This window comes from Porphyromonas catoniae ATCC 51270 (genome assembly GCF_000565015.1).
Taxonomy (GTDB): Bacteria; Bacteroidota; Bacteroidia; order Bacteroidales; family Porphyromonadaceae; genus Porphyromonas; species Porphyromonas catoniae.
In genome coordinates this window covers 56525-114195 of record NZ_JDFF01000008.1, presented here as the reverse complement: position 1 = coordinate 114195, position 57671 = coordinate 56525, and the positions used below count along the sequence as shown (strand labels likewise).

General features: G+C 51.1%; 53 protein-coding genes and 2 tRNA genes (1 of these 55 cut by a window edge). 19 read left to right on the top strand and 36 right to left on the bottom strand.

The genetic code is table 11. The annotated features are described in order from the left end of the window. Positions 1 to 105 precede the first annotated feature (105 nt). On the top strand, positions 106 to 1134 hold the full coding sequence (locus HMPREF0636_RS01585; RefSeq protein WP_044168017.1) for a glycosyltransferase family 10 domain-containing protein: 1029 nt from the start codon (positions 106 to 108) through the stop codon (positions 1132 to 1134). Between the two features lie 112 nt (positions 1135 to 1246). On the opposite strand, the gene clpB is transcribed toward HMPREF0636_RS01585, so the two are convergent. Further along, entirely contained in the window at positions 1247 to 3838 is a 2592-nt protein-coding gene (clpB, locus tag HMPREF0636_RS01580) for an ATP-dependent chaperone ClpB (RefSeq protein WP_044168014.1), read from the bottom strand. A gap of 838 nt (positions 3839 to 4676) precedes the next feature. On the opposite strand from clpB, the gene HMPREF0636_RS01575 reads away from it, so the two are divergent. Further along, positions 4677 to 5267 carry a hypothetical protein gene (locus tag HMPREF0636_RS01575; RefSeq protein WP_044168012.1) on the top strand — a complete coding sequence of 197 codons (591 nt, stop codon included), beginning with the start codon at positions 4677 to 4679 and terminating at the stop codon, positions 5265 to 5267. A gap of 443 nt (positions 5268 to 5710) precedes the next feature. Here the strand turns inward: HMPREF0636_RS01575 and HMPREF0636_RS01565 are convergent, their stop codons facing one another. From HMPREF0636_RS01565 to HMPREF0636_RS01540, 6 genes are all read right to left on the bottom strand, one after another. Then, positions 5711 to 6259 carry an OmpH/Skp family outer membrane protein gene (locus HMPREF0636_RS01565; protein WP_005468203.1) on the bottom strand — a complete coding sequence of 183 codons (549 nt, stop codon included), beginning with the start codon at positions 6257 to 6259 and terminating at the stop codon, positions 5711 to 5713. A gap of 48 nt (positions 6260 to 6307) precedes the next feature. Beyond that, the gene (locus HMPREF0636_RS01560; RefSeq protein ID WP_044168092.1) at positions 6308 to 6817 is read right to left on the bottom strand and encodes an OmpH/Skp family outer membrane protein; all 510 of its coding nucleotides are present in this window, start codon (positions 6815 to 6817) and stop codon (positions 6308 to 6310) included. 60 nt (positions 6818 to 6877) lie between these two features. Beyond that, on the bottom strand, positions 6878 to 9604 hold the full coding sequence (locus tag HMPREF0636_RS01555; RefSeq protein ID WP_248616853.1) for a BamA/OMP85 family outer membrane protein: 2727 nt from the start codon (positions 9602 to 9604) through the stop codon (positions 6878 to 6880). Between the two features lie 34 nt (positions 9605 to 9638). Then, the gene (locus tag HMPREF0636_RS01550; protein WP_044168010.1) at positions 9639 to 10397 is read right to left on the bottom strand and encodes an undecaprenyl pyrophosphate synthase; all 759 of its coding nucleotides are present in this window, start codon (positions 10395 to 10397) and stop codon (positions 9639 to 9641) included. A 73-nt stretch (positions 10398 to 10470) separates the two neighbouring features. Further along, positions 10471 to 11157: an outer membrane beta-barrel protein gene (locus tag HMPREF0636_RS01545; protein WP_052328693.1), complete on the bottom strand. Its 687-nt coding sequence runs from the start codon at positions 11155 to 11157 to the stop codon at positions 10471 to 10473. A gap of 36 nt (positions 11158 to 11193) precedes the next feature. Continuing rightward, entirely contained in the window at positions 11194 to 12591 is a 1398-nt protein-coding gene (locus HMPREF0636_RS01540) for a DUF6242 domain-containing protein (protein WP_044168007.1), read from the bottom strand. Between the two features lie 522 nt (positions 12592 to 13113). Here HMPREF0636_RS01540 and HMPREF0636_RS08410 point away from each other — a divergent pair. Then, entirely contained in the window at positions 13114 to 13251 is a 138-nt protein-coding gene (locus tag HMPREF0636_RS08410; RefSeq protein ID WP_155807263.1) for a hypothetical protein, read from the top strand. Between the two features lie 39 nt (positions 13252 to 13290). Here HMPREF0636_RS08410 and rplQ read toward each other — a convergent pair whose 3' ends face one another. The 15 genes from rplQ to rpsH all read right to left on the bottom strand — a co-directional run bounded on the left by rplQ (position 13291) and on the right by rpsH (position 21589). Continuing rightward, positions 13291 to 13758: a 50S ribosomal protein L17 gene (gene rplQ, locus HMPREF0636_RS01535; RefSeq protein WP_005468196.1), complete on the bottom strand. Its 468-nt coding sequence runs from the start codon at positions 13756 to 13758 to the stop codon at positions 13291 to 13293. A 15-nt stretch (positions 13759 to 13773) separates the two neighbouring features. Further along, positions 13774 to 14781: a DNA-directed RNA polymerase subunit alpha gene (locus HMPREF0636_RS01530; RefSeq protein WP_005468195.1), complete on the bottom strand. Its 1008-nt coding sequence runs from the start codon at positions 14779 to 14781 to the stop codon at positions 13774 to 13776. Positions 14782 to 14800: 19 nt separating this feature from the next. Beyond that, complete coding sequence (gene rpsD, locus HMPREF0636_RS01525) at positions 14801 to 15406, bottom strand: 30S ribosomal protein S4 (protein WP_005468194.1); 606 nt, start codon at positions 15404 to 15406, stop codon at positions 14801 to 14803. 300 nt (positions 15407 to 15706) lie between these two features. After that, complete coding sequence (gene rpsK, locus HMPREF0636_RS01520) at positions 15707 to 16093, bottom strand: 30S ribosomal protein S11 (RefSeq protein ID WP_005468193.1); 387 nt, start codon at positions 16091 to 16093, stop codon at positions 15707 to 15709. A gap of 11 nt (positions 16094 to 16104) precedes the next feature. Then, positions 16105 to 16485 carry a 30S ribosomal protein S13 gene (rpsM, locus tag HMPREF0636_RS01515; protein WP_005468191.1) on the bottom strand — a complete coding sequence of 127 codons (381 nt, stop codon included), beginning with the start codon at positions 16483 to 16485 and terminating at the stop codon, positions 16105 to 16107. A gap of 36 nt (positions 16486 to 16521) precedes the next feature. Beyond that, positions 16522 to 16638, bottom strand: a complete 117-nt coding sequence (ykgO, locus tag HMPREF0636_RS01510) for a type B 50S ribosomal protein L36 (RefSeq protein WP_005468190.1) — start codon at positions 16636 to 16638, stop codon at positions 16522 to 16524. A 12-nt stretch (positions 16639 to 16650) separates the two neighbouring features. Further along, the gene (gene infA / locus HMPREF0636_RS01505) at positions 16651 to 16869 is read right to left on the bottom strand and encodes a translation initiation factor IF-1 (RefSeq protein WP_005468188.1); all 219 of its coding nucleotides are present in this window, start codon (positions 16867 to 16869) and stop codon (positions 16651 to 16653) included. 17 nt (positions 16870 to 16886) lie between these two features. Continuing rightward, positions 16887 to 17675 (bottom strand): type I methionyl aminopeptidase, encoded by a 789-nt coding sequence (gene map / locus HMPREF0636_RS01500; protein ID WP_044168003.1) that lies wholly within the window; start codon positions 17673 to 17675, stop codon positions 16887 to 16889. Between the two features lies 1 nt (position 17676). Then, on the bottom strand, positions 17677 to 19017 hold the full coding sequence (gene secY, locus HMPREF0636_RS01495; protein ID WP_005468186.1) for a preprotein translocase subunit SecY: 1341 nt from the start codon (positions 19015 to 19017) through the stop codon (positions 17677 to 17679). A 5-nt stretch (positions 19018 to 19022) separates the two neighbouring features. Continuing rightward, positions 19023 to 19469, bottom strand: coding sequence for a 50S ribosomal protein L15 (gene rplO, locus HMPREF0636_RS01490; RefSeq protein ID WP_005468185.1), 447 nt, complete (start codon positions 19467 to 19469; stop codon positions 19023 to 19025). A 31-nt stretch (positions 19470 to 19500) separates the two neighbouring features. Continuing rightward, on the bottom strand, positions 19501 to 19677 hold the full coding sequence (gene rpmD / locus HMPREF0636_RS01485; RefSeq protein WP_005468184.1) for a 50S ribosomal protein L30: 177 nt from the start codon (positions 19675 to 19677) through the stop codon (positions 19501 to 19503). 38 nt (positions 19678 to 19715) lie between these two features. Further along, entirely contained in the window at positions 19716 to 20240 is a 525-nt protein-coding gene (gene rpsE / locus HMPREF0636_RS01480; RefSeq protein WP_005468183.1) for a 30S ribosomal protein S5, read from the bottom strand. Positions 20241 to 20252: 12 nt separating this feature from the next. Then, complete coding sequence (gene rplR, locus HMPREF0636_RS01475; protein WP_005468182.1) at positions 20253 to 20597, bottom strand: 50S ribosomal protein L18; 345 nt, start codon at positions 20595 to 20597, stop codon at positions 20253 to 20255. 26 nt (positions 20598 to 20623) lie between these two features. Next, complete coding sequence (gene rplF / locus HMPREF0636_RS01470; protein WP_005468181.1) at positions 20624 to 21175, bottom strand: 50S ribosomal protein L6; 552 nt, start codon at positions 21173 to 21175, stop codon at positions 20624 to 20626. 18 nt (positions 21176 to 21193) lie between these two features. Then, on the bottom strand, positions 21194 to 21589 hold the full coding sequence (gene rpsH / locus HMPREF0636_RS01465) for a 30S ribosomal protein S8 (RefSeq protein WP_005468179.1): 396 nt from the start codon (positions 21587 to 21589) through the stop codon (positions 21194 to 21196). A 1099-nt stretch (positions 21590 to 22688) separates the two neighbouring features. Here rpsH and HMPREF0636_RS01460 point away from each other — a divergent pair. From HMPREF0636_RS01460 to HMPREF0636_RS08190, 7 genes are all read left to right on the top strand, one after another. After that, entirely contained in the window at positions 22689 to 23939 is a 1251-nt protein-coding gene (locus HMPREF0636_RS01460) for a PSP1 domain-containing protein (protein WP_248616852.1), read from the top strand. Positions 23940 to 23955: 16 nt separating this feature from the next. Further along, a complete protein-coding gene (locus HMPREF0636_RS01455; RefSeq protein ID WP_081748370.1) occupies positions 23956 to 24441 on the top strand; it encodes a gliding motility lipoprotein GldH family protein in 486 nt (161 codons plus the stop codon). Positions 24442 to 24561: 120 nt separating this feature from the next. Further along, positions 24562 to 26997: an endopeptidase La gene (gene lon, locus HMPREF0636_RS01450; protein WP_248616854.1), complete on the top strand. Its 2436-nt coding sequence runs from the start codon at positions 24562 to 24564 to the stop codon at positions 26995 to 26997. A 14-nt stretch (positions 26998 to 27011) separates the two neighbouring features. Next, complete coding sequence (locus HMPREF0636_RS01445; RefSeq protein WP_044167995.1) at positions 27012 to 27569, top strand: DUF1599 domain-containing protein; 558 nt, start codon at positions 27012 to 27014, stop codon at positions 27567 to 27569. Further along, complete coding sequence (locus HMPREF0636_RS08330; RefSeq protein ID WP_081748369.1) at positions 27566 to 29629, top strand: BT_3928 family protein; 2064 nt, start codon at positions 27566 to 27568, stop codon at positions 29627 to 29629. The genes HMPREF0636_RS01445 and HMPREF0636_RS08330 overlap by 4 nt, the downstream gene beginning before the upstream one ends. Positions 29630 to 30007: 378 nt before the next feature. Continuing rightward, complete coding sequence (gene nhaA, locus HMPREF0636_RS01435) at positions 30008 to 31372, top strand: Na+/H+ antiporter NhaA (protein WP_044167994.1); 1365 nt, start codon at positions 30008 to 30010, stop codon at positions 31370 to 31372. A gap of 90 nt (positions 31373 to 31462) precedes the next feature. After that, positions 31463 to 32032: a hypothetical protein gene (locus tag HMPREF0636_RS08190; protein ID WP_155807262.1), complete on the top strand. Its 570-nt coding sequence runs from the start codon at positions 31463 to 31465 to the stop codon at positions 32030 to 32032. Between the two features lie 83 nt (positions 32033 to 32115). On the opposite strand, the gene HMPREF0636_RS01425 is transcribed toward HMPREF0636_RS08190, so the two are convergent. From HMPREF0636_RS01425 to HMPREF0636_RS01415, 3 genes are read right to left on the bottom strand one after another with little or no spacing between them, the layout of a single operon-like run. Continuing rightward, a complete protein-coding gene (locus HMPREF0636_RS01425) occupies positions 32116 to 33696 on the bottom strand; it encodes an NAD(P)/FAD-dependent oxidoreductase (protein WP_044167991.1) in 1581 nt (526 codons plus the stop codon). Positions 33697 to 33738: 42 nt separating this feature from the next. After that, the gene (locus HMPREF0636_RS01420; protein ID WP_044167990.1) at positions 33739 to 34371 is read right to left on the bottom strand and encodes a DedA family protein; all 633 of its coding nucleotides are present in this window, start codon (positions 34369 to 34371) and stop codon (positions 33739 to 33741) included. 21 nt (positions 34372 to 34392) lie between these two features. Beyond that, a complete protein-coding gene (locus HMPREF0636_RS01415; RefSeq protein WP_044167989.1) occupies positions 34393 to 36111 on the bottom strand; it encodes a glutamine--tRNA ligase/YqeY domain fusion protein in 1719 nt (572 codons plus the stop codon). 617 nt (positions 36112 to 36728) lie between these two features. Here HMPREF0636_RS01415 and HMPREF0636_RS01410 point away from each other — a divergent pair. Both HMPREF0636_RS01410 and HMPREF0636_RS01405 read left to right on the top strand, forming a co-directional pair. After that, entirely contained in the window at positions 36729 to 37091 is a 363-nt protein-coding gene (locus HMPREF0636_RS01410) for a hypothetical protein (RefSeq protein WP_044167988.1), read from the top strand. A 47-nt stretch (positions 37092 to 37138) separates the two neighbouring features. Next, positions 37139 to 37513 carry a RidA family protein gene (locus tag HMPREF0636_RS01405; RefSeq protein ID WP_044167985.1) on the top strand — a complete coding sequence of 125 codons (375 nt, stop codon included), beginning with the start codon at positions 37139 to 37141 and terminating at the stop codon, positions 37511 to 37513. A gap of 272 nt (positions 37514 to 37785) precedes the next feature. Here HMPREF0636_RS01405 and HMPREF0636_RS01400 read toward each other — a convergent pair whose 3' ends face one another. Together HMPREF0636_RS01400 and HMPREF0636_RS01395 are read right to left on the bottom strand one after the other, a co-directional pair. Further along, positions 37786 to 38424 carry an OmpH/Skp family outer membrane protein gene (locus HMPREF0636_RS01400; RefSeq protein ID WP_005468162.1) on the bottom strand — a complete coding sequence of 213 codons (639 nt, stop codon included), beginning with the start codon at positions 38422 to 38424 and terminating at the stop codon, positions 37786 to 37788. A gap of 51 nt (positions 38425 to 38475) precedes the next feature. Beyond that, positions 38476 to 38691 carry a hypothetical protein gene (locus HMPREF0636_RS01395; RefSeq protein WP_005468160.1) on the bottom strand — a complete coding sequence of 72 codons (216 nt, stop codon included), beginning with the start codon at positions 38689 to 38691 and terminating at the stop codon, positions 38476 to 38478. A gap of 157 nt (positions 38692 to 38848) precedes the next feature. Here HMPREF0636_RS01395 and HMPREF0636_RS01390 point away from each other — a divergent pair, with 157 nt between their 5' ends. Further along, entirely contained in the window at positions 38849 to 40309 is a 1461-nt protein-coding gene (locus HMPREF0636_RS01390; protein ID WP_044167983.1) for an aminoacyl-histidine dipeptidase, read from the top strand. 74 nt (positions 40310 to 40383) lie between these two features. Here HMPREF0636_RS01390 and HMPREF0636_RS01385 read toward each other — a convergent pair whose 3' ends face one another. The 5 genes from HMPREF0636_RS01385 to rpmB all read right to left on the bottom strand — a co-directional run bounded on the left by HMPREF0636_RS01385 (position 40384) and on the right by rpmB (position 43729). Further along, entirely contained in the window at positions 40384 to 41517 is a 1134-nt protein-coding gene (locus tag HMPREF0636_RS01385; RefSeq protein WP_044167981.1) for a metallophosphoesterase, read from the bottom strand. Between the two features lie 20 nt (positions 41518 to 41537). Continuing rightward, positions 41538 to 42929 (bottom strand): MATE family efflux transporter, encoded by a 1392-nt coding sequence (locus HMPREF0636_RS01380; protein ID WP_044167979.1) that lies wholly within the window; start codon positions 42927 to 42929, stop codon positions 41538 to 41540. Positions 42930 to 43117: 188 nt separating this feature from the next. Beyond that, positions 43118 to 43267: a DUF4295 domain-containing protein gene (locus tag HMPREF0636_RS08325; protein ID WP_081748368.1), complete on the bottom strand. Its 150-nt coding sequence runs from the start codon at positions 43265 to 43267 to the stop codon at positions 43118 to 43120. A 12-nt stretch (positions 43268 to 43279) separates the two neighbouring features. Continuing rightward, positions 43280 to 43468: a 50S ribosomal protein L33 gene (rpmG, locus tag HMPREF0636_RS01375; protein WP_005468155.1), complete on the bottom strand. Its 189-nt coding sequence runs from the start codon at positions 43466 to 43468 to the stop codon at positions 43280 to 43282. A 9-nt stretch (positions 43469 to 43477) separates the two neighbouring features. Next, entirely contained in the window at positions 43478 to 43729 is a 252-nt protein-coding gene (rpmB, locus tag HMPREF0636_RS01370; protein WP_044167975.1) for a 50S ribosomal protein L28, read from the bottom strand. A gap of 655 nt (positions 43730 to 44384) precedes the next feature. On the opposite strand from rpmB, the gene HMPREF0636_RS01365 reads away from it, so the two are divergent. Together HMPREF0636_RS01365 and HMPREF0636_RS01360 are read left to right on the top strand one after the other, a co-directional pair. After that, positions 44385 to 46436 (top strand): HD family phosphohydrolase, encoded by a 2052-nt coding sequence (locus HMPREF0636_RS01365; RefSeq protein ID WP_081748367.1) that lies wholly within the window; start codon positions 44385 to 44387, stop codon positions 46434 to 46436. Positions 46437 to 46452: 16 nt separating this feature from the next. After that, on the top strand, positions 46453 to 47004 hold the full coding sequence (locus HMPREF0636_RS01360) for a shikimate kinase (RefSeq protein ID WP_044167974.1): 552 nt from the start codon (positions 46453 to 46455) through the stop codon (positions 47002 to 47004). A gap of 279 nt (positions 47005 to 47283) precedes the next feature. Here HMPREF0636_RS01360 and HMPREF0636_RS01355 read toward each other — a convergent pair. Next, positions 47284 to 47357: transfer RNA gene (locus HMPREF0636_RS01355), tRNA-Arg, on the bottom strand. Positions 47358 to 47382: 25 nt separating this feature from the next. Then, positions 47383 to 47459, bottom strand: a tRNA-Arg gene (locus HMPREF0636_RS01350). A 449-nt stretch (positions 47460 to 47908) separates the two neighbouring features. Here HMPREF0636_RS01350 and HMPREF0636_RS01345 point away from each other — a divergent pair. From HMPREF0636_RS01345 to HMPREF0636_RS01330, 4 genes are all read left to right on the top strand, one after another. Then, on the top strand, positions 47909 to 49525 hold the full coding sequence (locus HMPREF0636_RS01345) for a CTP synthase (protein ID WP_005468148.1): 1617 nt from the start codon (positions 47909 to 47911) through the stop codon (positions 49523 to 49525). 160 nt (positions 49526 to 49685) lie between these two features. After that, positions 49686 to 50036, top strand: coding sequence for a hypothetical protein (locus HMPREF0636_RS01340; RefSeq protein WP_155807261.1), 351 nt, complete (start codon positions 49686 to 49688; stop codon positions 50034 to 50036). Between the two features lie 18 nt (positions 50037 to 50054). After that, the gene (gene yidC, locus HMPREF0636_RS01335) at positions 50055 to 51911 is read left to right on the top strand and encodes a membrane protein insertase YidC (protein ID WP_044167970.1); all 1857 of its coding nucleotides are present in this window, start codon (positions 50055 to 50057) and stop codon (positions 51909 to 51911) included. A 323-nt stretch (positions 51912 to 52234) separates the two neighbouring features. After that, the gene (locus HMPREF0636_RS01330) at positions 52235 to 54115 is read left to right on the top strand and encodes an amidophosphoribosyltransferase (RefSeq protein WP_044167969.1); all 1881 of its coding nucleotides are present in this window, start codon (positions 52235 to 52237) and stop codon (positions 54113 to 54115) included. A 288-nt stretch (positions 54116 to 54403) separates the two neighbouring features. On the opposite strand, the gene HMPREF0636_RS01325 is transcribed toward HMPREF0636_RS01330, so the two are convergent. After that, positions 54404 to 56551 (bottom strand): hypothetical protein, encoded by a 2148-nt coding sequence (locus HMPREF0636_RS01325; protein ID WP_044167966.1) that lies wholly within the window; start codon positions 56549 to 56551, stop codon positions 54404 to 54406. A gap of 709 nt (positions 56552 to 57260) precedes the next feature. Further along, positions 57261 to 57671: the 3' portion of a hypothetical protein gene (locus tag HMPREF0636_RS01320; RefSeq protein WP_044167964.1), read on the bottom strand. The gene runs 72 nt beyond the window's last position; only the last 411 of its 483 coding nucleotides appear in the window; its start codon lies off the right edge, out of view; it ends in the stop codon at positions 57261 to 57263.

Sequence of the window (57671 nt, the reverse complement as noted above, 5' to 3'; positions counted from 1 at the left end):
TACAAAGATAAAAACGAGGCATATATCCTCCTTCTGCAACTACCATAAAACAAGTAAGGCAGACGATCCACAGAGGTGCTAGCCCCATACAAAAGCCCTATCTTTATGCCCATATACGACATTAAGGCAATGAATACCCCCTCCAAACAACCACTTAGAGAGAGGCTCCACATGATGCGTAGGCGCAATCGTGTCCGAAAACGCTCTGTGATAGCTCTCATCAAATCTCACCTTGACAGCTCACGCTACCAGGACTACAACTGGTGGGACAGTCACGCCTCGACCTTTTGGCTGCCACGGTTCATTGACCTACACCTCGAGCCCAAGAAGAAGATCAATCTTTTCTCTTGCTTCCAAAATCCCCTAATGCTCATCCGCTACTACAAAGGGGTGAAGATCTTCCTATCAGGTGAGAACCTCACCAATAACGAGCACTTTGGCTTCCATCCCCGCATGCTCGACCATAGGATTAATGAGGTGGACTTAGCCCTAGGCTTTGAGTTCCGCAAGGATCCCAAGTACTATCGCTTCCCCCTTTGGATCTATCAGAATGAGTTCATCAGCCCCAGTGCTAGCCTAGAGGATATATGTGTGCTCGTTGGGCAGATTAACGATCCCTCCACCCGTCGTAGCGCAAAACGCAGTCGCTTCATCGGGCAGATCTCCAGCCACGACAAAGGCGGGATGCGAGGACGGCTCATTGACCTCCTAAGTCCCATCGGACAAATCGACTGCGCAGGGAAGTTCCGTCACAACACCGATGAGCTCCTCGAGGTCTACGGGGATGACAAGTTTAAGTACCTAGCTAACTACCGCTTCAACCTTTGCCCAGAGAATTCACTAGGCGAAGGCTACATCACCGAGAAGGTCTTCGACAGCATACGCGCAGGCTGTATCCCCATCTATTGGGGTGCTTACCTAGAGCCTGGCATCCTTAACCCCAAGGCCATCCTACGCTTCGAGGAAGGGAAGGAACAAGAGTTCTATAACCGAGTGAAGGAGCTGTGGGAGAACGAAGAGGCCTACGAGCAGTTTATCCTCGAGCCTCCCTTCGTAGAGGGAGCAGCAGAGCGCATCTGGGAAATCCTTCAGGGGCTTCGTGAGCGCCTTGCCCCTCTTGTGGAGGAAGGATAATTCTCTCCCTTCAACAGACAGAGCCAATAAACACAGCGGAGGCTACATGCATTATACTGCATGTAGCCTCCACCTCTTCTAACAACTCACTAATAATACTCGTTACGCTTGCTTAGCGGAAGAGTAGCTTTCCATCCTTAGCATCGAGGGTAATCACGCTGGAGCGATCAACCGAACCAGAGAGAATACTCTTCGAGAGCTCGTTGAGGACGTTGTGCTGGATCACACGGCGCACAGGACGAGCACCAAACTCGGGGTCATACCCAGCCTCTGCTATCCAGCTGACGGCGGCGTCCGTGTAGTGCAGCTCTACACCTGTAGAGGCTAAGACATGGGCGGTAGCATCTAGCTGCAGACGGACGATACGCTCGATATCGGACTTGGTCAGAGGTGTGAAGACGATCGTCTCATCGATACGATTGAGGAACTCTGGGCGAATCGTCCGCTTCAGGAGATCCAGCACCAGCTCACGAGTCTCATCGATCGTCTGCTGCATCTTACCTTCAGCGACATGGGCAAACTTCTCTCGGATGAGATCAGAACCCATATTGCTCGTCATGATGATGATTGTATTCTTGAAGTTCACAACTCGTCCCTTGTTGTCGGTAAGACGACCATCGTCCAGCACCTGTAGGAGGACATTGAAGACATCGGGATGTGCCTTCTCGATCTCATCGAAGAGGACGACCGAGTAAGGCTTGCGACGAATAGCCTCCGTCAACTGTCCTCCTTCGTCGTAGCCTACGTATCCCGGAGGAGCACCGATGAGACGAGTGGCGGAGAACTTCTCCTGATACTCGCTCATATCAATACGGGTGAGCATCGTCTCGTCATCAAAGAGCACCTCGGCAAGAGCCTTGGCAAGCTCCGTCTTCCCCACACCCGTAGTGCCGAGGAAGAGGAAGGAGCCTATCGGACGCTTAGGATCCTGAAGGCCTGCACGTGAGCGACGAACAGCATCGGCCACAGCCTCTATAGCTAGCTCCTGCCCGATGACACGGCGATGAAGTTCATCCTCTAGATGAAGCAACTTCTCTCTTTCGCTCTGGAGCATCTTTCCTACGGGAATGCCCGTCCAACGAGAGACGATATCGGCGATATCCTCTGCCCCAACTTCCTCTCGTATCATCGCACCACTCTCGCCCTGAGCTGCGGCAAGCTCTTGCTGCGTCTCAGCGATCTCGGCTTCCTTCTCCTTGAGCTTGCCGTAACGGATCTCTGCTACCTTGCCGTAGTCACCTACCTGCTCGGCACGCTCAGCCTCGAAGCGAAGTCGCTCGATGTCTATCTTAGCCTGCTGGATACGATTGATGAGCTCTTGCTCCCGCATCCACTTAGACTTATCGGTGGCCTCCTGCTCCTTGAGGGAAGCGATCTCCTTATTCAGTTCCTCGAGCTTGGCCTCATCATTCTCTCTACGGATGGCCTCACGCTCGATCTCGAGCTGTGTAATTCTTCGCCCAATCTCATCAAGGTCCTCGGGCAGGGAATCAATCTGCATCCTTAGACGGGCAGCAGCCTCATCCATGAGGTCAATAGCCTTGTCAGGGAGGAAGCGATCGGTGATATAACGATCGGAGAGACGTACGGCAGCAATGATCGCATCATCCTTGATACGCACCTTGTGGTGGTTCTCATACTTCTCCTTCAATCCACGTAGGATGGAGATGCTACTTGCTTCATCAGGCTCCTCGACCATGACCATCTGGAAGCGTCGCTCCAGAGCCTTATCCTTCTCGAAGTACTTCTGATACTCGTCGAGGGTGGTGGCACCGATGGCACGCAGTTCGCCACGAGCTAGTGCGGGCTTGAGGATATTAGCAGCATCCATAGAGCCCTCACTCTTCCCTGCGCCGACGAGGGTGTGGATCTCATCGATGAACAGGATGATCTCGCCCTCGCTCTTAGTGACCTCACCTACGACGGCCTTTAGGCGCTCCTCGAACTCACCCTTATACTTCGCCCCAGCGATGAGGGCACCCATATCAAGGGAGTAGACCTGTTTCGAACGTAAGTTCTCAGGGACGTCCCCACGAACAATACGATAAGCTAACCCTTCAGCAATAGCTGTCTTCCCAACACCAGGCTCACCGATAAGGATCGGGTTGTTCTTTGTTCTTCTAGAAAGGATCTGCAAGACTCGGCGGATCTCGTCATCACGCCCTATGACAGGGTCAAGCTTCCCCTCACGAGCACGCTCACAAAGGTTGATGGCGTACTTACTAAGGGAGTTATACTGCTCCTCGGCATGCTGGCTGGTCACGCGGTTGCCCTTGTGGAGCTCCTCTACTGCCTTCTTTAGGTCAGAGATATTAACACCGAAGTCCGACTTCAGCATGCGAGCAGTAGGGCTATCCACCATGACGAGAGCCATGAGGATGTGCTCAATAGCTACATACTCATCCTGCATCTCACGGGCTAGATCCTCAGCCTTGTTGAGTACGTCATTTGTCCCTTGGCTAAGGTAGGGTTCTCCACCGGACACCTTGGGCAGTTGCGATAGGGCGGTGTTGTTTGCCTCCTCTACTCGGGCGCGCTGTATAGCGAGCTTGGAGAAGAGGAAGTCCATCAGACTATCTCCTGCCGAGAGCAAGCTCCCGAGCAGGTGCGCGGGCTCAATGGACTGGTTGCCATTCCTGCGAGCCAGGTCGATGGCAGCCTGTAGAGCCTCCTGCGACTTGATTGTATATTTATTAATATTCATCTCCGTTGTTTATTTCGGTGAACTTCGTTGTCCACATCAGCCCTACTCCAAAGGCCGTACCCAAGCTAAAACACTGACAACAAGTCATATAGATAAGACTTTTCGTCTTATTTATCCCTATTTTATCCGCCAATATGTCAGTACCTTAGTCTCACTTCCTCCCCCCTCATCCCTCAAGTACTGGCCCTAACTCCATGTAGTCATTCAAGGGAAGAGGACACAAATGCCTACCACATAGAGGCAAACACACTGACAGAACACAAGCACAACCAATTCAAAGCAAGGAGGATACAAAACAAGGGAACAGCCCCAAAGCGACTTACTATAACTCGCTTTCACGACTTACCATAACTCGCTCCGACGAGTTACCATAACTTTTCCGAGCGAGTTACCACAACTCGTTAAAACGAGTTATGGCAACTCGATGACCCCACCTGTAAATCCCGCTTCTCAGCCCGAATAACTCACTTAAAGACAACAACATACCATCTGAAACTTACCTTACTCCTCCCATTCCACCCCAACGAGTAAGGTATTTCCCATCGATGCCATTCAGAGGCATATACACCAGTGTAGGTTTAATCGGAATTTATTATATCTTCGCAGGCAAAATGCTCCACATGGTAGATTTCACTTGAGTTGGGGTAAGTCAATGGGTGGTATTAACAACCCATTTGGCAACCGTAACATCTCCATCTCAAGGATAGTTGAAAAGAAGAAAAGGATCTTTCCACAAACGTAGGCAAGGGGACAAGCTCACCCTTCGGTGGCGACTTCTTTGCTATCGCATATAATGAAAGCTGGCAAGGCTATAATCTCTCATGGTAACTAGAAACAAATGATGATAAAGAAAACAATCCTATGCACCCTAGGGCTCTTCTTCGGGCTAGGGATAGCTACGGCTCAGGTGCGTCAGAATGTCTTTGGCGTAGAGCTCGGATCTCATAATACTGCTCTATACGACCTCTCTCTGGGACGTCACTTCTCCGTCTCTACTCGCGCTGGATTTGGTCTAGGCTTAGGTTTTAGCACAAAGAAAGACGCAGAAGGTAAGCGTGTTGCATTCGGAGGCATTATTCCCTTCGCGAATATTGAGCCACGCTGGCATTTCTCAAGTAAGTCCTCAAGCGATGTGTATCATACAGGAGGTTACCTTAGCCTACGTTTCGGTGCGGACTGGGATCGAATGACACTCTTTGGCCCCTCCTATCCCAAGGGATATGATCGCCCACAATATACGCTCTCCTTTGGTCCCTACTTTGGTTGGATATTTGGCGTTACAGATAACAGCTACATACGACTCTCAGCTGGGATTGACTTCTTCCGAACCAAGATGAGCTACTCCAGTGGAGGGCATTACTGGAGAAGTAATAACACAGAGAGCCTCATTCCCATTGGGCTAGAGATGGTCTATGGTATTCGCTTCTAGCGATAGGAGGTACGAGACCCTCTCAACACTTCTATATAAAAGGCTCTCTTCTTAGCTAATCATAGGCGCGGGGCGGTTTCAAGGATTTGGATACCGCCCTGCGTGTATTCAGTTTTGTAGGCTTAGGGATGGGCGGGAAGTTCATGGGGGAAGGTGTCTCCCGTTTTAAGACAGAGTGGGGACAAAAGGACTGCGCTGGAAGAAGCCCCCAGAAGACAAAACACCTCCAGAGGCTCATACCGAAAGCCACAGAGCTTTCGTTCCTCTACGAGGGAGCCCCCTCTTATTGAAGACGGAGACAGAGAAGAAAAGGCAACGCCCCATGATGGATGACCATCATGGGGCGTTGCCTTTTGCTATTAGCTCCCTCAATGCGTAACGATGAATATGTAAGCCCGGGTGGCTACATACACCGACGGACAGAGGGAGGGGCTGTCAGAGGACTACTTCTTTGGAGCAGGCTTTGTGGTGCTAGTAGTTGCAGCAGATGTAGCCTTGATGCCTAGAGCATCCTTCACAGCTTGTGTCAGATCAAGTGCGGTGCTACCAGTGGCTAGTAGTGTACCAGACTCGAAGATATAGGCACAGCCCTGAGCTTCACAGACCTTGCTGATGGCAGTCGTTACCTTCGTACGGATAGGAGCCATGAGCTTCTCCTGCTCCTTCTGGATTTCTTCCTGCATCATCTGATAGCTATTCTGCGTGCGAGCTTCCATTTCCTGTAGCTCCTGCTGACGACGCTTCTTGATGACTTCGGTCATCGTAGCTTCTTCCTTCTGGTAGGCCTCTAGCTTCGTCTTCATCTCATCCTGCATGCGCTTGATTTCAGCATCATACTGCTTAGCTAGATCTTGGATCTTCGTGGTGGCAGCCTTCACGTCTGGCAGAGCCTCCATGATTACTGCGGTATTGACGATACCGATCTTCTGTTGAGCCTCAGCTGAGAGTGCAAGTGGGAGCATGAGGAGTAGTGAAATCAGAAACTTCTTCATTTGTTTGTCTTCTATTACGTTAATTGTTTTGTTACTTCAATTCGGGAGTTATCGGCTCAGTCCGAGCTTCGCTGTGATAGCCTCACTGACATCGAGTGCGGGGTCAGCATAGACAATCTTGGAGCTGGAGCGATCGATGATGATCTGATAGCCCTGAGTACGAGCTAGGTCCTTCATCGCAGCCCATACCTTATCTTGGATTGGCTTCATGAGGGATTCACGCTTCTTGAACAGCTCGCCCTCTGGGCCGAAATACTTACGTTTGAGTTCGTAAGCTTGCTTCTCGATCGATACAATGGACTCTTCGCGAGCCTTCTTCTGCTCAGCCGAGAGGAAGACGACATCACTCTGGTAACTCTTGTAGGCAGCCTGTGCCTTATTCTCAAGGGTCGTTACCTCAGTCTGCCACTTCTTAGACAGGTCCTCGAGCTGACGATTCATCATCTCATAGGCGGGATCCTTCTTGAGAATGTAGTCCATATCTACGAGGGCGATCTTCTGAGCTTCGGCTACACCTAGACCAAGGAGTAGGGCGAAGAGAAAAAGCATCTTCTTCATAATTTGCATACTTGATTAGTGAAACACTTTCGTGAGAGATACTATGCCCGAGGGAGGTGACTAGAGGTCACGCCCGAGGACGAAGTGAATGTTGCTACCACCACGCTCCTGGTAACCATTGGGGCGGTCGAAACCATAACCCCAGTCAAGCCCTAGTAGCCCAATCATAGGCATCATCACGCGTACACCTAGACCAGCTGAACGCTTGAGGTCAAATGGATTGTAGCGGCTGATATCTTGCCAGGCGTTCCCTGCCTCGGCAAAGGCCAGCACCCAAACCGTGGTGGATTGCTCAAAGATAAGTGGGTAGCGGAGCTCTAGGCTAGCACGCATGTAAGAGTACGCATAGTCGTAATTCGCACCTGCGATAGAGCCGTTCTTATAGCCACGTAGACCGATTGTCTCGTTCATATAGCTCATTGATCCCGACATCATATCCCCCCCCATATAGTATGTACCGAAGGGTGAACGCTTATACTTGTTGTAGCTATTGATAATTCCCCCTTCGAGGCGAGCCATGAGCACTGGCGTACGCTTGACTGTCGCAGGGTTCATCAGTGGAAGGAAGATCTTACCTGAATACTTCCACTTATGATACTCGATGAAGCGATAGCGGTCTGCCGTAGGTAGGGTTGGGTTGGAATAGTCCTTCTTATCGAAGAGTGAGTAAGGAGGCGTAAGACTTACCGAGAGGGAGAACTCTGAGCCACGACGAGTATAGACGGGATTGTCTATCGAGTTACGGTCTATGCGTAGCTCCACGTTGATGTCATTGGCACTACCGTGGTGGAAATTCTCAAACGTATTGTAGACCCAGTTATTAAGTCGGTAGTGGGTGTAGTTGAGTGACGCTGTAAGCTGGAACCAGTTGTCGGGCCAATTCAGACGACGACCATTGGCAATGGAGAGTCCAATTATGCTGAGTGACTTATCCGAGTCATACGCATTCTCGTAGAGTGTAGAAGCACCATCGTTATACCCATTGTTATAACGATTGTAACCATAGCCATAGCCTCCATAGCCGTAGCCATACCCATAGCCTCCGGGATAATATCCCGAGTTACGCATTTGACCGGAGTAGTAACGCTGGTCAATAGCTGTGGTACGAGAGTAGAACGCACTTACAGATAGGAGGTTCGGGCGCTTCTTACCAAACCAAGGATCACTAAAGGAGATGCTGATCTGATTGTAGTAACGTGCGTTGGTCTGACCTGAGATAGAGAGCTTCTGCCCATCACCCTGAGGAATAATCCCCTTATACATACTGGGGCGGAAGAGATTCTGTATAGAGAAGTTCGTAAAGGTAAAGCCAATCGATCCAATCAGCCCCGTTTGGCTCCAACCAATCGATAGGTTAAGCTGGTCATTGCTCTTGGGAGTTAGATCATACTCGATATCTACTGTCCCGTTCTGTGGATTTGGCACAGGCTTGGGGATGGACTTTTCGGCATCGAAGTGTCCGAGCTGATTGAGCATGCGGAAGGAGTTCATGAGATCCTCCTTGCTAAAGAGCATGCCAGGCTTGGTATAGAGTTCTCGACGAACGACATCTTCATACACGATATCGTTGCCTCTGATCTTTACCTTATCAATCGTTGCCTGAGGCCCCTCAGAGATACGAATGTCCAGCGAAACAGAGTCTCCATCGATATTGGTCTCTACTGGATCCACACCTGCGAAGATGTAGCCATTGTTGTAATAGAGGTTGCTGACAGCATCTTCGTCAATCGAGAGACGATTCTCTAGGCGCTTTTGGTCATAGACGTCACCAGAGCGAATCCCGAGGACTTGCTCTAGGACGCTGGCTGGATACTTGGTATTACCTACAAATCGGATGTCCTTGATGTAATACTTCTTCCCCTCATTCAGCTTGAGGTAAATATCAATCTTACGCTCACCTGGTACGGGTACGATGCTATCGGAGATTAGCTCTGCGTCTCGATAGCCGAATGCGTGGTACTTCTTGATGAGATTTTGTAAATCCTCTTTATAGTCTGCATCAACGAACTTCTTTTGCTTGAAGATCTTGAGCAGAGACGACAGGGCACGTCCTCTGGAAAAGGAGAAGCCTTCGTTAGTCTTCCCCATAGCCATACGTAGCTGATGAGGTGTGAGTGCCTCATTACCCTCGAAGTAAATATTACGCACTTTCGTCTTACCACTACGATCAATGTCGATTGTTAGATCCACATAGCCTTGCTGCCCTGCAGTGTTCGTTTGCTTGATGGACATACGCATATCGCGATAGCCCTTTTCGTCGTAATACTTCTTGACGAGCTGGCGGGTACGATCTAGCACATTGGGAGAGACCTGCACTCCCTTACGTAGTCCTGTACGTTTCTCGAGATCTTCACGATCACCCTTAGAAATTCCTGTGAAGGAGACAGCATTAATACGTGGGCGCTCTGTAAGTGCAATCTCGAGGAAGACCTTATTACCCTCATAGCGGCGTACGAGGACACGAGCATTCGAGAAGTACCCAGACTGTAGATAGCGATTGACTGCGGAGGTCAAGGCATTACCTGGGATCTGGATCTCATCGCCCACATTAAGACCTGAGAGGCTACTGAGGACGAAGTCATCGTAGCTTGTCGAACCTGTGATCTTGACCTCTGCGATGGTCTTAGTCACAGGGTGCTCGTAGCTCACCTTCGGATCTTGCACAACGGGGCCCGTGGTGACAGCAGTCGTATCAGACACCGAGTGTAAGGAGCGAGGCTTAGCGTTTGCTACGCCTGAGCAGAGCAGGCCGACCAGGAGAAGGAGGGCGGGGAGTCTATAGTGCATAGAGTCTATTATAGTCATCGGGGAGGGCTAGGGTCTAATCCTCCAGTTGTATCTGTTCACTTGTCTTGCCAAAGCGCCGCTCACGTGAGGCATAGGCGTCTAAGGCTTCTCGAAGGGCTTCCTTGCCAAAGTCCGGCCAATAGACGGACGAAAAGAAAAGCTCAGCATAAGCCACCTGCCACAGCAGGTAGTTGCTGATACGCTCCTCGCCCCCCGTACGTATCAGGAGGTCGGGATCGGGGAAGGAAGCTGTGTCTAGGTGACGGGAAAGCACATCCTCGTCTATGTCCTCTGGACGAAGGACTCCTCTCTGCACATCGCTCACGATGCCACGTACGGCACGCGTCAGCTCATCCCGTGAGGAATAGCTGAGTGCTAGGATGAGCGTAATCTGCTTGTTATGCTTAGTCTCCTCAATGCAGTCCATGAGGGAGCGACGAGCCTTCTCGGGAAGTCGCTCGAGATCTCCGATAGCACGTATGCGCACACCTTCCTTCATCAGGTCAGGCGTCTCAGAGTGAATGGCCGAGACGAGTAGCTCCATCAGAGCATCTACTTCCTCTTTTGGTCGTCCCCAGTTCTCTGTGCTAAAGGCGTAGACCGTTAAGTACTCGACACCGAACTCTGCTGCGGCACGAAGGGTGGCACGTAGTGCATCTTGTCCACGCAGATGTCCATCGGTACGAGGGAGGCCTCGTTGCTTTGCCCAGCGACCGTTGCCATCCATGATGATGGCCACATGACGTGGGATGAATGTTGGGGAGACTTGCTCTTGTCCCTCGTGAGGAGACATGATCTTTGACACGTTTTCCTTACTTGTTTTCTATCTAACGAGGCATTACCCTCTACAAATATACTTATTATATTCAGTTGCACCCTCTTTGGGGCGATTGGCTGAGGCTGATACTCACACCGAGGCTCCAATAGCCGTAGCTATCATACCCCTTCATGTTACCCGTCCTATTCAGGCGGAGTGGGTCAGCCATCCACTCTTCTTCTGCGGAGGTAATCTCCAGCCGATCCGTGAAGGTGCGCCGATGCACCCACGAGAGGCTAAGCCCCACTCGACTACTGAGCTTGTACTTCACTCCCAATACACCATAGAGGCTCGGTGTGATGAGCAGTGTTGGGCTTCCTTTACCCAATGCTAGCCCCACTCCTAGGCCTAGATAGGGTGTCCAAGACCGAGTGAGGAGATAGCGATACTTATCACTGTATGGAAAGAAGTTAAACTCTCCCCCAAAGGCTAAATCCCAAAGGCCTCGGCTGAACTTCTGGGTACGCCCGACCGGGAACGTATGCTCTCGTGCTACTCGCCCCTCCAGCCTCCTATAACCAAGCTCAGTCGTCAGTGACCAGCGCAGGTCTAGAAGATGGCGAAGCGAAACAGCTATGCTTGGAGCTTGTCTGCCCCATAGATTCGGGCTCAGATCCCCTACGTAATAGGCTGTCCCGACACCGAGACCCAGCTCGTAGCGGTACTCTTGTGCCTCTGCTCGCCCTAGGGTAAACAACGAGAGAGCAAGCACACATAGCCACAGCCTCCGTATCATATAGCATGCCCCCGAGCTACTGCAAGGGCGATGTGATTAGTTATGCTCCTCGCGTCGGATCGTTCCCTCATAGAGTACGGACGTACCGCCTGATACTCCGCGGATGAGGTAGATCTTCTTGGCATCAGCACCCTGCACAGCTAGTACAGGCGAAGAGGCGAAGTCTGTGGCCGTCAATCCTGCTAGAGCCACGGCACGCCCTGCCTCCCAGATCAACCCATTATCCGTAGAGATGTAGACGTATAGCCCTGTAGCTGTGGTCACGAAGCGATAGAGGCGTGATGTACCACGCTCTTGTATGATGCTCTCTTGGGTTAAGGCAGAGGGGAACCTGAGTTCGGTCGCTTGCTCGGCCCAGTCAATACCATTGGTCGTCAGCCAGCGACTAGTCGTCGCTGTGCCTCGTGACGTACGCCCACCCACGAGGTATAGGGTCGAGCCCACATAATCCTCACGGTCTCTGGTAAACGTGTATCCACCCTCCAGAGGGAAGGACTCCGGTGCCTTATGCCCCAGCTTCATCCCCTCGGTCGGCGTGTAGGTTGCGAAGACGTACTTCCCTGCTTGACCCGCTACGGGAGCCAGTAGAGCTAGACGCTCGGACTTCTCTCCCAGAGGTAGCGTACCGAGGATGCGTGTCACAGTGATGCCTGAGACCTGAGTCCAAGTTGTACTCATCGTTTGGTAGAGCTTGCCAGCAGAGGTTGTAGCATAGCGTGTATTACCCATACGAGCCACAGAGGTCAGACGCTCCCCCGAAGGAATCCCCGAGAATACCCCTACTGTCCACGAGGTCGGTGTAGCAGTGAAGCTATGCAGAGCATTTGTACCAGCGCTTGTAACAAAGTAGCAATCCGTCGTCGTACCCTCTACGATTCGCTCCGTAAAGGCCGAAGTGATGGCGGGGAGGTTTGTTGGACTTGCCAGTCGTTGCCAGCTGAAGGTCTGTGGGTCATTTGTGTACTTCGAGAGGTGTACTCGATAGATATATTCGTTGCCACTGCCTAGCTGTGGGTTCGTCACCTTGTTTCGCACCCGTACACGGAGCTCAGAGACACCGCTACTCAGGTCATACACCTTGCTCGCCTTCCACTCCTCGAAGGCTCCATTTGTACCGACTGCCACATCGATTTTTGTACCATCGGCATTGAAAGCGACGATGTTTAGCTTCACCTTATTCAGGGGCTGAGCGAAGGGCAGTGGCGAAGGGTTTGTGATCAACCCTTCTTCGGAGTTTCGAATGGAGAAGGTAACCCGCTCCAGAGCCGCCTTAGCTGCCTTATCCTCTGAGGACAGGCTGAAGGTACGGATCTGACCGTTGAATAGCTGCACATCCTGGAGTTCAGCCTTCTTGCTCTTACAGCTCGTGCTGAGTGCAAGGGTGCAGAGGGTAAGTGCGGGGATGAATAGCTGTGCGATGCGTCTCTTGCTCATGCTCCTTTATATAATAATATCGTTGAGAGTCTCTACTAAATAACGTACGAAGGTCTGTCTTTTGTCATCATGCCCCTATAAACTTCGCCACTCAGCGAACCCCATACAGACACGAGACTCCAAAGCAAACCTAATTTAAGCTCTGGAGTGCAAAGGTATAAAGAATTTACCTACCCCCAGCCAGCTTGCCACAAAGGTTGTTGAGACAGCTTCGCAAAGCACTCTGATCACCTTACCTCATGAAGGACGTCACACCGTCCTCCAATAGGGGAAGCACCCCCTCAAAATGTGCGTAGATAGGGCATTCCCAAGAGGCAAGGAACGACTTACCATAACTCGTCTGAGCGACTTACCATAAGTCTTTGGAGCGAGTTACCACAACTCTCAGAAGCGAGTTATGGTAACTCGCTAGCACGCCCTATATCTAGGCATTATCGGCCTTCTCCAAAAGACACTTTCAGCTCTCGAGGAAGATCGAGAGGAAGGGAAGGAAGAGGTGGGAGAGAAAAGTACAAGGAGAGGATGGGAATCAAGTATCTCCCACAAGGACGCCTAACAACAGGCGAGCGGGAACATGCACCACGGCATCTCGTGACGGCCTACACCATGATCTTCTTCACGCCAACGGGACAAAAAAAGACTGCCCCGATAGCGTATTAGCCATCGGGGCAGTCTCCTTATATAAGATTGATGCGTCTACTACTCTGCGCTCTCAGCAGCAGGAGCTTCGGCAGCGGGCTTCGTGCTACGGCGTGAACGACGTGTCTTAGGAGCAGCCTTCTTCTCAGCCTTTTCCTTCAACATGTTCTCATTGTAGTCCACAAGCTCGATGAAGCAAATAGCAGCATTATCACCTAGGCGGTTGCCCGTCTTGAGGATACGGGTATATCCACCTGGACGGTCTGCAATCTTCTCAGCAACGGGGCCAAAAAGCTCCTTGACAGCGTACTTATTCTGTAGCTCAGCAAAGACCACACGACGTGAATGCGTAGAGTCCTCCTTCGCGCGAGTCAGCAGAGGTTCGATATAGACACGTAGTGCCTTAGCCTTTGCCACCGTGGTAAAGATGCGCTTGTGAAGGATGAGCGATGCAGCCATGTTGCTGAGCATAGACTCACGGTGTGCCTTCTTGCGCCCGAGATGATTGAATTTCTTATTATGTCTCATCTTTCTAGTTGGTCATTAATCTAAATTGTACTTGCTAACATCCATACCAAAGTCGAGGCGCAGACGCTCCATGAGCGCATTGAGCTCGTCCATGGACTTCTTCCCGAAGTTGCGGATCTTCGATAGCTTCTCACGATCAAGGCAGACAAGCTGAGCAAGCGTATAGATATTACCAGCTCGCAGACAATTCTGTGCGCGAGCGGAGAGATCAAGCTCACTAAGCTCCTTCTTCAGTAGCTCGGTAACACGAGCCACCTCTTCCTCATCTCCATTGTCCTCTGGATAGAGGTCTTCCTCAAACGTGTCCTCTACCTCTACAGGCTCACCTGTGAAGAGACGGAAGTGATCGATCAGGATAGCCGCAGCCTCCTTCAACGCCTGAAGCGGATGAATGCTACCATCCGTCGTGATCTCAAGCACGAGCTTCTCATAGTCGGTCTTCTGCTCGACACGGAAGTTCTCAGCCCAGTACTTCACATTGCGGATTGGCGTATAGATTGAGTCAATCGCAATGGTCTGTAGCTCGTTCTCCTTCGCTGTTGCCACAGTCTTTTCATCAGCAGGGACGTAACCACGCCCCTTGTTGATCTCTAGCTCAATGGTCAGCGAGAAAGCCTCATCAAGATGACAGATGACAAGCTCAGGATTGAGAACCTCAAAGGCAGTAAGACGACCGTTGAGATCACCAGCGACAAACTCCTTCTTGCCAGAGATCGTCAAGCTGATCTTCTCCTCCGTAGCATCAGAGGAGAGTGGACGGAAACGTACCTGCTTTAGGTTAAGAATGATGTTAGTTACATCCTCCAATACACCCGGAATAGTAGCAAATTCATGATTGACACCTTCGATCTTGATGGTCGAGATGGCATAGCCTTCGAGTGAAGAAAGGAGTATACGACGCAAGGCATTACCAACTGTGGTACCATAGCCTGGCTCAAGGGGACGGAACTCAAACTTGGCGAATGAGTCCGTCGCATCCATCATGAGGACGTTTTCGGGCTTCTGAAATGCTAATATTGCCATGTGAGAGAGTTACTTATTATTACTTAGAGTAAAGTTCAACAATCAGCTGCTCCTTGATCTCCTCAGGGATATCCTCACGCGCAGGGGCACTAAGGAACTTACCAGAGAGAGAAGCCTGATTCCACTCCAGCCAGCTGTAGCTGCTGTGGCTACGACCAGCCAGTGAGTCGGTGATGACCTCTAAGCTCTTAGCCTTCTCACGTACACCTACGACCTGACCAGGCTTGAGCGTGTAAGAAGGAATATTCACTACCTGACCATCGACGGTGATATGACGATGAGAGACGAGCTGACGTGCAGCTGCTCGGGTCTTAGCGATGCCAAGGCGGTAGACGACGTTGTCGAGGCGACTCTCGAGGAGCTGAAGAAGGACTTCACCTGTAACGCCCTTAGTGCGCTGAGCCTTCTCGAAAAGGTTACGGAACTGACGCTCGAGTACGCCATAGGTGTACTTAGCCTTCTGCTTTTCCTTGAGCTGGATGCCGTATTCACTCGTCTTACGACGGCGGCTATTCCCATGCTGTCCAGGAGGATAGTTCTTCTTTGAGAGAACCTTATCGGCACCGAAGATAGGTGCACCGAGCTTACGGGCGATCTTTGATTTTGGACCTGTATATCTTGCCATTGTCTTCTTTTGTTTGGCAGTACGAGCGAGCCTCAGAGAGGTCGGTGATGCTGGGTGGTAAAGAGGAGAGGCGTGAGGTGAGACGGAGTGCAGCCGCGACCAGTTATGAGGAGAGGATAGATATATGAAAGTATAGCCGATCTATTCACTCGTCGTCTTTGCTCTAGTCTCCTTGCTCTTTACTTCTTGCTTCACGCTCCTGTCATCTGGAATCCCTAGTGAGATCTATCTGGCAGAAGCCTCTGCGTTGTACTGCTATCTATATGAAACTACTCTGTGGTCTAAAGCGACATCTTGTGATTAGACACGACGACGCTTAGGAGGACGGCAGCCATTGTGTGGCATTGGAGTCACGTCCACGATCTCAGTGACCTCGATACCTGCACCATGGATGGTACGGATAGCAGACTCACGTCCGTTACCTGGCCCCTTGACGAAGACCTTCACCTTACGCAGACCGAGGTCATAGGCGACCTTAGCACAGTCTTGTGCAGCCATTTGTGCAGCATATGGGGTGTTCTTCTTCGAGCTGCGGAAGCCCATCTTACCAGCGGATGACCAGCTGATAACCTGACCGTCGTTATTGGTCAGAGAGATGATGATGTTATTGAAAGAAGAATGGATGTGAGCCTGACCCACAGCATCGATCTTAACGACCTTCTTCTTTGCGACTACTTTCTTTGCCATATCAACCTCTATTACTTAGTAGCTTTTTTCTTATTTGCGACAGTCTTCTTCTTACCCTTACGAGTACGAGCATTGTTCTTTGTGCTCTGACCACGTAGAGGCAGACCGATACGATGGCGGACACCACGATAGCAACCAATATCCATCAGTCGCTTGATGTTTAGTTGTACTTCGGAGCGAAGGTCACCTTCCACCTTATACTCAGCGCCAATCACCTCACGGATAGCAGCCGCCTGATCATCATTCCAGTCCTTAACCTTGATGTTGCGATCGACTCCCGCCTTATCAAGGATCTTAGCAGCACTGCTACGACCGATCCCAAAGATGTAAGTCAAGGCAATTTCTCCTCGTTTGTTTTGTGGCAAGTCAACGCCAACAATTCTGATAGCCATACTTATCTTATTCGTTAATATATCCGATGGATGAGACTACCCCTGACGTTGCTTGAACTTGGGGTTCTTCTTGTTGATTACGTACAGACGCCCCTTGCGGCGAACGATCTTGCATTCGGCGGTGCGCTTCTTGAGTGATGCTCTTACTTTCATATCTATATAGCGTTATTTATATCTGAAGGATATGCGCCCTTTCGTAAGATCATAAGGTGACATTTCAACCTTGACCTTGTCCCCTGGGAGGATCTTGATGTAATGCATACGCATCTTCCCAGAGATGTGGGCGGTGATGACGTGACCATTCTCTAGCTCTACCTTGAACATTGCGTTCGAGAGTGCTTCGAGGATGACCCCATCGAGTTCTATCGCTGCTTGTTTCGGCATATTACGTTGTTACGAACTTAAAACTCTCTATCCACTAAGACCTCCTTAATGAAGTCAAACGAAGAAAGAATATCGGCCTTCCCGTCACGGATCGCAACACAATGCTCGAAGTGAGCCGAGGGCTTACCTGTCTTTGTGCGGACAGTCCAGCCATCGTTGCGATCAAAGATGACGTTCTTCGATCCCATATTCACCATAGGCTCGATGCAGATACACATACCAGAGCGTAGCTCGGCACCTGTACCACGACGCCCATAGTTTGGTACGCCAGGCTCCTCATGCATCTCCTTACCTATCCCATGTCCCTCTAGCTCACGAACGATATGGTAACCTCGTGCCTCGCAGTACTGTTGCACAGCGAAGCTAATATCACCAACACGTTTGCCTGCCATCGCTTGCTCTATACCTGTATAAAGCGACTCCTTCGTCGTACGAAGAAGGGCGAGCACCTCTGGAGCAACCTCACCTACAGCAAACGTGTAAGCCGAGTCTCCAGTAAAGCCTGCGAGCTTGGTACCACAGTCTACGGAAACAATATCTCCGTCACATAGTACGACCTTCGAGGAAGGGATGCCATGCACCACATGATCATTTACAGAGGTGCATAGGCTACCAGGGAAACCATTATAGCCTAGGAAAGCTGGTGTAGCTCCATTATCTCTAATGAACTCCTCCGCACGCTTATCCAGCTGCAGTGTGGAGACACCTGGAGCAATGATTTTAGCTACTTCAGCCAGAGTACGCCCAACCAACAGGTTGGCCGCACGCATGAGTTCGATCTCTTCGTCTGTCTTCAGATAAATCATCTTAGTAGGCAGCTACAGAGCCTGTACGCCCCTTAATCCGACCACTCTTCAGCAGGCCATCGTAATGGCGCATGAGTAGGTGGCTTTCGATCTGCTGTAGGGTATCAAGTACCACCCCAACAAGGATCAAGAGAGACGTCCCACCGAAGAACTGAGCAAACTCCCCAGAGATACCAATGATACGAGCGAAGGCAGGCATGATGGCCACGATCGCCAGGAAGAATGCCCCAGGCAGGGTAATTCTATCCATGATTGTATCAAGGTAGTCCTTCGTTGCCTTACCAGGCTTTACACCAGGGATGAACCCATTGTTTCGCTTCAGGTCGTTAGCCATCTGCGTTGGGTTAATCGTAATAGCGGTGTAGAAGTAGGTGAAGAGCAGGATGAGAATCGCAAAGACGAGGTTGTACCAGATACCCGTATTATCAGAAAATGCTTGGATGAAAGCACTGGGCTTATCTCCCTGCATCCATGATAGGATTGAGATAGGTACCATCATGATTGTCTGTGCGAAGATGATTGGCATCACGTTAGCAGCGTTCACCTTGAGAGGTATATACTGACGAGCACCACCATACTGCTTATTTCCGACGACACGCTTAGCATACTGCACGGGGACACGACGCGTACCCTGCACAAGCAGAATAGCACCAGCCATCACAAGTAGCAGGAAGACAAGCTCAAAGAGAAGCCATACGAGCCCCCCTGCACCTACGGCAGTACGAGCTCCCCACTCAGCAGTAAGAGCCACTGGGAGACGAGCAATGATCCCGATCATAATGATCAAGGAAACACCATTACCCAGCCCCTTGTCTGTGATACGTTCGCCGAGCCAAAGGACAAACATACTACCAGCAGCCATCACGATAATGGCGTAGATGTCGAACCAAAGACCCGAGGGTAGAGATCCCCCTACCTGAGCGAGCTGTCGGTTGAGGTTCACCAGATAGGCAGAGCCTTGCACGAGGAGTAGCACGACCGTTAGGTAACGTGTCCATTGATCGATCTTACGTCGTCCGCTCTCACCCTCCTGCTGTAGCTTCTGGATAGAAGGCACAGCGATAGCAGCCAGCTGCATCACGATGGAGGCGGAGATATAAGGCATGATCCCCATGGCAAAGATCGAGGCGTTAGAGAACGCCCCCCCAGAGAACATATCTAGAAGAGCCATAAGACCCTCACTCGTCTGCTTGTGGAGAGAGTCCAACTGCGTTGGGTCAATCCCAGGGATGACGATGAACGAGCCTAGGCGATAGATAAGTACGAAAAACAAGGTGGTGAGGATGCGCTGACGCAGCTCCTCAACCTTCCAAATGTTTTTCAGTGTCTCTATAAAGCGCATAGCTACTAGAGTTTTACAGCACTACCCCCCTGAGCGATGATAGCTGCTTCAGCCGACTTAGAGAAAGCGTTAGCTTCCACTTCGAGCTTCAGGCTAAGCGTCCCATTGCCGAGGATCTTAACGAGATCATTCTTACCGATGAGACCGGCCTCGATGAGGTCTGCCTTGGTGATACGGCTTAGGCTCTTAGCCTCTGCTAGCGTCTGGAGCGTAGAGAGGTTTACTGGAGCATATTCTACTCGATTGATATTCTTAAAACCGAACTTCGGTAGGCGACGCTGGATAGGCATCTGACCTCCTTCGAAGCCGATCTTCTTGGAGTAACCAGAGCGGCTCTTAGCCCCCTTGTGACCACGCGTAGAAGTACCCCCGAGACCGGAACCAGGACCACGACCGATGCGCTTACGCGTCTTGACTGAGCCCGCTGCGGGCTTCAAACTTGATAAATCCATTTCTCTGTCTTTCGTTTGTGTAGGGTTATATTTACTCTACGATGCGTACAAGGTGCTTAACGGCATTGATCATCCCACGGATCTGGGGTGTGTCGTTATGCTCGACGATCTGATTTAGCTTCTTCAGGCCTAGGGCTTGTAGCGTTAGCTTCTGCACCTTAGGGCATTTGATCTGACTGCGTACTTGCTGGATCTTTATCTGTGCCATTTGTACTTCCGATTCTTTACCTAATATATGATGCTAGACTAACCCTTGAAGACCTTTTCGACAGACACGCCACGGTTACGAGCCACCATGAGAGGTGAGCGCATCTCTGCGAGAGCAGCGATGGTAGCCTTGACGAGGTTGTGTGGGTTAGAGGAACCCTTGCTCTTAGCGAGCACGTCATGCACGCCTACGCTCTCTAGCACGGCACGCATAGCACCCCCAGCCTTCACCCCGGTACCAGCAGATGCAGGCTTGAGGAAGACACGAGCGCCACCGAAACGAGCGGTCTGTTCGTGAGGGATGGTACCCTTATGGACAGGAATTGTGATTAGGTTCTTCTTTGCAGCTTCTGTACCCTTGGTGATAGCAGCTGATACTTCACCAGCCTTACCAAGACCCCAGCCGATACGTCCATTTTCGTCTCCGACGACGACGATAGCAGCGAAGGTGAATGTACGACCACCCTTTGTCACCTTAGTGACACGATTGATAGCTACGAGACGTTCAACGAGCTTATCCTTACCCTCAAACTCTCTAGCTGACTTGGAGCGATTATCTGACATTGCGATACAAGATTAAAAGTTGAGACCTGCGGCACGAGCTGCATCAGCCAGCTCCTTCACGCGGCCGTGATAGAGATAGCCGTTACGGTCGAATACTACTGTCGAGACGCCAGCGGCTTGTGCAGCCTTTGCGACCTCAGTCCCTACGAGAGCGGCGATTTCCTTCTTTGTCCCCTCTGCGTTGAGCTTGAGGGAGGAGGCACTAGCTAGCGTAACGCCTGCTACGTCATCAATCACCTGTGCGTAGATTTGCTTATTGCTTCGGAATACAGTCAGGCGTGGGCGCTCTGCCGTACCGCTGATCTTGGCACGTACACGCGTCTTGATCTTCTGTCTTCTTATTTCTTTGTTTGGCATGATTGCTTTATACGTGTTTTAAGCGGTTACTTACCTGCGCTCTTACCAGACTTACGACGGACGACTTCTCCTTCGAAGCGAATACCCTTACCCTTGTAAGGCTCTGGCATACGGAAGGAGCGAATCTTCGAGCACACCTGACCGAGGAGCTGCTTATCAGCACTGGTGAGGATGATCAGAGGGTTCTTGTTACGCTCTGTCTTCGTCTCTACCTGGATCTCCTTGGGGAGCTGAAGATAGATGTTGTGTGTGAAGCCGAGGCTCAGCTCAAGCAGCTGACCCTGATTGGATGCACGATAACCGACACCCACGAGCTCAAGAGTCTTGGTGAAGCCCTCGGATACACCTACGATCATATTATGGATAAGCGCACGATAGAGCCCGTGGAGCGAGCGATCTTGACGCTCGTCACTGCTACGGCTTACTACGACGTGATCACCCTCTACGGCTACAGCGATGCGAGCATCGAAAGCCTGTGTTAGCTCACCCTTGGAGCCTTTGACTGTGACGACCTGATCCTTAACGGAGACGGTGACGCCTGCTGGGATGCTTACGGGAAGCTTTCCTATTCTTGACATAGTATATACCTCCTTCTTTTAGTAGATGTAACATAGCACTTCGCCACCCACCTTGAGCTGCGAAGCCTCCTTATCGGTCATAACACCTCGTGAAGTAGAGAGGATAGCGATACCGAGACCGTTGAGTACGCGGGGCATCTCACGATAGCCCACATACTTACGAAGACCTGGGCGAGAGACACGCTTAAGAGCCTTGAGGGCGTTCACACGTCCCGTACGGTCATACTTCAGCGCGACCTTGATTGTACCCTGAGGACCATCTTCGACGAACTTAAAGTTGAGGATGTACCCCTTGTCGAAGAGGATCTTCGTGATCTCTTTCTTTAGATTCGACGCTGGGATCTCGACCACTCTGTGGCCAGCCTTCACTGCATTACGCAGGCGCGTCAGATAATCTGCAATAGGATCTGTCATTAATGTTGAGAATTAAATTGATCTGGACGACCCAGACAATATTTAAACATACTTCTTTGTTGCTCCTTGATGTGAGACACAGCACCTTACGGCATAGTTGTCCGCACAAAAAGCACGCAAATTTACGAACTATTTTTCAAACCTGCAACTATCACAGCCACACGCATATCGTATCAACTCCACGAACCCTTTTATCCCACCTCTCCCCCATCCTCTATCCCACCCCTTATCCCTGCCCCACTATACACCACAAATTCAGACACAAATACCTATACACCAACTCCTTAACTCGACACACCAATCAAGTTACCACAACTCACCTTGATACATTATTATATAGCACACTCATTTCGCATACACCACCTCCCCACATACACCACACACCCTCAACCCACGAGCTCCACACGTCATCCGCAAAACCAAGAAAGTTTTTCACCCCCTCACACCAAAGAGAAAAATCCGCTACATACAGGAGAAAAAAAATCAGACTACACGGATCAGAAGGAGCCACATATCACACAAGGCAATAACACACTGAAAACAAGTGAAATACAAAACCACCCCAGCGCACCTCTATGAGTTACCACAACTCGCCTCTACGACTTACCATAACTCGCTCAAACGACTTACCACAACTCTTCACAACGACTTACCATAACTCGTCACAGAGAGTTATGGTAACTCATTACCCCCTCTCACAAAGCCCCCTATTTAGGGCTTTTGTGGACGGCATATCTTTCTTCCCCCGAGCTTCTTCCCCCAAGGTCAATTCACTCAAACTCATGACACAGAGCAAATAGGGTAACGAGATACACCAAGCCGTCTAGACAATAACCCAAGTAAACGTCCAATCAGGAGCAGAGGCAAAAGAGGAGAGCCAACGGGTGGAGGTAGAGAATGCTTATGGGCATAAAATTCAGTACCTTTGTGTGGTTTCGTGTGCCTTGTCGCCTCAGAGCAGTGCGAGCCAAGCACACGACACATCGTGTTTCTCCGTAGGTAAATGAAGCAAGAGGCTTAGATAAAACGCCCTTCTCCATACCGATATAATATATAGGTGAGTGGATAGCGTTCCCTCACCACCACAACGAGACATCCAATGGACTACAAGACCACAACGGCGAACATGGGCTGCTGTGCTATGACTCCCGGTGGTTGCGAAGGCTGTAGTAGGAACCCTATGAGTACCTACGATTGGCTGAGCGACATACCAGAGTCCTTACAGAGCTCAGATCTCGTCGAAGTGCAATTCAAGAATACCCGCAAGGGATACTATATAAACAGCGAAAAGATTGACCTATACAAGGGAGACATTGTCGCTGTAGGCTCCGTCATAGGTCACGACATAGGGGAGGTAACCCTAACAGGGAAGATGGCAGAGCTGGCCATGAAGAGCCATCGCTACCACCCCGATAAAGGCGAGTGGATGCACGTATATCGTGTCGCCAAGCCTAGCGATCTAGAGCGCTGGGAGGAAGCTAAGAAGCGCGAAGAGCCAACCATGATACAAGCTCGGCAGATAGCCGCAAACCTCGGTCTAGACATGAAGATCGGGGATGTGGAGTATCAGGGAGATGGTAACAAAGCTATTTTCTACTACATCGCAGACGGACGTGTAGACTTCCGACAGCTCATCCGTGTACTCGCCGACACCTTCCATGTACGCATCGAGATGAAGCAGATTGGCGCACGACAGGAGGCGGGACGTATAGGCGGGATTGGCCCTTGTGGGCAGGAGCTTTGTTGCTCCCGCTGGATGACGAACTTCTCCTCTGTGAGCACCAGCGCAGCCCGAGTACAAGATGTAACGATGAACCCTCAGAAGCTCACAGGCATGTGCGGTAAAATCAAGTGCTGTATGAACTTCGAGGTAAACGCTTACGCAGAAGCCCAACGAAGCCTCCCCGACCGCGAGGTAGTACTTGAGACACAGTCTGGGAGCTACTACCACTTCAAGACCGACCACTTCCAGCGACAGATTACTTACAGCACCGTACGCAATGCTCCGGTGCACCTAGTAACCATCTCGGCAGAGCGGGCCTTTGAGGTCATCGCACAAAACAAGAAGGGAGAACGCCCGGAGCAACTAGAGGTCACCAAGGACGGACACGACAGCGCAGACTCACGCGACATCCTCGCAGGCAACAGCCTGACTCGCTTCGACAACGGACGACGAGGGAAGAGAAGTGGAGATCGTACACGAAGAGGAGAGCCGAGACGTAGAGACGCTGCACCCACAGAGCGTACGGAGGGTCGCCCACAGGTACGACAGTTCCGTAGCCCACGCACCCGAAGAGAGGAGACTAAGGCTGAAGGGACGCCTACCGAAGAGAAACAGGGCGACAAGTAAAAGAAACAGGGTAGAGATGAGACGCATCCCTCGGCAAGTACATAGACTACTCCTTCTCTTACTATTCCTAACCCTAGCTATGGGCTGTCGGGGTGCGAGAGAGGAAGGGACGTACTATGCCTTCCAAGAGCTCACCGATGGTGTATGGAAGCAGAACATGGCAGTCCGCTTCCAACTCCTCTTCACCTCCAGAGCAAGCCTCCACCAGATACAGATTGCCCTACGCATGGATAATCGGATGGAGCAGATGAATCTGTCACTCAAGGCCGAGCTACAACGAAACGGATATACCTACTACACCGATACACTTCGCTTTCATCTAGCAGATCAACCCGAGCGATGGCTTCGTCCGGGTGTGCTTTTCCACGAGTACCAGGCAGGATTGGCACGAGCTTTGAAGATGCCTTATACTGGTCTCTTCGAGCTACGCCTTACCACCCTCGACGAACGCCCCCTCACGGGTATCACCGCCGTAGGACTAAGGATGAAGGAGCGACCCTAATCATAGTATTTGGTGATATATTAGCGAGTGCTCAGCTGTACATCTAGGCAAACGTCCCTAGGCTGACATGTATGAGTCTCACGAATCGACATAATGAGCAAAAAGAAGAAAACTGACGAAATGACAGCATCAGAGGAGCAACACTCGTTCCTCGCTATACCCGTATTGGCTAACTACGACGAAGGAGAGTCCTTTGGTCTCTCTAGCGAAGAGCTACCAGCGGAGCTACCTATCATTGCCCTACGCAACATAGCGATCTTCCCTGGCACGCTCGCCCCTATCCTCGTAGGACGAAAGAAGTCAATGGAGGTCATCCGTCAGGCAGAGAAGGAGAATAAATGCTTCGGCGTCGTGGCTCAACGAGAGGCGAAGGTCGAAGATCCTACCCTACAAGACCTCTATCCCATCGGTACGATTGTCGAGGTCACACAGATTATTGAGCTTCCCACAGGAGAGCTATCAGCAATCCTGCGTGGACGTCAGCGCTTCGAACTGAAGGAGCTTACCCAGACAGACCCCTACCTTATGGGACACTACACAACTCTCCCCGAGGAAGAGCGTGGCGAAACCTCTGATAAGGAATACGAAGCTCTGGTAAGTCTTATCCACGACAGGCTGATACAGCTACTGGAGAAACTTGCCCCCGGTGCACCCGCAGGGTTCATGGACACCATCAAGGGGATTAAGAATAAGGCTTACATCATCAACCTCGCCTCTTCGGTCGTGGATGTCCCCATAGAGCGCCGTCAGGAGTTCCTTGTGGCTGACACACTCAATCAGCGTGGTGTGCTGGTCCTCTCTGGCCTACATGGCCAGATTGAGGAGGCCGACATCCGTGATGAGATCCTACGTAAGACCCGTAAGGAGATGGATCAGCAGCAACGGGAGTACTTCCTGCAGCAGCAGATGCGCACCATCCAAGAAGAGCTGGGGACGAATAACAACAATGAGGAAGAGCTAGAGGAGCTACGTAAGCTAGGAGAGAGCAAGACTTGGAGTAAGTCTGTCGCAGCCGTCTTTGAAAAAGAGCTACGTAAGGCTGAGCGTCTTAATCCCCAGAGCCCCGACTACTCCATCCAAATGCAGTATCTACGCACCATCGTAGAGCTTCCCTGGGAGACATATAGCGTAGACAACTTCGATCTGAAGCAAGCGCAAGAGATACTAGACAGGGAGCACTACGGGCTAGAGCGTGTGAAGGAGCGTATCCTTGAGCACCTAGCTGTCCTGAAGCTCAAGGGCGACATGAAGTCCCCCATCCTATGTCTCTATGGCCCTCCAGGTGTAGGTAAGACTTCGCTCGGACGTAGCATAGCTGAGAGCCTAGGGCGTAAGTACGTGCGCATCTCTCTAGGTGGTGTACATGATGAGGCAGAGATAAGAGGTCATCGCCGTACCTATATAGGGGCGATGAGTGGGCGTATCATACAGAGCCTACAGAAGGCTGGCACATCCAACCCTGTTTTTGTCCTAGACGAGATTGACAAGCTCTCTAGTGACTACAAGGGAGACCCTGCCTCTGCTCTACTTGAAGTCCTCGACCCAGAGCAGAACACAACCTTCCACGACAACTACCTCGATATTGACTACGATCTATCGAAGGTGCTTTTCATCGCTACGGCCAACAACATATCCACTATTCCTCAAGCCCTACGTGACCGTATGGAGCTCATTGAGGTGACGGGCTACATCGCAGAGGAGAAGCTCAAGATCGCAGAGCAACACCTCCTCCCTAAGGAAGCTAAGGAGCATGGTCTCGGATCCTATCCCATACACTTTGCCCCTGGGGCTCTAGAGACAATCATAGAGGAGTATACCCGAGAGAGTGGAGTACGTGCCTTGACGAAGAAGATTGCCGCTGTACTGCGTAAGGTTGCTTGGGCAGTAGCCTCTGGAGATCCGCTCCCCGAGGAGATTACGCCAGAGCTTGTACACTCGTACCTAGGTAAGACCATCTATTCGAGGGATCGCTATCAAGGCAACGAGCATGCAGGTGTGGTGATTGGTCTGGCTTGGACTAGTGTGGGTGGTGAAATCCTCTTCATAGAGAGCAGCCTCCAATCTGGACAGAATGGCAAGCTCATCCTCACAGGTAGCCTCGGCGATGTGATGAAGGAATCCGCTACGATTGCTCTAAGCTATATCCGAGCTCATGCTGATGCGCTCGGTATCGACCTAGAGCAGCTCAAGGATCGAGAGATACACATCCATGTCCCCGAGGGTGCCATACCCAAGGATGGGCCCAGTGCAGGGATCACGATGGTCACCTCCCTTGTCTCTGCCATTACCCGTCGCAAGGTACGCCCTCATCTAGCTATGACGGGTGAGATCACACTCCGTGGGAAGGTCCTCCCCGTAGGTGGCATCAAGGAGAAGATACTCGCAGCTAAGCGTTCGGGGATAACGGATATTATCCTCTGCCGGGAGAATGAAAAGGACATCCTCGAGATCAACGAACGCTACCTCAGCGGACTCTCTTTCCACTACGTGGATGAGATTAGTGAAGTCCTTGCCTTCGCCCTACTTGATGAGCTAGCAGACGAAGTAAAGAAGTAACGAACTCTCCCCTTATGACAGAGCAAGCACAGCGTACAGAGCTACAGTGCAGAGCCGTACTGCAGTCGTGTAGGAGCCTCTTCGAGAAGAAGCTCCACGACTATGGTACGGCTTGGCGCATTCTCCGCCCTGAGTCCCTGACCGACCAGATATACATCAAGGCTGAGCGCATACGTAGCATCCAAGAGAAAGGGCAAGCACAGGTAAACGAAGGCATCGATAGTGAACTCATCGGCATCGTGAACTATGGCATCATCGGCATGATACAGCTCTCTCTCGGGGCAGTCAGTCACCCCGACCTCGACATCTCTGAGGCACTGACCCTCTATGACAAGTATGCCGAAGCTACCCTACAGCTTATGCTGGCTAAGAACCACGACTATGGAGAGGTCTGGCGAAACATGCGCCTCTCCTCGATGATCGACATCATACTCACTAAGATCTATCGCACCAAGCAGATCGAGGATAACCGTGGGCAGACCTTCGTCTCCGAGGGTATAGAGGCCAACTATATGGACATGGTAAACTACGCCCTCTTCTGCCTCGTACAGCTCGCCGAAAACGAACAGTGATTCACCTACGACATACTTGCGCAGAGATTGCGCGTGTACTTATTGGGCTTACCCTTGTCTTCTCTGGAGGGCTGAAGGCAGTAGACCCCATAGGCTCCGCCCTGAAGATTGGGGAGTACCTTGCTCCTATCCTTGATGAGCGATGGGCTTATAGTGCCACAGTTGCTCTAGGTCTCTCATTTCTGTTGTGCGCAGCAGAGTTCCTACTCGGAGCTTTCCTACTGATGGGGATCTATCGTCAGGTCTCAGCACGCCTGACGTTCGTCTTCCTACTTGGGATGACGCTCATCACGACCTACATCCTCATTGCGAACCCAATCAGCGACTGTGGTTGCTTCGGTGATGCCCTGCATCTGACGAACCTAGAGACGTTCCTAAAGAACCTCTTTCTCCTCCCCCTTTCCTTCCTTATACTGCGTGATGCCCGTTCGCTCCGTCATCTCTACTCACGTCGTGAGCGGTGGTTACCGGGTATCCTTGCAGTGGTTGGTATTATCTTCTTTATGGTGGAGAACTACCGACACTTACCACTCTTCGACTTCCGTCCCTATCGGGTAGGGACAGACCTACGCGAGGCAATCGCACGCGAAGACTCTACGATGCAGGCGAGTCTACTTGCCACGACTCGCTATATCTATGCAAAGGGAGGTCAGGAGCAAGCCTTCTCACCCTCTTCCCTCCCCGACAGCACATGGACGTTTATCCGAGTGCAGGAGGATCCCAAGCTTGCATCTTACCAAGCATTGTATGACTTTGCTCCCATGGATAGCATCGGGGGCTCTATGTCCTCTAAGCTACTGAATGACGAAGGGGTCACACTCCTCTTGCTTGCACCCCATTGGAGTAGGGCAAGCCAAGGCGCACTTGATGAAATCACGGAGCTCTACACCCAGAGTCGTTCTATGGGCTTCCACTTCTATGGGCTAACGGCCTCAACGGATGAAGAGATAGCTGCTTGGCGTTACCTCACAGGGGCAAGCTACCCCATGCTACGGATGGATGCCACACCTATCCGTACGATGATTCGCTCCTACCCTGGACTTGTCGTCCTACGCGATGGACGAATCATTGACAAGCGTAGCTATGTGGACCTCCCCGAGGTAGAGAGTGTAGGTCGCTACCTACATCAGCTAAGGGAGTCTGGCTACATCGCCCCACGACCTTCGCTGGCACGTACCTATCCCTTGCTCGCATGGGCTGCACTACTTATCCTCGGCTTCCTACGCTTTTGGGCACGGAAGCTCCACCTCACCCTCTATCTCAAGAGACGCATAAATTATCCATATAAACGAAAAAGATCAATGAGAAAAAACATTGTCGCTGGTAACTGGAAGATGAACAAGACCCTCCAGGAAGGCACATCGTTCATCGAAGAACTCAAGGCCACACTCTCTGGCAAGACACTGCACTGTGACGTCGTCATCGGTGCACCATTCATTCACCTAGCATCCATTGCACGCCTTGCCGAGGGTAGCCCCATTGGCATTGCGGCAGAGAACTGTGCAAACAAGGCCGAGGGAGCCTACACAGGTGAGGTATCTGCTGCCATGGTAGCCTCCACGGGTGCACGCTATGTCATCCTCGGGCACTCAGAGCGTAGGGCTTACTACGGAGAGGATAATACCATTCTCACCGAGAAGGTACGTCTGGCTCTGGAGAACGGTCTAACACCTATCTTCTGCATCGGTGAGGTGAAGGAAGAGCGTGAGGCTGGTAAGCACTTCCAGGTAGTGGAAGAGCAGCTCGCTGGCACACTCTTCGGGCTCTCCCCTGAAGACTTCAGCAAGGTTGTCCTCGCCTACGAGCCAGTCTGGGCCATCGGTACGGGTCTCACAGCTTCGTCTGAACAAGCACAGGAGATCCACGCACATATCCGTCACCTCATCGCCAAGAAGTTTGGAGCATCTATCGCTGACAACTGCACGATCCTCTATGGAGGTAGCTGCAACGCCAGCAATGCCAAGGAGCTCTTCGCTCAGCCTGACGTCGATGGTGGTCTGATCGGTGGAGCTTCGCTAAGCGTAGACAAGTTCCTCCCCATCATCGAGGCGTTCAACTAGCCTACACCTCGAGTCGAAAGACTCCTTCCATTCATCCCAGTAGAGGCTATGCACCTATGCCCTAGGTCGCATAGCCTCTACTTTTTATCCCCTAACGGCAACAGAAGGAAACCGACAGTGGGCACCCACTGCGACCCATGCTAGGGTCTCAGCGTCACCCTTGCAAGGGTTGTCCAAGACACCCATGCAAGGGTTTTCACGCCGTAGATACATGGATATTCATTAACTTTGTAAAAGGTGAGGTAGGTTGGTGCCCCAAGGGTTTACTGGGGAGCCTCTGGCACTCGATGGCAGATCGCCTAGAGGGTATTCCTCCAGATACCTCATGCTCACCGATTAACATCCATCTTTCGCAGCTAAAAGCCCCTAGATAGACTAATGAGTACAGACTCGACGCAGCACCGCTCCTTCGCACAGCGGCTCTACGCACTACGCCCTAATCCCACTGTCCTACTCTTCATCGCCACTATTGCAGCGATACTCATCGCCAACTCCCCCTGGAATGATGCGTACAACGCCTTCCTAAACCACCCTGTCCATATTGCGGTGGGCGATGTGGATATCTTCAGACATGCAGGACACACGATGACGGTGAGCCAAGTAGTCAATGATGCCTTGATGGCCATCTTCTTCTTCCTTGTGGGGCTGGAGATCAAGCAGGAGCTACTTGTAGGTGAACTATCTTCTCCCAAGAAGGCCTTGCTCCCAATCATCGCAGCCTTAGGCGGGATGGTCGTGCCTGTGCTATTCTTCCTCGCCATTGCCAACCAGCATCCCCAGTCCATCGGAGCTGCTATCCCGATGGCTACAGACATCGCCTTCGCTCTGGCAGTACTCACAGCACTTGGCTCCCGAGTACCGAAGAGCCTACGCATATTCTTAGCTGCCCTAGCCGTAGTAGATGATATCGGGGGCATCATCGTCATTGCCATCTTCTATAGCACACATATAAGCTGGCTCCCTCTCGGCATTGGCTTTGCCCTGCTTGGCATCACCCTCCTCTTGGGGAGGCTAAAGATCCACACCCTCGAGCCCTATATCGTACTCGGCATCGCGGTCTGGGCACTTTTCCTTCAGTCAGGCATTCACCCTACCATCGCAGGGGTACTTATTGCCCTATGCCTACCCGCGGGGACTAAGGTACACATCGGTAAGCTCAGCAGCTACCTATCCGACCTCACCAGTCGCCTCTCAACCGAGGCAAGGGAAGCTAAGGGAGCCTTAGTACTATCACACGAACAGCTCAAGATCATCGGGGGGATTAAGTCCACAGCAACCAAAGCTATCAGCCCCGTGCAAATCATCGAGCATGCTATTGCCCCCTTGGTGAACTACGTTATCCTGCCCCTCTTCGCCTTCGTTAATGCTGGGATTACCTTCGGTGGTATTACCTCGGAGGGACTGCTTGGTGTACCGCTGGCTATCTTCCTTGGGCTCTTCCCCGGCAAGGCTATTGGCATTACGCTCTTCACTTGGGTAGCCATTCGGATGGGGATCTGTGCAGCCCCTGTGGGCATGAACCTCAGGCGACTCATTGGCCTATCCATCTTAGGAGGGATTGGCTTCACCGTCTCACTTTTCATCGCAAATCTATCCTATGATGACCCCAGTATGCTAGCAATGCTCAACGAGGCTAAGCTCGGCATATTTGTCGGGACAATCGTCTCTGGTATCGTAGGTTATGCTCTACTGTATCGCATTCTTCCCAAGGGTGCAGATGGCGAGATAAGTGAGGCGTACTAGTAGTTTTACATTATTTATATATATCTTTGCCTCCTCTAGGGGACACAAGGTGTACCCATAGAAAGGAACAAATAAAAGATGAAGAATAAGATGAAGAAATTCTTACTTGCAGCTCTAGTCTTCGTAGGAAGTCTTAGCGTTGCAAATGCACAGGAGATTATCTCCAAAGGCTCAAGCATGGTAAACGTGGGTATCGGTCTAGGGCATCACTTCGGTAGTGATGGTATGTCTATCCCTCCGCTCTCTGTAGCCTACGACTACTCGATCGTAAGTGGTCTTATCGATAGAAATAATGGGGCAATCACCCTCGGGGGCTATGGGGCTTTCACTTCAGGCTCTATGACGTATAGAGCGCCTGGGTATAGTAGCTCTGCATCCTATACACATATACTTCTTGGCTTCCGAGGCATGTTCCACTACCAGTTTGCCCCTAAGCTGGATACCTATGCAGGGCTTATGCTAGGTTATCATATTGGATCAACCTCGTACTCTAATTCAGGTCCTATGGGCAGTCATTCTAATTCCGGTCTGACAGGTAGCGGTTTTGATATAGGTGTCCTTCTTGGTGCTCGTTACTTCTTTACGCCACGTATTGGTGCCTTCACCGAACTCGGTTACTCACTTCCTTACTGGAACCTTGGGGTAACCTTCAAGCTCTAAGACAATCAAGCTTACTCATAATCTAAGAGAGGCGCATCACCTTCAGTAGGTAGTGCGCCTCTCTTATTTTTCACAGGGTGGGATTAACGCCCGTGGAGCAAGGATGTAGCGAGTGCAGTAGCAGCGTTCTCACCATCTATTGCAGCCGAGATAATACCACCTGCATAGCCTGCTCCCTCACCCGCTGGATAGAGTCCGTCAATGAGCACATGGCGGTAATGCTCCCTATCCCTAGGGATGCGTACGGGCGATGAGGTACGGCTCTCCACGGCAATGAGCTGTGCCTCCTCGGTAATAAAGCCCTTCGTCGTCCGCTCAAAGGCACGAAACCCATCCGCAAGACGGTGTGTAACGAAGTGAGACATCCAGCGATGAAGATCACTCGAGGTGAGCCCCATCGTATAGGACGAGGAGGGTAAAGAGCTGGAGGCTCTTCCCTTCAAGAAGTCTGTCATACGCTGTGCTGGTGCTCGAAGCGAACGCCCAGCAGCGATATAGCTCCTTCGCTCAAGCTCTTCGCACCAAGCCATCAAGGCAAGAGGCGAATGGAGGTAGTCAATCTTAATATCTGTCTGTGGTATATCCTCTGGGCGAAGCTCTACAACCATCCCAGAGTTCGCCCATCGTGAGCCACGGTTAGCTGGTGACATCCCATTGACCACCATCTCCTCTGGAGCTGTGGAGGCTGGGACTATGAACCCACCAGGACACATACAGAAGCTATATACACCACGCCCACCAGACTGAGCCTTATAGACATACTCCGCAGCAGGGAGCCACTTCCCCCTACCCTCAGGACTATGATAGCGTATCTCATCAATCAATGCCTGTGGATGCTCTAGACGCACTCCTACAGCTATGGACTTTGCCTCTAGTAGCACACCTGCCGAATGAAGGTAGCGGTACACATCACGAGCAGAGTGCCCAGTAGCCAAGATCACAGGCCCCATGAATGTCTCCCCCGAGGCACATACGATACCGGTCACAGCCCCTTGCTCTCTGATGAGCTCAGTCATGCGACAGCCGAAGTGTACCTCACCACCACTCAAGAGGATTTGCTCCCTCATTCTTCGGATGATGACAGGTAGCTTATCCGTGCCAATATGTGGATGGGCATCAACAAGGATCTTAGGGTCTGCACCAAAGCGACAGAAGACACGCAGTGCCTTCTCCACACTACCTCTTTTCTTACTCCGTGTATAGAGCTTACCATCAGAGAATGCTCCAGCTCCGCCCTCTCCGTAGCTATAATTACTCTCTGGATCTATGATGCCCGTGCGAGCCAGCTCTGCTAGGTCTCGCCTACGCTGCATCACCTCTTGGCCACGCTCCACGATGATAGGACGTACCCCAAGCTCTATAAGCCTCAATGCGGCAAAGAGCCCACAAGGCCCTGCACCAACCACAACAGCAGTCGGAGCAGAGGATACATCAGGATAAACCAAATCCTCGAAGGTATCTACCTCTGGCTCTTCACCAGACAGATAGACCTCGACACTTAGATTCACGAGGATACGACGCTGGCGTGCGTCAATATTCCTCCTACGAATCTGTATCGAGGTGATTTGATCAAGGGGGAGCGAAAGCTGATGCGCTATTTCCTCTCGGATACGTGCATCGGAGGCGGCGACCTCAGGAGAGAGTGTGAGCTGGACTGTGGTCACTTGGTGGCAAGGACTTGGTTAGATGTAGAGCAAAGGGGCCTACTAGGCTCTCTTGCTTCTCTTGTATAGATAGTAGCCTACCCCTGCTACCACCACGGCAACAAGGATAACAAGCCCAATCGTTGAGCTATAAGAACGAATCGTTGCCTCGAAACGCTCGGGTGGCACAGTCTTACCTATGAAGTAGCCCAGCAGTGCTAAGACCACGTTCCAAGCACCTGCCCCAAGTGTCGTATAGAGGAGGAACTTCCCTACGGGCATATTGGCAAGGCCTGCCGGGATAGAGATGAGCTGACGGATGCCTGGGATGAGCCTACCGATCAGAGTAGAGGTTGCCCCATTCTTGAAGAAATACCCTTCGGCACGCTCCACCTTCTCCTTACTAAGCAAACACAGACGACCCACCCTGCTCTGGGCAAAGCGATAGACCAGAGGCTTACCCAGATACTTAGCTAGGTAGTAGTTAATCAGAGCACCGAGGTCCGAGCCGAGTGTACCAAAGAGCACCACAAGGAAGATGTTTAGCTCTCCACTAGCTGCCCTATAAGCTGCAGGGGGGATGACTACCTCAGAAGGGAAAGGGATGAATGAACTCTCGATGGTCATCAGCACTGTGATCCAGAAGTAATTCAGGTGGTGCAGGATATCTTGGATGAACCCTAGTGATTCAAGCATATCTATCGTGTCGTCTCTGGGTTACTTATTGACTTTTTTCCACGTATCCTTTAGGGATACTGTACGATTAAATACCAAGCGATCGGGGCGACTGTCTGGGTCGAGGCAGAAGTAACCCACACGCTGGAACTGGTAGTACTCCCCTAGCTTGGCCTCCGCTAGATATGGCTCTATCCGACAGCCAGTGACCACCTCGAGTGACTCTGGGTTAAGTAGCTCAGCAAGCTCCTTGTCCTTTATCTCTGAGGGGTTCTCATCGGTGAAGAGGCGGTCATACAGACGTACCTCTGCCTCCACACTGTCCTGTGCCGATACCCAATGGATTGTGCCCTTGACCTTGCGGTTGCTCTCAGGGCGTCCACTGAGCGTCTCAGGGTCATACTCGGCATAGACCTCGGTGACGTTACCTGCCTCGTCCTTCTTACACCCTGTGCAACGAACAATGTAGGCGCTCTTCAGACGCACCTCTTGCCCTGGGGTCATACGGAAGTACTTCTTTGGGGCATCCTCCATGAAGTCCTCGGCCTCAATATACAGCTCTCGTGAGAAACGAATCGTGTGCGAATCGGAGTTCGGATCCTCGGGGTTATTGAGGAACAACATGTCTTCGGTTTGCCCCTCGGGATAGTTGGTGATGATGAGACGTACGGGGTGCAGGACAGCAGAGCCTCTTAGTGCCCTGCGGTTGAGATCTTCCCGAACAGAGTGCTCGAGAAGAGCGACATCAATAATCCCATCATACTTCGTGTAGCCGATACGATCTACGAAGCCTCGTATGGACTCGGGTGTATAGCCTCGACGACGTAGCCCACAGATGGTCGGCATACGAGGGTCATCCCATCCCGAGACGAAGCCCTCCTTGACGAGCTGCAGGAGCTTACGCTTGCTCATCATCGTATAGGTCAGGTTCAGGCGATTGAACTCCATCTGTCTTGGCCTGTAATCCTCTGTGTGCTTCTCCACCTGACGTAGTAGGTCGATGAAGTAATCGTACAATGGGCGGTGCACCTCAAACTCTAGCGTACAAATCGAATGCGTCACGCCCTCGAAGAAGTCACTCTGCCCATGTGCGAAGTCATACATGGGGTACACATTCCACTTCGACCCCGTACGGTGATGGGGGTGCTTGATGATACGATAGATGATAGGGTCACGGAAATGCATGTTGGGCGAAGCCATATCAATCTTCGCTCTGAGGATCATTGCTCCCTCCTCAAACTCACCTGCGTTCATTCGGCGGAAGAGGTCTAGGCTCTCTTCTCTTGGACGCTCACGGTATGGGCTGGGGCTACCTGGGGTCGTTGGAGTCCCCTTCTGCGCAGCGATCTCTTCAGCTGTTTGCTCATCCACATAGGCATGACCCGCCATGATCAGCTCCTCTGCGAATCGATAAAGTCGATCAAAGTAATCCGAAGCGTAGTAAACATCCCCCCAATGGAAGCCGAGCCATTCAATATCCTCACGGATAGCATCAACATACTCAACATCCTCCTTGACGGGATTGGTATCGTCGAAGCGCAGGTTACATATGCCTCCGTACCGCGCAGCTATGCCGAAGTCCATACAGATAGCCTTAGCATGGCCGATATGTAGGTAGCCATTAGGCTCTGGAGGGAAGCGGGTCTGTAGGCGACCGCCGTTCTTACCTTCGCTAAGGTCGTTCTCTACGATTTGTTCGATGAAGTTGAGGCTCTTCTTCTCTTCGCCTCCTAGAGTAGTGACCTCTCTCTCTGTGGTCATAATTCCTATTCGCTTAATCTACTAGTTATTCAGACAAAAATAATACAAATACGGCAGTTAATAGGGAGATCTACCCCTATTAAGTCATTACCTGCTCAACTAACCCTACGCACCAGATAGCCTCCCCTTGCGGAGAGACAAGATTCATCATCTTACTACGTTCCATCTAAGCCCTACGAAGCCCGAAGTCCATCCACCTCCCCACCCTTCACTAACTCACTATAAAACAAACAAATAAACAAGACAAAAGAGTAAGGTCAGCGAGTTACCATAACTCTTCGTGACGAGTTATGGTAACTCTTCTAAACGAGTTGTGGTAAGTCGCCGAAGAGAGTTATGGTAAGTCGTCCGAGCGAGTTATGGTAACTCATTAACCACCCTCCACAAACGCCCTAAACAAGGGCATGCCAGAGGGGAAACAGAAAGACAAAAGGGGCATGAAGCACCAAGACTTAAAAAGCAGACAGAAGGGGGGAAGAAAGTGTAATCAGCAAGCGTTGAAGGCACAAGAAACGAAGTAAAGGGGCGAGTAAGAACGTATTAAAGAGAAAAATCATATACCTTTGTAGTAAACCTTGGTCTCCTCTCAGGGAGAGTAATACTAGGAGAGAGAGGAAATGGGACCAAGTACACATACACACAATTTCATAGGCGAAGGCCTCACACGCCTCAGCCTGTGTAGCCTACTCTTGATGATGAGTTACAAAGCCTCTTTCGTGCGCAGGGCAGTGATTTTCGGTATCGCACTCCTCATCGCACTCATTTCTGTTAGCCTAGAGATGGCAGTCCATTTCTTCGAGGGACGACACGGCTTCTTACTGCACAGCCTTGCCTTAGCCAGCCCTATTGTGCTATCGGCCCTCATCGCTTGGCTCAGCTGTATCCTCTACGGACAGCCGTACCGCGAGGTATTACCCCGAGTACTGCTCTACGCCACCGCAGTAGCTCTCATTTCGCACTTTGTAATCAGAGTATTCTAGCTATCTTTGCCTCAGACTCTATCAAAACAAAAGATAATTGACACATAATGAAGAAAGTCATTTCCACTACAAAGGCCCCCGCAGCAATTGGCCCATATAGCCAAGCGCTACTCGTCGGAGACACACTCTATGCCTCTGGGCAACTCGGCATCGACCCCGCCACAGGGGCATTCCCCGAAGGGATAACAGCACAGACCGAGCAGTCATTTCGCAACATCCATGCTATCCTCGAGGAGGCAGGGATGACGATTGACCATGTCGTCAAGACGACTTGCTTCCTCTCTGACATGGCAGACTTCGCAGCAATGAACGCTGTATATGAGCACCAGTTCACGGGAGTATTCCCCGCCCGCTCAGCTGTGGCTGTGAAGACGCTTCCTAAGAATGGTCTCGTAGAAATCGAAATCATCGCCGTAAAGTAGGCGCAAGGACGTATATCCAGTATAGCCCGTAGAGCTTCGGTAAGCACCCCTGCGTATCGAGCAGGGCGACACGGCAACAAACTAAAAGCGAGGGCCATCCACAGCTGTGGATGGCCCTCGCTTATTCCTATACATAATCTCTCCACACCCTGTCAAAGAGGCAGAGCAAGCAACTGCATATAGACAAGGTAGGTAGAGACAAAAAGCAACAAGGCTATGCCCAGAGGCGGGCATAGCCTTGTTGCTTAGGATATAATAAGTCTTCGGTGAGCCTACTTGCCTTGTGCCGTAGAGTCTGCCTTGGCCTGTGTGGCTTTGCCCGAGGTGTAGTGCTCGTTAAGGTACTTGATGAAGTCCTCGGTTATATCTAGAGCTTCATCCGCATAGAGTACATTATCACCCGCTTGAGTAAGGACGAGCTTGTAGCGTCCATCCTTGTTGTACTCCTTCAGCTGGGTACGGATCTCCTTCATCATATCCTCGAGCATGAGCTGCTGCTTCATGCCAAGCTGCTGTGTGAGCTGTGCGCTAAGCGCTTCACCCTCCTGTTGCATGCGGATGAGCTTCTGTTGCTCGGCCTGCTGTGCCTCAGCAGAGACGAAGGCATTAATACGCATACGACGCTCGAAGTCCGCAGCAGCCTTCTGAATCGCTGCACCTTTGCTCTGCAGACGGGTCTGGTGCTCGATGGCATCCTTCTCTAGTGCAGCCTTCACCTCCTGTGCATACTTATACTGCGAGGAGACTGAGTCCATGCGCACCAATGCGATGGGTAGACCTGTGGCCTGTACTTCGGTAGCCGTAGTAGGCGTTGACTTCGTAGAGCTATCCTTCTTGCACGAGCCTAGCGAGAGCATAGTAGTCAAAGCTAGGGCAAGTGCACCACAGCTTACGAGACTATTCTTTGTCATAAAGTAAGAGATGTATGTGATTGTGTTAGTTATTTTCGATAAATCAGTAGTCTAGGCTTCGGCTTCGGCAACTCGCTCCGAGAGACTCTTGTGTCGCTGTGCCTCCTTGTGCTGAGAGGTGTGGCAAGAGATACCTCGCTGCTGCATAGCACGATTCCCCCCGACATGCGTATTAGGGAAACGTCCATCCTTCTTGAGGATCACCCCTACGGAGAGGAGTAGCACAGCAAGACCCACCAGGAGTAAAGCAACAATGAATAATGGCATACTTAGTCTTTATTTTCTTTATATTTGTTGTGGACAAAGTTACGAGTTTTCTTGGTACTTCCGAGGGAGAGTGCGAGTAAGTTCCCCTCGGAGAGTGTGGAGAAGACCCATGACACCAAATAGGAGTACAATCACGTAACTATAAACATTCAAGACAATGGAAATTACAGAGCTTAACCCAAAAATCGTCTGGAAGTACTTCCACGAGATTACACAAGTACCACGCCCCTCTAAGAAGGAAGGCAAAATCATCGCTTACCTAGAGAAGTTTGCTAAGGAGCACAACATCGCCTACAAGAAAGACCACGTGGGGAACATCGTCATGACCAAGCCCGCTACGCCTGGCTACGAAGACCGTGTGAAGGTCATCCTACAGAGCCATGTGGATATGGTCTGCGAAAAGAATGCCGACACAAAGCATGACTTCGACAACGACCCCATCCGCACCATCGTAGATGGAGAGTGGCTACATGCCGACGGCACGACACTAGGAGCCGATAACGGGATTGGCTGTGCAGCTCAGCTGGCCATCCTCGCCTCGAACGACATCCCACACGGCCCTCTCGAAGCCCTCTTCACCATAGATGAAGAAACAGGCATGACAGGAGCCATGGAACTCAAGCCTGGCTTCCTCGAAGGGAAGATCCTCATCAACCTCGATAGCGAAGACGAAGGAGAACTCTTCATCGGCTGTGCTGGAGGTATGGGCATCATTGCCGAATTTAAGTACAACGCAGTAGACGCACCAAAGGATCTTGTTTGGCTACGTGCCTCAGTTGCGGGTCTCAAGGGCGGTCACTCAGGCGGTGAGATACACTGTGGTCTAGGTAACGCAAACAAGATACTCACACGCTTCCTCTATGCTCTAGACAAGAGCACAACATGGAGCCTTGCCGAAATCAGTGGGGGGAATCTACACAACGCTATTCCTCGTGAAGCTCACGCTGTGTTTGGAGTAAAGGCAGCTGACAAGGCTAAGGTAGAGGCACTCATCAAGCAGCTCGATGCAGATGTGCGTAACGAGCAGAAGGCTGTAGATCCTAACGTACGGGTGAGCCTTGGGGAAGCTACTGCTCCCTCTAAGGTAATCGATGAAAAGACGAAGCATGCCCTCGTACGCGCTCTCTATGCCTGCCCTCATGGAGTACTCGGTATGAGCCACGAGATCGCAGACCTCGTAGAGACATCAAACAACCTTGCCTCAATCAAGCAGCGTGACGGAGTAATCCTCGTTGAGACCAGTCAGCGTAGCTCCACCACATCACTGCGCAACAGCGCATCAGAGATGGTCTCAAGCGTCTTTGAACTTGCTGGGGCAAGCGTCAGCGTCCGTGACCCATATCCAGGATGGAAGCCTAACCCTGACTCTGCTATCCTCAAGGCTTCAGCAGATGCTTACCGCAAGCTATTTGGCAAGGAGCCTGCTGTGAAGGCTATCCACGCAGGACTTGAGTGTGGTCTCATCCTAGATGTGTACCCAGACCTTGATATGGTTTCTTTCGGTCCAACCCTCCGAGATGTACATTCTCCTGCGGAGCGGATCGAAATCAAGACCGTAGACCTCTGGTGGAAGCACCTACTCGAGGTACTCAAGGAAATCCCTTCTGCTAAGAAGTAACCCGAAAGGGCATCAATAGCAAAGCCCCCTTACCCATCATGGGCAAGGGGGCTTTGCTATTATATCTTGCTTAGCTACCAATATAGGTCATAGACTCGTATCTCACTGCGTGTACCCATACGATAGGTCGCCCCTGCGGAGCCGACACCCGAGGACACACAGATACGCCGCCCAGCTACCTCCTTCTCACCTGAGGCAATCCCATACTTCCACCAGACCATTAACTGACCTGGCCAAATCTGCCCACCATGCGTATGCCCGCAGAGCATCAGATCCACAGGTGTGCGGTCTATACTATCAATCGAGGCAGGAGTATGCTCCATGAGCAGGACAGGTCGCCTCGCAGGGTCAACACCCTGCGTCACAGCTTCGATGCTCTTTCTTCCTTCATTCACGAAGTCATCCCGCCCAACAAGGGCAAGGAGACTATCCTGAGGGTAGGCAACACTATCTCTGAGGAGCGTCGCCCCAATCTCCGACACAAAGCGGATATTAGCTAGCGTATCGGCTCGGTACTCATGATTACCCAACACGAAGTACGTCCCCATAGGAGCACGTAGCCTACGCATCGTCTTCATCACTCGAGGGTCATAGGCGTACTCGCTTAGATGGTCGATGAAGTCCCCTCCACAGAGGATGAGGTCAGGCTTCTGCTCTAGTATAAGGTCCACAGCACGCTCTACGTAGGGAGGGGTCATTGCCTCCCCAATATGTAGGTCAGAGAAGAAGACAAGGCGTAGACGCTTCGTGCTCTGCTCCCCTGGCTTGGTGAGGCGTGTGAGATACAGGTCTTGATGAATGACCTGTGGATAGCGAACATTATAATGTCCAACGAAAAGGCATGCCACGAAGACCACAAGGGTTAGCACGAATGCTCCCTGCCGCACACGCTTCTTTTTCCAGAGCGGTGCGTAGGTATAGAAACCAAAGAGTCGATTATCAATATGCCTGAGGAGGTTAATTAGCACGACCACTCCTGCAGCATACATACTGGAGAAGAAGACATACACGCTCCCATTCATCACATGACTCATCCAATCGGCTTGTATCATGCGGTGTGTCATCAGTGCCACGACAAAGAGGCCGAAAGTGGTAGCAAGTACCCCCCAGAGGCACTTACGTCCTCTGCGCCCAAGAGCCTGCCCTCCCCTCCAAGCAAAGTATGGGAAGAGGAAAAGACAGCAGAGGACAGAATATAAATACACCATCGTTTGGCTCGGACTATGGTTTACAGACCCTCCTGCTCTGCCCTACGATCGAAGAGGCGGAACTGGTAGGCCATCAGGATAATCCCCAGCACCCCAGCGCAGATGTCGGAGAAGGGAAGAGCAACCCACACACCCTTACTTCCCCACAGCAAAGGGAAGCCAAAGAGCGCAGGGATGAGGAATAGGGTTTGCCTAGAGAGGCTCAGTAGCATGGCTTTGCCTCCAAAGCCTATACTCTGGAAGAACTGCGTCGCTGTCACCTGAAAGCCGACAAAGGCAAAGCCATAGATACAGCAACGCAAGGCATCTGCCGAAGCCTCAATCATCTCGGGCGAACTAGTAAACATCGAGGCTAGGAAGCGTGGAGCACTCAGCGCAGCCACCGTGACGAAGAGCCCAATCGAGAGGTTGACTACGGCACAGATATTAAACGTCTGGCGTACACGCCTCATTGCCCTCGCACCATAGTTATACCCCACGATGGGTTGCATCCCCTGAGCTATGCCGAGCATAAACATGAAGCCCACCAGCGCAATACTATTGATAATCCCGTAAGCACCGACAGCTCGGTCAGCCATGAGTGGGGAGCCAGCATACTCCGCCAGAGTAGAGTTGATTAGGAAGGCAATCCCACTGCTGAGGAGCTGGAGGAAGAACGGAGCCATCCCGATGGACAAAATCGCCATTATCTGCTCCATGGAGAAGCGCATATTCCGCTTATGGAACTGTACCTCACTCTTCTTATCAAGGAAGTGTTGCATCACAAAGGCTGCCGACACCGCCATCGCAATCACCGTCGCCCATGCTGCACCCTCGATCCCCCAGCCAAAGCCATAGATGAAGAGAGCATCAAGCACAGTATTCAGTCCTGCCCCGATGAGCATGGTGATCATTGCCTTGTAGGGGTAGCCCGAGGCACGCATGATTGCATTGAAGCTAAAGCAGAGCGTCGAGAAGATATTCCCCGGGATCATGATCTTCAGATAGTCATAGGCGAAGGGCAGTGTCCTGTCGTTCGCTCCTAGAGCTCTGAGGATCTCCTCTAGCCAGATCATCACCGGCACGAGTGTGAGTACCTGTGTAACGATGGTCAGCAGGAGGGCATTACTCAGGATATTCTCTGCCTTGTCATGCTTCCCCTCACCGAGGAGGATAGACACACGAGAGGAGGCTCCCACACCAATCAGCATCCCAAAGGCCTGGACGAAGAGCAGGATGGGGAAGGTCAGGGCTAGTCCTGTGATGGCAAACTCACTGACCCCCTGCCCAATGAAGATACGGTCTACGACGCTATAGAGCGCATTGACCATAGTCCCCACGACTGCGGGGACCGCATAATGGAGTAGGAGCTTGGGGATACGTTCGTCACTGAGCAAATGGATACGCTCAGAGCTTTTATCGTTCGATGCCATCATCTGTATTCTCGTCGTACTATATAGGGTTGAGGGTAGTTGGCTAATAGGGATTGATCGAGGAAGCCATGAAGAAGAGGCTGCCCCTGCGATGCAAGTGGCAGCCTCTTTAGCTTGGGTAGCTGGGTCTATGCTCTCATGCCTAAGGCGAGCAAAGAGACCCGCTCGAAGGGAAGGTTGCTTCGTCCTTAGGAGAAGTATTCCTTCACAGCTTCGTTGGGGACCATTTCCTCCTGGAAGGTATAGGCCCCAGTCTTAGGAGACTTGACCATCTTGATTACCTTAGAATAGGTACGGCCGTCTGCCTTCTTAAACGATGCGACTGCTTTCTTTGCCATTGTCTTATCTCCTTACTTTATTTCCTTGTGGATGGTCATACGCTTGAGGATAGGATTGTACTTCTTCAGCTCGAGGCGCTCAGTTGTATTCTTCCTATTCTTCGTTGTGATGTAGCGGGATGTACCTGGCATACCGCTATCCTTATGCTCGGTGCATTCGAGGATGACCTGCACTCTATTACCTTTAGCTTTCTTTGCCATGATGATTACCTACTTTACCTTGATTTCACTTAGATAGCCCTTCTCTGCAGCCTGACGAATGGCAGCATCGAGTCCGATCTTATTGATGAGTCGAAGTCCTGATGCTGATAGCTTCAGCACAATCCAGCACCCTTCCTCGGGCCAGAAGAACTTCTTTGTAAACAGGTTGACATCAAAGCGGCGCTTCGTCTTACGATTTGAGTGCGAGACGTTGTTGCCGACCATGGCCTTCTTGCCTGTAATCTGACAAATCTTTGACATTATCTCTATATATTTTAGTTTGTTATTTCTAACACTTTCAGCGACTTGTGTCCTGCGCTCTTCAAACAGAGCACTCCACAATCGGTCTGCAAAGTAACTAAAAAAAACGCACTTATACAAATCGTTTATCCCCCAGAGAAAAGACCTGCCAAATAACTAGGAATCAGAAGACTTGGGAAAGGATAGACAGCAAGCAAACCTAGCGGAGAAGACACCTCATGCCCTCGCTGGGAACCAAGGCATAAGCAGATAAACACCACCTCGCCAGCACATCCAGAGAAACACCGATAATACACCACACACCACGTCGAGGAGCAGAGTGCATCGCCCCAAACCAGAATCACCACCCAAACAAGGAGCCCCACACCCACCATCGGAACACCCCATCTATCGCCCTAGAGGGAATGGCTTAGGAGGTATCGGGGGAACCTCATCAGAGGTTTCCTCGGTACCTCAACGGAGGCACCCCCGATACCTCTGTCGGGTTTCCCCCGGCACCTATTATAGCGCACCACCCTAAGCCCACCATCCTAAGCAAAGACAGCTCCTCTCAAGCCTCCCCCAAACGGACAAGCAAGAAGTACAACCACAGGTGAAGACGTGCAGTAAGCAAGGTGTTTTGCTTACCTTTGTGACAAGTAATTGATTATAGGCAATGTATCAGATACCCCTCAAGCGAATCCTCCAGAGCCTGTGGCTCAAGACCTTCGTCTCGCTGCTCGCCACTGCCTTCGTGGTGATGCTCCTTGCGCCACGCAATAGGAGCTTCCAGTACCAGTTCAGCAGTGGAAAGCCATGGGCCTATGAGCTGATTACCGCTCCGTATGACTTCCCCATCTATAAAACAGATGACCAGATGCGAATGGAGCGAGATAGCATCCAACAGGAATCCCTCCCCGTCTATACACTGGATGGTAATGTCCTCCCCCGGATGCTCAACAAGCTCCATGACGCCTATACAGGTGAGCTATCCACAACGATACCTAGAGCCTATTACCTCTTCCTGCAGGATGAACTGCGCAAGACCTACGGCAGTGGATTAATCGAAGCATCCGAGGTCACACGTCTCAGAGAGGAGAACCACCTCGAGCTCAACCTCCTCGGCTCGGACAACGTAATGAGCCGTGTACCGATTACTCGCTTCTACGGCCTCAAGGAAGTCTATGACCAAATCTTCGAGCACGCAGTAGCCAAGGGGCTACAGCGGGAGGAGCTACAGAAGATGGACGTCTCCTCCTACCTCACACCCAACGTACGCTACGACAAGGACTACACCGAGAAGCTCCTCAACGATGCGCTCTCACACCTCTCCACCTCTACGGGGCTCATCCAGCAGGGGGAGCGCATCATCGACAAGGGGGAGATCGTCACACCCTACATATATAATGTACTTCGGTCCCTACGCACGGAGCAGATACATCGCTCAGGCGGAGAGACTCAGTCCCCCTTCAACCTTGCCCTTTTCCTCTACGTAGCACTGCTCTTTGCAATCCTTGGAATCTATCTGATGCTCTTCAACCGAGAGTTCTGTGTCAGGGGGCGAAACATCCTCATGCTCTTCAGCCTCATGCTTGCCTTCATCGCCCTGACAGAGCTACAGGCCAGCAGCGAATGGTTCTCCGTAGAAGTCATCCCCTACGTGATGATTCTGCTCTTGCTACGTATCTTCTTCGACAGCCACCTCGCCCTCACGAGCTACCTTGTGACGATCCTCACGGCAGCCTACTTCGTGATCGACCCACTCTCCTTCCTCTTTATCCAGCTTACCGCTGGCTTCTTTGCTCTCTTTAGCCTGCAGAGCCTCAACTCTCGAGGTCAGCTCATTCGTGCGGCTTTCGCTGTATATGTTGCCTACATCGGCTCATCACTAATTGTAGAGGGGATGCGTGAGGGGCTCATCCGCCCAGGCTATTGGATCTCCCTCCTCTACTATGGAGTGAACCTGATTTTCCTCATGTTCACCTACATCCTCGCCTTCATCGTAGAGAAGCTCTTCGGCTATGTATCGCACGTCCGTCTGGTGGAGCTGAGCGATATGGCAACACCGCTACTGAAGGAGCTATCGGAGGTTGCTCCAGGAACCTTCCAGCACTCTTACCAAGTATCCATCCTCGCTACCGCAGCAGCAACGAAGATAGGAGCAGATGCTCAGCTCATCCGTACAGGCGCACTGTACCATGACATCGGGAAGATGCTTCATCCTGAGTACTTCACCGAGAATGCCCCAACCAATAGCCCCCACTCCTACCTCGACTACAGGGAGAGCGCCCGCATCATCATCCAGCACGTAGCCGATGGTGTCATGCTGGCACAGAAGCATGGTCTACCCGATCAGGTCATCGACTTCATCCGCACCCATCACGGCAGAAGTACAACACGCTACTTCTACAACTCCTACTGCAATGAGCATCCAGGTGAGTACATCGATCCCGAGCCATTTACCTACCCTGGCCCCAATCCCTACACCAAGGAGATGGGGATACTCATGCTAGCCGACTGTGTGGAGGCAGCCAGCCGTAGCCTCAGCGAATACACGGAGGAAGGTATCCGAGCCCTCATCGACAAGCTCGTCGATAGTATCGTAGGGGAAGGCTTGCTAACGGATACACCTTTGACCTTCCGAGACATCAAGGAGATCAAGGAGGTCTTCTACCTCAAACTGAAGACGATGTACCACGCCCGCATCGCTTACCCCGACAAGAAATAGCGCAAGGAGCCACAGCATGTACCGACCGATCTTCCTCATCGGCTTCATGGGCTCGGGCAAGAGTACTGTGGGGCGAAGGCTAGCTGACCAGCTGGGCTTCCGTTTCATTGATACCGACACATTCATAGAGACACGTTTTCGGCAACGCATCGTGGACATGTTTGCTGCACTCGGGGAGGAGGTCTTCCGCAGGCGTGAGCGGGTCATCATCGAGGAGCTGATGAGCATGGAGGACACAGTCTTTGCCACAGGCGGAGGGCTCCCTTGCCATGGCGACACGATGGAGCTACTGAATGCTTCGGGGGAGACGGTCTACTTCCGTTGCTCTGCTCAGATACTTAGTTTACGATTAGAGCTCTGCAAGCGTACCCGTCCTACTATCCGTGACAAGAGCGGTGAGGAGCTACTCATATTCACCCAAGAGACCCTCGCACGCCGTGAGCCCATCTATTCTCAGGCAAAGCACACATTCGACATAGACCTCATCGATACCCCCGAGAAGGAAGAGGCATTTGCCCGCCAGCTCGCCCAGCACAAGCCCCTCCTCGTCACGAGTGATTGGGGCTAACAAGCATGGAGAGCAAGACCCCTAAGCCAAGCAAGACCCTTCACCCCTAGTCCACACTTTCTCTCCCTGTCCGCTGCCCTCTCTGCCTCTAGCTGGCTTATACCCTAGGCTCACCCCGAGCGTCCCATCAGGCGAGCCCTTTCTAGTCATTCAGACATGCCTCAACCGCCCCTTGAAAGGCTGCCTTAGAATCCTTCTCGGTTTTAGCTAGCCCCTCCAGTTGAGACAAAAAGCGATACGCCCAAGAGATAGTTGGACTATCTCTTGGGCGTATCTATGTGATCCCGACAGGATTCAAACCTGTAACCTTCTGATCCGTAGTCAGATGCTCTATTCAGTTGAGCTACGGAACCTGCTGTTGGTCTTGAAGTGTCCTACTGGTGACTCCGACAGGATTCAAACCTGTAACCTTCTGATCCGTAGTCAGATGCTCTATTCAGTTGAGCTACGGAGCCATTCTAACACTTGGCCTAAGACCTAATTGCGAGTGCAAAGGTAACGTATATTTCCTTTTCTACCAAATCTATTTGGGGTAGACTTGCCACAACTCATGGCCTTTCCTTAACCCTCTGTTACACCTTCGACCGCATACTCGCTGTATTTTTCACCCACCTACCCCCCTTGCTTTGTTTCTACAGCTTATCTACAGGAGCTTCCTCCAGCTCGTGGGCAGTCACGGCAAGGTGTAACATCCTTAGTAACGCGCAAAAATGTATCTTTGTCGGCGTAGCTTAGGGATGTTGGTACTCAACACACCTCCTCGGGCTACGTTCGTCTTTGAATAACGGATCTACAGAGATACTCCTCGCCCCAAAGTCGAAAGGCCTCTATACCTTATTATATATAAGGAAAGCAGGCAACGCTCCTAGGGACACGCAGGCAAAGAAACAAGACACAGCGAGCAGTGGAAACAAAGTACATCTTCGTCACGGGGGGCGTCGTATCCTCCCTTGGGAAAGGAATCGTAGCAGCATCCCTCGGGAAGCTCCTTCAGGCTCGTGGCTACAGCGTCACGATACAGAAGTTCGACCCCTACATCAACATCGACCCAGGCACCCTCAACCCCTACGAGCATGGAGAGTGCTACGTCACCGATGACGGGCACGAAGCTGACCTCGACCTCGGGCACTACGAGCGGTTCCTTGATGTAGCCACTTCCCGAGCCAACAACATCACAACTGGGCGTATCTACCAAAATGTCATCCGCAAAGAGCGCAAGGGAGACTACCTCGGCAAGACCGTACAAGTCATCCCTCACATCACGGATGAGATTAAACGCAATGTCAAGCTCCTTGGACTAAAGAAGCAATACGACTTCGTCATCACTGAGATCGGAGGTACTGTGGGGGACATCGAGTCGCTCCCCTTCCTAGAGAGTGTACGTCAGCTCAAGTGGGAGCTGGGACAGAGTTGCCTCTGCCTGCACCTGACATACGTACCATATATAGCTGCGGCTGGTGAGGTAAAAACCAAGCCCACACAGCACTCCGTCAAGCAACTACAAGAAGTAGGGATTCAGCCCGACCTCCTCGTCCTACGTACAGAGCACAGCCTCGGTAGTGAGATTCTGCGTAAGGTAGCACTCTTCTGCAATGTCTCTCCGGAGTCTGTCGTACAGTGTGTGGATGTCCCTACAATCTATCAGGTGCCACTTGCTCTGCAGGCTCAGCACCTCGATGAGATTGTCCTAAAGAAATGTGGTATCACACCACAGGGCATGCCAGAGCTAAAGCCCTGGAAGAACTTCCTTGCTCTACGTGATGAAGCTACCGAAACAGTAAACATCGCTCTTGTAGGCAAGTACGTTGAGCTCCAAGATGCCTACAAATCCATAGACGAATCCCTCCTTCAGGCTGCAACATATAACAGGCGCAAGCTCAACCTCGTCTCCATCCATAGTGAGAGGGTCACAGCGGACAACGTGGCAGAGCTACTTGGGAAAATGGATGGCGTCGTCATCGCTCCAGGCTTTGGTGCACGAGGCATTGAGGGGAAGTTTGAGGCTCTTCGCTACACTCGTGAGCATGGCATCCCTACGCTAGGTATTTGCCTAGGTATGCAGTGCATGGTCATTGAGTTTGCTCGTAATATTCTTGGCTGGCACGATGCACACACGACCGAGATTGATCCTACAACTACGCATAAGGTCGTCGACCTGATGGAGGAGCAGAAGAGTATCTCCGAGCTAGGTGGATCTATGCGCCTCGGGGGATATGATTGCATCCTGAAGCCAGGATCAAAGATTGCCAATGCCTATGGAGCAGACTTCATCCGTGAGCGTCACAGACATCGCTTCGAGTTCAATAGCCAGTACCGAGAAGACTTCGAGCGAGCAGGGATGATCTGTGCAGGAGAGAACCCCGACACAGGTCTTGTCGAAACCGTAGAGCTCCCCGAGCACCGCTGGTATGTAGGGGTACAGTTTCACCCCGAATACCGTAGCACAGTCCTACATCCCAATCCTCTCTTCCTTACCTTCATCAAGGAGGCAATCGCTTACGGTGCAGAGAACCGAGACTAGCCTCACTACGTTATAATAGAGTATCTAGGGAGCAAACAGCTCTCATCTGTACGAGGCATCTCTAGATCAGCAGATAATTAATGAAGAGTAAAATATTTAGTAGTAAAACCACTTAATGAAAAGGATTCTACAGAACAATGTTGTTATAATAATAACAACTATGATATTAACTATATTAGGTTTTTGGATTACTCTTCCTAAGTTTAATATAGGAAAAGATAAAATAAACGAAGGCACAAAGAAAGAAATCATACTAGAATTTCTAGAAAGCAGAAAAATAGAACTAAGACCCCATGATTATATGAAAAACTTCTATTCTTCAGAGGGTTTTTATGGCTTCTTTTATGTATTTAAAAACAGTGATGACATTTATGAAATCACCCCTCCTGTGGGGTATTTAGATAAAAAATCTTATGCTTATAGTTTAAAAGAAGCATCAGAAAAAGTCGATAGAATGTATTTTGAAATGCTTCTTGATATTCTTAACATAAAAGAATGGAATATACAATAATAACGACTATAAACTATCGTGGATAAAAATACACTTATTGGTGCCCTACTCATCGGGGCTGTCCTCATTGGCTTCACGCTCTTTCAGCAGTCAGGTCCTCAGCCTCAGGCTGTCCCTACTGCTGACACAACGCAGACCATAGCTCAGGCAAAACCAACCCCTCCTACTGCAGAGACAGGGGAAGATGGTTGTATCATTGACTACCCTGAGCAACCAGCCTACCTACAGCCAAAGCCCGAGCAGACAGTGGTACTGAAGAACAAGAAGCTTGCCCTCAAACTCTCCAACCACGGTGCTACCCCCTTCGAGGCCGTGCTGGCAGACTACATGGATCAGACAAAGAAGCCCGTCCACCTCTTCCGCAAGGGGGATGCACGCTTCAATCTCCCTCTACGCACACTAGAGAATACAATTATCAACACAGCAGACGCCTACTTCGAGGTCACCAGCCACAGCGATACCACTGCGGTGCTTCGTATGACGATTGACTCTCTAAGCTATCTTGACTTCATCTATCACCTCGGTGCTGATGATTACCGTCTCTCGCTAACAATCGAAGGGAATAAGCTCAGTCGAATCCTCCCAATCAACACAACACTGCAAGACATTGAGTGGACACAGCGCATACCTCAACAGGAGCAGTCCTGGAAGTTTGAGGGACAATATAGTGGTATCTACTACCACTTCCCTAAGGGAGATGTCGAGCGTCTAGAGACAGGGAGTGAGGCAGACGAAGATATTAAGGAAACACTGCAATGGGTGGCCTTCAAGGACAAGTACTTCAGCTCCGTTCTCATCAACAGAGCCACAGGCTTCAAGGACAACAAGATTGAGCTCAAGGCAGAGAAGGAAGGGAGTGGCTATGTTCGTCAGTGTGCATTCCGTGGCACCTTCCCCATGTCAATCAAGGAGGATAAGCTCTCGATTCCCTTTACCTTCTTCTTTGGTCCCAATGATTATGACCTCCTCAAGGGCTATGATGAAGGGCTCAGTGATGACGATGCACTCCACCTTGACCATCTCGTCTACCTCGGCATGAGTGTCTTCCGATGGATTAATAAGTATCTAATCATCCCGATTGTCACCTTCCTCTCTGGCTTCATCTCCAACTGGGGGATCATCATCCTGCTGATGACTCTCATCATTAAGATGCTCCTCTGGCCCTTCACCTACAAGAGTTACCTCTCTCAGGCGAAGATGCGTGTCCTAAAACCACAAATCGAGGAGATCAATGCTAAATACCCTGGCAAGGAGCAAGAAGCAATGATGAAGCGACAGACTGAGACGATGAACCTCTATCGCTCTGCTGGTGCTAGTCCCATGAGTGGCTGTCTACCGATGCTTCTTCAGATGCCATTCCTTATTGCTCTGTATATGTACTTCCCGACCTCGATCTTACTTCGTGGTCAGGGCTTCCTATGGGCAGATGACCTCTCTACCTATGACGCCATCATCTCGTGGGACTTCAACATCCCCCTTATCTCTTCCTTCCTCGGCAATCACCTCAGCCTCTTCTGTGTGTTGATGACGGTGACAAACGTCCTCTACACACGCTACACGATGGGGCAAACGCCAAGTGCAGGCGAGGGAATGGCTGGTATGAAGATGATGCCCTATATCATGTCCATCATGTTCTTCTTCATGTTCAACCAGAATGCTTCTGGGCTGAGCTATTACTACTTCGTCTCTACGCTCATCACTATACTGCAGTACTTTGCCTTCCGCTGGACGCTCAATGAGGGCAAGCTCCTTGCCGAGCTCGAGGAAAACAAGAAGAAGCCTCGCAAGAAGTCCAAGTGGATGCAACGTCTGGAGGAAGCTCAGCGCCTCCAGCAGGAGCAGCAGCGTAAGGCGCAGAAGAAGGGAAAACGCTAGTCTTCACTCCTCTGTGTACTAATCCAACCTGAATCAAAGATGCGCATCTTTCACTAGAAACATGCGCATCTTTTCTTCCTTTCCTACTATCCTACAAGCAGGATTTCCCAGACTCTACTAGCAAGGTGCTTTGCATCTCAAATATGAGCAAAACGGCTCCTTTATTAAAGGACACATATGTTCCCTTCAGAGGGTATATACCCTTCGTTGGGAATAATATTACGCTCCCTTGTCCCTACCCTCTAGGATAATCCCTACACAAACAACTCCTCTCCTATTCCTCCCAATTCACCCTTCTGTTTTTATCCCCATTCACCTACTCAATGGAACCTCTAAAGCACGAATGTGGCGTCGCCATGATACGCCTGCGTAAGCCCCTCTCCTACTACCAAGAGAAGTATGGCACGTGGATGTATGGACTAAACAAGCTCTACCTCCTCATGGAGAAACAGCACAACCGCGGGCAAGAAGGTGCAGGGCTGGCTGTCGTTAAACTTAATAGTCAGCCTGGCGACGAATACCTCTTCCGTGAACGTGCCGAGGGTGCATCTGCCATCCAAGAGATATTTAATGCCGTGCATGCCCAGTTTGCAGATATTCCTCAGGCACTCCTCAACGATGCAGACTACGCTGAGCGCAACCTTCCTTTTGCGGGCTCGTGCCTCATGGGACACCTTCGATACAGCACGACAGGCAAGAGTGGCCTAACCTTCGTGCACCCCATGATCCGTCGAAGCAATTGGCGTGCGAAATGTCTCTCCATCTGTGGGAACTTTAATCTCACTAATGTCTCTCGCGTCTTCGAGGCTATCACCTCCGTTGGCCAGCATCCACGCCATGTCTCCGATATGCACATCCTACTGGAGCAGCTTGGTCATCGGCTGGATAGAGAGGTCGAGCGTCTCTTCATCGAGAGTCACCAGCACGGCCTAGAGGGAATGGACATCACACACTATATCGAGGAGCGCATGAACCTAGCGAATGTCCTACGCCAGTGTGCCCCGCTCTGGGACGGAGGCTTCGTCATGTGTGGGGAAACGGGGAGTGGAGAGAGCTACGCCATGCGTGATCCGTGGGGCATCCGACCCGCCTTTTACTATATCGATGACGAAATCGTGGTCTTAGCCTCTGAGCGTCCTGTCATCCAGACGGTGATGAATATCCCAAGTGACCAAGTCTCAGAGCTTCGTCCTGGTGAGGCTCTTCTCGTAAGTCGGTCAGCCGAAGTACATACAGAGCAGATCATCGAGCCTCATGAAAATAAAGCATGTAGCTTCGAACGAATTTATTTCTCCCGAGGCAGTGACGAAGACATCTACCTCGAGCGTAAAGCACTCGGCAAGCAGCTCACACCTGCCATCCTGCGCTCCGTCGGTGGAGACCTTGAGCACAGCGTCTTTTCCTTCATCCCCAACACAGCAGAGGTAGCCTATTATGGCATGATTGAGGGGCTAGATAGCCACCTCACAGAGCAGAAGCTCCGACAGATTACCTCCAGCCCTAACCTCTCAGAGGAAGCCCTTCACCACATCCTCACCCAGCGTATCCGCACAGAAAAGGTCGCCATCAAAGACATCAAGCTCCGCACCTTCATCTCTGAGGGCAAGAGTCGCAACGAGCTGGCAGCTCACGTCTACGACATCACCTACGGGACGGTCACCCCAGGCGTTGACAATCTCGTGGTCATCGATGACAGCATCGTACGAGGTACGACCCTACGCCAAAGCATCATCGGCATACTCGACCGCCTCGGACCAAAGAAGATAGTCATTGTCTCAAGCTGTCCACAGGTACGTTATCCTGATTACTACGGTATCGACATGAGCAAGATGCGTGAGTTCATCGCCTTCCGTGCAGCTATTGCTCTTATCAAGGAGCGTGGGATGCAATCCCTGCTAGAGGAGCAGTATCAACGAGCGCTTGCTCTCCGCCAACGCCCTACGACCGAGTCGGTCGAGAACGTGGTCAAAGCCATCTATGCCCCCTTCTCTGCCGAGGAGATTGCCTCAAAGATGGTCGAGCTACTTCGCCCCGAAGGTATAAGAGCCGAAGTAGAACTAGTATTCCAGAGCTTAGAGGGTCTTCGTCGGGCAATTCCACATCATCCCGGGGATTGGTACTTCAGTGGCGACTATCCAACCCCAGGAGGCTCGCATCTTGTCAATCAAGCCTTCATCGACTATATCGAGCAAGACCACCGCTAGTACGGCAGGCACAAGCTAAACATAGCGAACCTCTAAGTACAGGAAGGGTTAAGCCCCTACGAGTGTATTCATCCACTCGTAGGGGCTTAATTACTTATTCCACATTAAGATACGCCTCCCCTAGAGAGTAGAGGTATCGAGTTACCATAACTCACTGTGACAACTTATGGTAACTCGTCTAAAAGAGTTGTGGTAAGTCACGAAAGAGAGTTATGGTAAGTCGTTTTGACGAGTTATAGCAACTCATTTTCACCCTCCACAAGCTCGCTATTTAAAGGTACTCTTAGGCTAAAGGCGAATAAAGCAAGAGAGGAGAAATTCTCTAGGACGAAGAGGGAGGGAGAAGTGCTCTAGGTGTGTGGCAGAGATGGTCGTAAGAGTGTAGGCTTGCTGGTTCCATATATTCGTAAGGCTTCCTTCTAGTTTGATGCGCCGACTTACGACCCAATCAGCCTTAAGGTCACAGAAAAGCGTATGCTTGTAGCTCTGCATAGAGCCTTCACTCATCGTATGCTGGAGGAGTGCCGTGAGGCTCAAGCTCTTACCTAAAGAGCCTGTTAGTTTAAGTTCTTGCTCCAGACGAAGTATGGGGCGTGCCTCAGCACCAGGACGATGAAACCAAAGACTTCCAAGACCCATGGAGTAACTTGCCGAAAGGGCAGAGAGCTTGCTCCAGCGTAAGGAGAGAGTGGAGAGCAGGTTGTCACTACGCACAGGGTAGACATGCTCTGCCAGTGAGGCAAGGTAACGAGCATGCGTGTATCCTAGCTCCGTATGTAGGGAGAGTGCCCACTCTGGGAAAGACTTATCCAAGACCCCTTGCACCGAATAGCTCCGATGCATGTAGACCGTATCCACCGGAATACTAAGTGTCGCCTTAGGGCGAATGCGCACATCACGCAGGTAACTATGTGCCGTCTGACGATACCTCACCCATATGTAGGCGAAGAGCATCTCAATAGGATTGCGATAGGTAAACCGTGTAGAGACGCTCAGAGCCTTGCGATAGTAAAGATGCTCTAGACTCTGGGAATAAGAGCGGTAGCCACGACGAATAGGCTCATCACTATAATAGGGATCCACATCTGGTGACTCCTGATAACTAGCCGAAAGATTTAAGTCACTGTAAGAAGAAAAACGCTTGCGCAGTGAGAGACTAGGTGCAAGGTGGAGATATGCCTGCCCATCCTTTGCGCTTCCTACCCAGAGCCTATCAACCTGATAATATAGCGGAGAAGAAAGGGAGAAGTTAATACCTGCCACACTATAGCTCAGAGAGGTATTTAGCCCTACGGCAAGGTGGCTATAGCTATTATCATTAGGAGCAAGGAGCCTCTCACCTCCATACCTGTTGAGGACAACCTTAGCAATCAGCCCTGTATTCAGGCTAACCTTCCCAATGGGGAAGCCAACCTTGGCACTATTGGTTGTGACAAGTTGACTTACCCTCCGATAAGCGGTAAAGGGGCCGTCCTGCCCCATTGGTGTACTCTGCCATCCCGAGAGATGCTCTAGAGCTGTGTAGCCTCGAGTGGAGGACTTTACCAAAATCAATGTCCTACCCCAATAGATATTCGACTGAAGATCTGCTTGTAGCCACTGTGGACGTTGTCGGAGGGTAAGCCGATACGCTTGATTATTAGAGATAAGTGACTCATTGCTTGTTTTGGCTTGAGAGCTATAGAGGAGATCGACAAGGAGGAATAGCTTCGGAGCATTGTGCTCGTAGTGAAGTGCTGCTCGGTAGTAGTTAGGCTTGGCAGTAAGGCTTGAGACTTCGTTTAGATCGAAGGATGTAGCCCCCTGATAATGGATCGAATGCAAAGACTCATTGGTCGTATGGTCGTGGTAGCCTAAGGCATTGAGGCGAAGACTCCCATACGCTCCTAGCTTCTGCAGGTCATTCAGCCCCCAGTTGAAAGCCCTATTCTTCAGGTAGCGGTACTCGCTGAGTGGGGGCACACTCGCTGAAGACCGCAGGATAGTAGAGGGTAGAGGCTCATAGTGATCCTGCTCGAAGGGATCAATATGCTCGATAAAGTCAGTCGCTAGATCGTGTCCTACATTATTGCCTTTAAGGTTTGTGATGAGCTGGTTTCCTTTTGCTGCTTGCATGAGGAAGGCCTTCCCCGTCCAGAGTGGGCGCTTGACACCTGTTCCTCCCATGACTTCACCAAAAGGGCGGAAGAGGTACTTCTTGTTGAGGCGTATATTCAGCGCAGCATGCTCCTCAAAGACCTTACCTTGCAGGATACGCTTGTGCTGATTATGCTCAATGACATCTACTTGTTCGACGGCCTCAGCAGGCAGGTTACGAGAGGCTTGGTTATAGTTGAACCCAAGGGGGTCTTGTCCCTCGATATAGAACTTATTAATGGGCTTGCCTTGGTACGAAATCAGTCCACTTTCACTAACCTGGTATGAGAGAGAAAACAAAACATCCTAGACTATATCGGTGTATATCTTTGATATATTGATTGTTATGCTGATCGTTGGAGGAAAACGAAACCGCCTGGGAAGTTTAATTCGGTTTAATTTGGTGTTAATTTTGAACGGGTCTTAAACGCTATGGGTGACGGGTAGGTTTAATCGGGCGTTAATCAGCGTTAATCGGCGAGGCTAAGAGGTGGGTAATTACCGCCTATTAGCCTCGCTTTCGTTATGGATGGGTGGACGGTAGGTAGAGGGCTGAAATGCCGTGATTACGGGCGATTGTGGGCGTTTGGTGGGGGCTTGGGTAGGTATGGTTGGAGCTAGCTCGGGGCGGTCGCTGGGAGGCTGAGGGAAGGTGAAGGGCGGGGAGGGGCTAAGTGGTTAAGAGGTGGTAAATGAGCGGTCAGAATAGGGCTAAAAACACCCCCGAAGAGCCTTCAATTACCCCTCTGAGCAGACCCGATAAATACCCCTAAAAATGCAATGGATCTCCCAATGGGTAGACAATGGGTAGACAGGGAAAAACTCTAATGGGTAGACAACTTCGCTGCTTTTAATCGAAGATGAGCGGGGGCATAGAGTACAAATAAGCCTATAAATAAGGCATTTTATTCAAACTCAAGGGGGCATAATGTACTTAGTTTGTTAGATGAGAATATTATATTTATCTGATTTATAGGCTTCTAGTTTCTGTATCCCTTTTCGTGAACTATCATCGCTCCACACTTGCAGGTAAATCGTTGTTCGCAGTAGGTGCAAAGCTCCCCCCTTTAACCTTAACCACTCGCACCTCCGTAGATTTCAACCTTTCTATCTCCTCTGCCTGGTAGTCTATTTTAGCTTTAAGCCTTCCTATTTCCTCTGCTTTTTTATCAAGCCGATCAACTAGATCCTTTAAGATTTGATCATCTGTACGAGCGGTGATTTGAGATGGTTTTTCGGCTACCTCATCCAAAATCTGATAAGACTTAAGAGGAGTACCTATTCCAAGTACTATAAAATCTAAGTTCACCTCATTGTATGCCTTCTTCATACCACAAAGTAGGTCTACTGAGACTTTCTTCCTCCCGTGCTTTATGTCACTTAATGCTGTCTTGCGTATACCCAAAGAGTCCGCTAAAGA

Bases quoted from the DNA above. Each gene is read 5' to 3' on its own strand.
- HMPREF0636_RS08410 (WP_155807263.1), top strand. From the start codon at position 13,114: ATGGGAATCAAGTATCTCCCACAAGGACGCCTAACAACAGGCGAGCGG.
- HMPREF0636_RS08190 (WP_155807262.1), top strand. From the start codon at position 31,463: ATGAAGAAATTCTTACTTGCAGCTCTAGTCTTCGTAGGAAGTCTTAGC.
- HMPREF0636_RS01360 (WP_044167974.1), top strand. From the start codon at position 46,453: ATGTACCGACCGATCTTCCTCATCGGCTTCATGGGCTCGGGCAAGAGT.
- HMPREF0636_RS01395 (WP_005468160.1), bottom strand. From the start codon at position 38,691: ATGCCATTATTCATTGTTGCTTTACTCCTGGTGGGTCTTGCTGTGCTA.
- map (WP_044168003.1), bottom strand. From the start codon at position 17,675: ATGATTTATCTGAAGACAGACGAAGAGATCGAACTCATGCGTGCGGCC.
- rplR (WP_005468182.1), bottom strand. From the start codon at position 20,597: ATGCCAAACAAAGAAATAAGAAGACAGAAGATCAAGACGCGTGTACGT.
- HMPREF0636_RS01330 (WP_044167969.1), top strand. From the start codon at position 52,235: ATGGAACCTCTAAAGCACGAATGTGGCGTCGCCATGATACGCCTGCGT.
- HMPREF0636_RS01380 (WP_044167979.1), bottom strand. From the start codon at position 42,929: ATGGCATCGAACGATAAAAGCTCTGAGCGTATCCATTTGCTCAGTGAC.
- HMPREF0636_RS01410 (WP_044167988.1), top strand. From the start codon at position 36,729: ATGGGACCAAGTACACATACACACAATTTCATAGGCGAAGGCCTCACA.
- HMPREF0636_RS01365 (WP_081748367.1), top strand. From the start codon at position 44,385: ATGTATCAGATACCCCTCAAGCGAATCCTCCAGAGCCTGTGGCTCAAG.
- infA (WP_005468188.1), bottom strand. From the start codon at position 16,869: ATGCCGAAACAAGCAGCGATAGAACTCGATGGGGTCATCCTCGAAGCA.
- HMPREF0636_RS01340 (WP_155807261.1), top strand. From the start codon at position 49,686: ATGATATTAACTATATTAGGTTTTTGGATTACTCTTCCTAAGTTTAAT.
- HMPREF0636_RS01560 (WP_044168092.1), bottom strand. From the start codon at position 6,817: ATGAAGAAGATGCTTTTTCTCTTCGCCCTACTCCTTGGTCTAGGTGTA.
- rplF (WP_005468181.1), bottom strand. From the start codon at position 21,175: ATGTCAAGAATAGGAAAGCTTCCCGTAAGCATCCCAGCAGGCGTCACC.
- rpsK (WP_005468193.1), bottom strand. From the start codon at position 16,093: ATGGCAAAGAAAGTAGTCGCAAAGAAGAAGGTCGTTAAGATCGATGCT.
- HMPREF0636_RS01455 (WP_081748370.1), top strand. From the start codon at position 23,956: ATGAGACGCATCCCTCGGCAAGTACATAGACTACTCCTTCTCTTACTA.
- rplO (WP_005468185.1), bottom strand. From the start codon at position 19,469: ATGGATTTATCAAGTTTGAAGCCCGCAGCGGGCTCAGTCAAGACGCGT.
- rpsE (WP_005468183.1), bottom strand. From the start codon at position 20,240: ATGTCAGATAATCGCTCCAAGTCAGCTAGAGAGTTTGAGGGTAAGGAT.
- secY (WP_005468186.1), bottom strand. From the start codon at position 19,017: ATGCGCTTTATAGAGACACTGAAAAACATTTGGAAGGTTGAGGAGCTG.
- HMPREF0636_RS01445 (WP_044167995.1), top strand. From the start codon at position 27,012: ATGACAGAGCAAGCACAGCGTACAGAGCTACAGTGCAGAGCCGTACTG.
- HMPREF0636_RS01400 (WP_005468162.1), bottom strand. From the start codon at position 38,424: ATGACAAAGAATAGTCTCGTAAGCTGTGGTGCACTTGCCCTAGCTTTG.
- rpmD (WP_005468184.1), bottom strand. From the start codon at position 19,677: ATGGCACAGATAAAGATCCAGCAAGTACGCAGTCAGATCAAATGCCCT.
- ykgO (WP_005468190.1), bottom strand. From the start codon at position 16,638: ATGAAAGTAAGAGCATCACTCAAGAAGCGCACCGCCGAATGCAAGATC.
- HMPREF0636_RS01460 (WP_248616852.1), top strand. From the start codon at position 22,689: ATGGACTACAAGACCACAACGGCGAACATGGGCTGCTGTGCTATGACT.
- HMPREF0636_RS01565 (WP_005468203.1), bottom strand. From the start codon at position 6,259: ATGAAGAAGTTTCTGATTTCACTACTCCTCATGCTCCCACTTGCACTC.
- HMPREF0636_RS01530 (WP_005468195.1), bottom strand. From the start codon at position 14,781: ATGGCAATATTAGCATTTCAGAAGCCCGAAAACGTCCTCATGATGGAT.
- HMPREF0636_RS01405 (WP_044167985.1), top strand. From the start codon at position 37,139: ATGAAGAAAGTCATTTCCACTACAAAGGCCCCCGCAGCAATTGGCCCA.
- clpB (WP_044168014.1), bottom strand. From the start codon at position 3,838: ATGAATATTAATAAATATACAATCAAGTCGCAGGAGGCTCTACAGGCT.
- rpsD (WP_005468194.1), bottom strand. From the start codon at position 15,406: ATGGCAAGATATACAGGTCCAAAATCAAAGATCGCCCGTAAGCTCGGT.
- HMPREF0636_RS01550 (WP_044168010.1), bottom strand. From the start codon at position 10,397: ATGTCTCCTCACGAGGGACAAGAGCAAGTCTCCCCAACATTCATCCCA.
- HMPREF0636_RS01575 (WP_044168012.1), top strand. From the start codon at position 4,677: ATGATGATAAAGAAAACAATCCTATGCACCCTAGGGCTCTTCTTCGGG.
- HMPREF0636_RS01390 (WP_044167983.1), top strand. From the start codon at position 38,849: ATGGAAATTACAGAGCTTAACCCAAAAATCGTCTGGAAGTACTTCCAC.
- HMPREF0636_RS01420 (WP_044167990.1), bottom strand. From the start codon at position 34,371: ATGCTTGAATCACTAGGGTTCATCCAAGATATCCTGCACCACCTGAAT.
- HMPREF0636_RS01415 (WP_044167989.1), bottom strand. From the start codon at position 36,111: ATGACCACAGAGAGAGAGGTCACTACTCTAGGAGGCGAAGAGAAGAAG.
- HMPREF0636_RS01555 (WP_248616853.1), bottom strand. From the start codon at position 9,604: ATGCACTATAGACTCCCCGCCCTCCTTCTCCTGGTCGGCCTGCTCTGC.
- HMPREF0636_RS01385 (WP_044167981.1), bottom strand. From the start codon at position 41,517: ATGGTGTATTTATATTCTGTCCTCTGCTGTCTTTTCCTCTTCCCATAC.
- rpsM (WP_005468191.1), bottom strand. From the start codon at position 16,485: ATGGCTATCAGAATTGTTGGCGTTGACTTGCCACAAAACAAACGAGGA.
- rpmG (WP_005468155.1), bottom strand. From the start codon at position 43,468: ATGGCAAAGAAAGCTAAAGGTAATAGAGTGCAGGTCATCCTCGAATGC.
- HMPREF0636_RS08325 (WP_081748368.1), bottom strand. From the start codon at position 43,267: ATGGCAAAGAAAGCAGTCGCATCGTTTAAGAAGGCAGACGGCCGTACC.
- HMPREF0636_RS01585 (WP_044168017.1), top strand. From the start codon at position 106: ATGCCCATATACGACATTAAGGCAATGAATACCCCCTCCAAACAACCA.
- rpsH (WP_005468179.1), bottom strand. From the start codon at position 21,589: ATGACAGATCCTATTGCAGATTATCTGACGCGCCTGCGTAATGCAGTG.
- nhaA (WP_044167994.1), top strand. From the start codon at position 30,008: ATGAGTACAGACTCGACGCAGCACCGCTCCTTCGCACAGCGGCTCTAC.
- rpmB (WP_044167975.1), bottom strand. From the start codon at position 43,729: ATGTCAAAGATTTGTCAGATTACAGGCAAGAAGGCCATGGTCGGCAAC.
- lon (WP_248616854.1), top strand. From the start codon at position 24,562: ATGACAGCATCAGAGGAGCAACACTCGTTCCTCGCTATACCCGTATTG.
- HMPREF0636_RS01545 (WP_052328693.1), bottom strand. From the start codon at position 11,157: ATGATACGGAGGCTGTGGCTATGTGTGCTTGCTCTCTCGTTGTTTACC.
- rplQ (WP_005468196.1), bottom strand. From the start codon at position 13,758: ATGAGACATAATAAGAAATTCAATCATCTCGGGCGCAAGAAGGCACAC.
- HMPREF0636_RS01540 (WP_044168007.1), bottom strand. From the start codon at position 12,591: ATGAGCAAGAGACGCATCGCACAGCTATTCATCCCCGCACTTACCCTC.